The 54,142-nt window shown below is 62.3% G+C and carries 58 protein-coding genes and 1 tRNA gene (2 of these 59 only partly in view); 31 read left to right on the forward strand and 28 right to left on the reverse strand.

Features of this window, described 5'->3' with window-relative positions; all coding sequences use genetic code 11:
• From hisG to H145_RS0103270, 10 genes are all read left to right on the forward strand, one after another.
• Positions 1–623: the 3' portion of an ATP phosphoribosyltransferase gene (gene hisG, locus H145_RS0103225; protein WP_019946699.1), read on the forward strand. Its footprint begins 229 nt before the window's first position; the window shows 623 of its 852 coding nt (coding positions 230–852); its start codon lies beyond the left edge, outside the window; it ends in the stop codon at positions 621–623.
• Positions 624–736: 113 nt separating this feature from the next.
• Positions 737–2,044 (forward strand): histidinol dehydrogenase, encoded by a 1,308-nt coding sequence (gene hisD / locus H145_RS0103230; RefSeq protein ID WP_019946700.1) that lies wholly within the window; start codon positions 737–739, stop codon positions 2,042–2,044.
• A 128-nt stretch (positions 2,045–2,172) separates the two neighbouring features.
• Positions 2,173–3,225, forward strand: a complete 1,053-nt coding sequence (gene hisC, locus H145_RS0103235) for a histidinol-phosphate transaminase (protein WP_019946701.1) — start codon at positions 2,173–2,175, stop codon at positions 3,223–3,225.
• 164 nt (positions 3,226–3,389) lie between these two features.
• Complete coding sequence (hisB, locus tag H145_RS0103240) at positions 3,390–4,517, forward strand: bifunctional histidinol-phosphatase/imidazoleglycerol-phosphate dehydratase HisB (protein WP_019946702.1); 1,128 nt, start codon at positions 3,390–3,392, stop codon at positions 4,515–4,517.
• A 222-nt stretch (positions 4,518–4,739) separates the two neighbouring features.
• A complete protein-coding gene (hisH, locus tag H145_RS0103245) occupies positions 4,740–5,333 on the forward strand; it encodes an imidazole glycerol phosphate synthase subunit HisH (protein ID WP_019946703.1) in 594 nt (197 codons plus the stop codon).
• A gap of 116 nt (positions 5,334–5,449) precedes the next feature.
• Entirely contained in the window at positions 5,450–6,166 is a 717-nt protein-coding gene (gene hisA, locus H145_RS0103250; RefSeq protein WP_019946704.1) for a 1-(5-phosphoribosyl)-5-[(5-phosphoribosylamino)methylideneamino]imidazole-4-carboxamide isomerase, read from the forward strand.
• Between the two features lie 126 nt (positions 6,167–6,292).
• Positions 6,293–7,051: an imidazole glycerol phosphate synthase subunit HisF gene (hisF, locus tag H145_RS0103255; protein ID WP_019946705.1), complete on the forward strand. Its 759-nt coding sequence runs from the start codon at positions 6,293–6,295 to the stop codon at positions 7,049–7,051.
• Positions 7,052–7,144: 93 nt separating this feature from the next.
• Positions 7,145–7,786 (forward strand): bifunctional phosphoribosyl-AMP cyclohydrolase/phosphoribosyl-ATP diphosphatase HisIE, encoded by a 642-nt coding sequence (hisIE, locus tag H145_RS19735; RefSeq protein WP_019946706.1) that lies wholly within the window; start codon positions 7,145–7,147, stop codon positions 7,784–7,786.
• Positions 7,787–7,922: 136 nt separating this feature from the next.
• Positions 7,923–8,708 carry a glycosyltransferase family 2 protein gene (locus H145_RS0103265; protein ID WP_019946707.1) on the forward strand — a complete coding sequence of 262 codons (786 nt, stop codon included), beginning with the start codon at positions 7,923–7,925 and terminating at the stop codon, positions 8,706–8,708.
• A 17-nt stretch (positions 8,709–8,725) separates the two neighbouring features.
• A complete protein-coding gene (locus H145_RS0103270; protein ID WP_019946708.1) occupies positions 8,726–9,421 on the forward strand; it encodes a lipid-A-disaccharide synthase N-terminal domain-containing protein in 696 nt (231 codons plus the stop codon).
• 32 nt (positions 9,422–9,453) lie between these two features.
• Here H145_RS0103270 and H145_RS0103275 read toward each other — a convergent pair whose 3' ends face one another.
• A complete protein-coding gene (locus tag H145_RS0103275; protein WP_019946709.1) occupies positions 9,454–10,434 on the reverse strand; it encodes a GDP-mannose 4,6-dehydratase in 981 nt (326 codons plus the stop codon).
• A 210-nt stretch (positions 10,435–10,644) separates the two neighbouring features.
• Between H145_RS0103275 and H145_RS22455 the strand changes: the two genes are divergently transcribed.
• The gene (locus H145_RS22455; protein ID WP_083937649.1) at positions 10,645–11,601 is read left to right on the forward strand and encodes a glycerophosphodiester phosphodiesterase; all 957 of its coding nucleotides are present in this window, start codon (positions 10,645–10,647) and stop codon (positions 11,599–11,601) included.
• 96 nt (positions 11,602–11,697) lie between these two features.
• Entirely contained in the window at positions 11,698–13,422 is a 1,725-nt protein-coding gene (locus H145_RS19745; RefSeq protein ID WP_083937650.1) for an ArnT family glycosyltransferase, read from the forward strand.
• A gap of 106 nt (positions 13,423–13,528) precedes the next feature.
• Here H145_RS19745 and H145_RS0103290 read toward each other — a convergent pair whose 3' ends face one another.
• From H145_RS0103290 to H145_RS0103315, 6 genes are all read right to left on the reverse strand, one after another.
• Positions 13,529–14,581, reverse strand: coding sequence for a hypothetical protein (locus H145_RS0103290; protein WP_019946712.1), 1,053 nt, complete (start codon positions 14,579–14,581; stop codon positions 13,529–13,531).
• Between the two features lie 992 nt (positions 14,582–15,573).
• Positions 15,574–16,716 carry a tetratricopeptide repeat protein gene (locus tag H145_RS0103295; protein WP_019946713.1) on the reverse strand — a complete coding sequence of 381 codons (1,143 nt, stop codon included), beginning with the start codon at positions 16,714–16,716 and terminating at the stop codon, positions 15,574–15,576.
• A gap of 96 nt (positions 16,717–16,812) precedes the next feature.
• Positions 16,813–19,422, reverse strand: coding sequence for a DNA gyrase subunit A (gene gyrA, locus H145_RS0103300; RefSeq protein WP_019946714.1), 2,610 nt, complete (start codon positions 19,420–19,422; stop codon positions 16,813–16,815).
• 186 nt (positions 19,423–19,608) lie between these two features.
• Positions 19,609–19,866: a hypothetical protein gene (locus tag H145_RS23910; protein ID WP_157541072.1), complete on the reverse strand. Its 258-nt coding sequence runs from the start codon at positions 19,864–19,866 to the stop codon at positions 19,609–19,611.
• 45 nt (positions 19,867–19,911) lie between these two features.
• A complete protein-coding gene (locus tag H145_RS22460; RefSeq protein ID WP_019946716.1) occupies positions 19,912–20,619 on the reverse strand; it encodes an HAD family hydrolase in 708 nt (235 codons plus the stop codon).
• Between the two features lie 81 nt (positions 20,620–20,700).
• Positions 20,701–21,378: an HD domain-containing protein gene (locus H145_RS0103315; protein WP_019946717.1), complete on the reverse strand. Its 678-nt coding sequence runs from the start codon at positions 21,376–21,378 to the stop codon at positions 20,701–20,703.
• 143 nt (positions 21,379–21,521) lie between these two features.
• Here H145_RS0103315 and parS point away from each other — a divergent pair, with 143 nt between their 5' ends.
• The 4 genes from parS to H145_RS0103335 all read left to right on the forward strand — a co-directional run bounded on the left by parS (position 21,522) and on the right by H145_RS0103335 (position 24,164).
• Positions 21,522–21,968: a type II RES/Xre toxin-antitoxin system antitoxin gene (gene parS, locus H145_RS0103320; RefSeq protein ID WP_240471650.1), complete on the forward strand. Its 447-nt coding sequence runs from the start codon at positions 21,522–21,524 to the stop codon at positions 21,966–21,968.
• 84 nt (positions 21,969–22,052) lie between these two features.
• Entirely contained in the window at positions 22,053–22,505 is a 453-nt protein-coding gene (locus tag H145_RS0103325; protein WP_019946719.1) for an RES family NAD+ phosphorylase, read from the forward strand.
• Between the two features lie 248 nt (positions 22,506–22,753).
• Entirely contained in the window at positions 22,754–23,326 is a 573-nt protein-coding gene (locus H145_RS0103330) for a fasciclin domain-containing protein (protein WP_019946720.1), read from the forward strand.
• 193 nt (positions 23,327–23,519) lie between these two features.
• Positions 23,520–24,164, forward strand: a complete 645-nt coding sequence (locus H145_RS0103335; RefSeq protein ID WP_019946721.1) for a flavin reductase family protein — start codon at positions 23,520–23,522, stop codon at positions 24,162–24,164.
• 139 nt (positions 24,165–24,303) lie between these two features.
• Here the strand turns inward: H145_RS0103335 and H145_RS0103340 are convergent, their stop codons facing one another.
• The 3 genes from H145_RS0103340 to pdxH form a co-directional block, all read right to left on the reverse strand.
• Positions 24,304–24,912 carry a Maf family nucleotide pyrophosphatase gene (locus tag H145_RS0103340; protein WP_019946722.1) on the reverse strand — a complete coding sequence of 203 codons (609 nt, stop codon included), beginning with the start codon at positions 24,910–24,912 and terminating at the stop codon, positions 24,304–24,306.
• 4 nt (positions 24,913–24,916) lie between these two features.
• Positions 24,917–26,239, reverse strand: coding sequence for a DUF1015 domain-containing protein (locus H145_RS0103345; RefSeq protein ID WP_019946723.1), 1,323 nt, complete (start codon positions 26,237–26,239; stop codon positions 24,917–24,919).
• Positions 26,240–26,381: 142 nt separating this feature from the next.
• Positions 26,382–27,035 carry a pyridoxamine 5'-phosphate oxidase gene (gene pdxH / locus H145_RS0103355; RefSeq protein WP_019946724.1) on the reverse strand — a complete coding sequence of 218 codons (654 nt, stop codon included), beginning with the start codon at positions 27,033–27,035 and terminating at the stop codon, positions 26,382–26,384.
• Between the two features lie 245 nt (positions 27,036–27,280).
• Here pdxH and H145_RS0103360 point away from each other — a divergent pair, with 245 nt between their 5' ends.
• From H145_RS0103360 to H145_RS22465, 4 genes are all read left to right on the forward strand, one after another.
• A complete protein-coding gene (locus tag H145_RS0103360) occupies positions 27,281–27,847 on the forward strand; it encodes a YqgE/AlgH family protein (protein WP_019946725.1) in 567 nt (188 codons plus the stop codon).
• A gap of 55 nt (positions 27,848–27,902) precedes the next feature.
• On the forward strand, positions 27,903–30,251 hold the full coding sequence (locus H145_RS19755) for a DUF349 domain-containing protein (RefSeq protein ID WP_019946726.1): 2,349 nt from the start codon (positions 27,903–27,905) through the stop codon (positions 30,249–30,251).
• 158 nt (positions 30,252–30,409) lie between these two features.
• Positions 30,410–30,482 (forward strand) — tRNA-Thr (locus tag H145_RS0103370).
• Positions 30,483–30,631: 149 nt separating this feature from the next.
• The gene (locus tag H145_RS22465) at positions 30,632–31,921 is read left to right on the forward strand and encodes a tyrosine-type recombinase/integrase (RefSeq protein WP_071595111.1); all 1,290 of its coding nucleotides are present in this window, start codon (positions 30,632–30,634) and stop codon (positions 31,919–31,921) included.
• Positions 31,922–32,076: 155 nt separating this feature from the next.
• Here H145_RS22465 and H145_RS0103380 read toward each other — a convergent pair whose 3' ends face one another.
• Complete coding sequence (locus H145_RS0103380; protein ID WP_019946728.1) at positions 32,077–32,289, reverse strand: hypothetical protein; 213 nt, start codon at positions 32,287–32,289, stop codon at positions 32,077–32,079.
• Positions 32,290–32,359: 70 nt separating this feature from the next.
• Between H145_RS0103380 and H145_RS22470 the strand changes: the two genes are divergently transcribed.
• From H145_RS22470 to H145_RS0103395, 3 genes are all read left to right on the forward strand, one after another.
• Positions 32,360–32,902, forward strand: a complete 543-nt coding sequence (locus H145_RS22470) for a thermonuclease family protein (RefSeq protein WP_019946729.1) — start codon at positions 32,360–32,362, stop codon at positions 32,900–32,902.
• Positions 32,903–32,956: 54 nt separating this feature from the next.
• Entirely contained in the window at positions 32,957–33,676 is a 720-nt protein-coding gene (locus tag H145_RS0103390) for a hypothetical protein (protein ID WP_026351226.1), read from the forward strand.
• A gap of 184 nt (positions 33,677–33,860) precedes the next feature.
• Positions 33,861–34,277: a hypothetical protein gene (locus H145_RS0103395; protein WP_019946730.1), complete on the forward strand. Its 417-nt coding sequence runs from the start codon at positions 33,861–33,863 to the stop codon at positions 34,275–34,277.
• Positions 34,278–34,413: 136 nt separating this feature from the next.
• Here H145_RS0103395 and H145_RS0103400 read toward each other — a convergent pair whose 3' ends face one another.
• The 9 genes from H145_RS0103400 to H145_RS0103440 form a co-directional block, all read right to left on the reverse strand.
• Positions 34,414–35,199, reverse strand: coding sequence for a hypothetical protein (locus tag H145_RS0103400; RefSeq protein ID WP_019946731.1), 786 nt, complete (start codon positions 35,197–35,199; stop codon positions 34,414–34,416).
• 67 nt (positions 35,200–35,266) lie between these two features.
• Positions 35,267–35,587 (reverse strand): YegP family protein, encoded by a 321-nt coding sequence (locus H145_RS0103405; RefSeq protein WP_019946732.1) that lies wholly within the window; start codon positions 35,585–35,587, stop codon positions 35,267–35,269.
• 36 nt (positions 35,588–35,623) lie between these two features.
• Positions 35,624–36,298: a PD-(D/E)XK nuclease-like domain-containing protein gene (locus tag H145_RS0103410; RefSeq protein WP_019946733.1), complete on the reverse strand. Its 675-nt coding sequence runs from the start codon at positions 36,296–36,298 to the stop codon at positions 35,624–35,626.
• 40 nt (positions 36,299–36,338) lie between these two features.
• On the reverse strand, positions 36,339–36,614 hold the full coding sequence (locus H145_RS0103415) for a hypothetical protein (RefSeq protein ID WP_240471652.1): 276 nt from the start codon (positions 36,612–36,614) through the stop codon (positions 36,339–36,341).
• A 98-nt stretch (positions 36,615–36,712) separates the two neighbouring features.
• The gene (locus tag H145_RS0103420; RefSeq protein WP_019946735.1) at positions 36,713–37,417 is read right to left on the reverse strand and encodes a hypothetical protein; all 705 of its coding nucleotides are present in this window, start codon (positions 37,415–37,417) and stop codon (positions 36,713–36,715) included.
• A 69-nt stretch (positions 37,418–37,486) separates the two neighbouring features.
• Complete coding sequence (locus H145_RS0103425) at positions 37,487–37,801, reverse strand: DUF3846 domain-containing protein (RefSeq protein WP_019946736.1); 315 nt, start codon at positions 37,799–37,801, stop codon at positions 37,487–37,489.
• A 12-nt stretch (positions 37,802–37,813) separates the two neighbouring features.
• Positions 37,814–37,984 carry a hypothetical protein gene (locus H145_RS23915; RefSeq protein ID WP_019946737.1) on the reverse strand — a complete coding sequence of 57 codons (171 nt, stop codon included), beginning with the start codon at positions 37,982–37,984 and terminating at the stop codon, positions 37,814–37,816.
• A gap of 47 nt (positions 37,985–38,031) precedes the next feature.
• Entirely contained in the window at positions 38,032–38,214 is a 183-nt protein-coding gene (locus H145_RS19770) for a SymE family type I addiction module toxin (RefSeq protein ID WP_019946738.1), read from the reverse strand.
• A gap of 10 nt (positions 38,215–38,224) precedes the next feature.
• Complete coding sequence (locus H145_RS0103440; RefSeq protein ID WP_019946739.1) at positions 38,225–38,488, reverse strand: hypothetical protein; 264 nt, start codon at positions 38,486–38,488, stop codon at positions 38,225–38,227.
• 500 nt (positions 38,489–38,988) lie between these two features.
• On the opposite strand from H145_RS0103440, the gene H145_RS22475 reads away from it, so the two are divergent.
• Positions 38,989–39,393 (forward strand): SLOG family protein, encoded by a 405-nt coding sequence (locus H145_RS22475; RefSeq protein WP_019946740.1) that lies wholly within the window; start codon positions 38,989–38,991, stop codon positions 39,391–39,393.
• A gap of 224 nt (positions 39,394–39,617) precedes the next feature.
• Here the strand turns inward: H145_RS22475 and H145_RS23920 are convergent, their stop codons facing one another.
• Complete coding sequence (locus tag H145_RS23920) at positions 39,618–39,857, reverse strand: hypothetical protein (protein ID WP_157541075.1); 240 nt, start codon at positions 39,855–39,857, stop codon at positions 39,618–39,620.
• Between the two features lie 63 nt (positions 39,858–39,920).
• The gene (locus tag H145_RS19780; protein WP_169513151.1) at positions 39,921–41,027 is read right to left on the reverse strand and encodes an IS110 family RNA-guided transposase; all 1,107 of its coding nucleotides are present in this window, start codon (positions 41,025–41,027) and stop codon (positions 39,921–39,923) included.
• Positions 41,028–41,514: 487 nt separating this feature from the next.
• Between H145_RS19780 and H145_RS19785 the strand changes: the two genes are divergently transcribed.
• From H145_RS19785 to H145_RS19790, 3 genes are read left to right on the forward strand one after another with little or no spacing between them, the layout of a single operon-like run.
• Complete coding sequence (locus H145_RS19785; protein WP_240471653.1) at positions 41,515–41,958, forward strand: M15 family metallopeptidase; 444 nt, start codon at positions 41,515–41,517, stop codon at positions 41,956–41,958.
• The gene (locus H145_RS0103460; RefSeq protein ID WP_019946743.1) at positions 41,951–42,397 is read left to right on the forward strand and encodes a hypothetical protein; all 447 of its coding nucleotides are present in this window, start codon (positions 41,951–41,953) and stop codon (positions 42,395–42,397) included. Before H145_RS19785 ends, H145_RS0103460 begins: the two co-directional genes overlap by 8 nt.
• Before the next feature lie 33 nt (positions 42,398–42,430).
• Positions 42,431–42,715: a hypothetical protein gene (locus H145_RS19790; RefSeq protein ID WP_019946744.1), complete on the forward strand. Its 285-nt coding sequence runs from the start codon at positions 42,431–42,433 to the stop codon at positions 42,713–42,715.
• Between the two features lie 128 nt (positions 42,716–42,843).
• Here H145_RS19790 and H145_RS0103470 read toward each other — a convergent pair whose 3' ends face one another.
• Positions 42,844–43,923, reverse strand: a complete 1,080-nt coding sequence (locus H145_RS0103470; RefSeq protein WP_019946745.1) for a nucleotidyltransferase domain-containing protein — start codon at positions 43,921–43,923, stop codon at positions 42,844–42,846.
• Positions 43,924–43,987: 64 nt separating this feature from the next.
• Positions 43,988–44,758, reverse strand: a complete 771-nt coding sequence (locus H145_RS0103475; RefSeq protein WP_019946746.1) for a nucleotidyltransferase domain-containing protein — start codon at positions 44,756–44,758, stop codon at positions 43,988–43,990.
• Positions 44,759–44,804: 46 nt separating this feature from the next.
• Between H145_RS0103475 and H145_RS0103480 the strand changes: the two genes are divergently transcribed.
• Positions 44,805–45,146 carry a type II toxin-antitoxin system RelE/ParE family toxin gene (locus tag H145_RS0103480; protein WP_019946747.1) on the forward strand — a complete coding sequence of 114 codons (342 nt, stop codon included), beginning with the start codon at positions 44,805–44,807 and terminating at the stop codon, positions 45,144–45,146.
• A 2-nt stretch (positions 45,147–45,148) separates the two neighbouring features.
• Positions 45,149–45,478 carry a helix-turn-helix transcriptional regulator gene (locus tag H145_RS0103485; RefSeq protein WP_019946748.1) on the forward strand — a complete coding sequence of 110 codons (330 nt, stop codon included), beginning with the start codon at positions 45,149–45,151 and terminating at the stop codon, positions 45,476–45,478.
• Positions 45,479–45,668: 190 nt separating this feature from the next.
• On the opposite strand, the gene tnpA is transcribed toward H145_RS0103485, so the two are convergent.
• Both tnpA and H145_RS0103495 read right to left on the reverse strand, forming a co-directional pair.
• A complete protein-coding gene (gene tnpA / locus H145_RS0103490) occupies positions 45,669–46,097 on the reverse strand; it encodes an IS200/IS605 family transposase (protein WP_157541118.1) in 429 nt (142 codons plus the stop codon).
• Between the two features lie 126 nt (positions 46,098–46,223).
• The gene (locus tag H145_RS0103495; protein ID WP_019946750.1) at positions 46,224–48,866 is read right to left on the reverse strand and encodes a polynucleotide kinase-phosphatase; all 2,643 of its coding nucleotides are present in this window, start codon (positions 48,864–48,866) and stop codon (positions 46,224–46,226) included.
• Positions 48,867–48,961: 95 nt separating this feature from the next.
• Here H145_RS0103495 and H145_RS23925 point away from each other — a divergent pair, with 95 nt between their 5' ends.
• On the forward strand, positions 48,962–49,726 hold the full coding sequence (locus H145_RS23925) for a DUF3800 domain-containing protein (RefSeq protein ID WP_157541082.1): 765 nt from the start codon (positions 48,962–48,964) through the stop codon (positions 49,724–49,726).
• On the opposite strand, the gene H145_RS0103505 is transcribed toward H145_RS23925, so the two are convergent.
• Together H145_RS0103505 and H145_RS19795 are read right to left on the reverse strand one after the other, a co-directional pair.
• On the reverse strand, positions 49,723–51,171 hold the full coding sequence (locus tag H145_RS0103505) for a 3' terminal RNA ribose 2'-O-methyltransferase Hen1 (protein ID WP_019946752.1): 1,449 nt from the start codon (positions 51,169–51,171) through the stop codon (positions 49,723–49,725). The genes H145_RS23925 and H145_RS0103505 overlap by 4 nt on opposite strands.
• Positions 51,172–51,466: 295 nt before the next feature.
• Positions 51,467–52,972 carry an RCC1 domain-containing protein gene (locus tag H145_RS19795; RefSeq protein WP_019946753.1) on the reverse strand — a complete coding sequence of 502 codons (1,506 nt, stop codon included), beginning with the start codon at positions 52,970–52,972 and terminating at the stop codon, positions 51,467–51,469.
• Between the two features lie 482 nt (positions 52,973–53,454).
• On the opposite strand from H145_RS19795, the gene H145_RS0103515 reads away from it, so the two are divergent.
• On the forward strand, positions 53,455–54,142 hold the 5' portion of the coding sequence (locus H145_RS0103515) for an endonuclease domain-containing protein (protein ID WP_019946754.1). Its footprint extends 128 nt past the window's final position; the window shows 688 of its 816 coding nt (coding positions 1–688); the start codon lies at positions 53,455–53,457; its stop codon lies off the right edge, out of view.

Here is a 54,142-nt window from a genome sequence, read left to right on the forward strand (position 1 = left end):
TTCCGGAACTGGCCATTGAGGGCCTGGGCTTCAGCAAGTGCCGCCTGAGTCTGGCCGTGCCCCGCGCCGCCGCCTACGACTCCATCCAGGACCTGCAGGGCGTGAGCATTGCCACTTCGTACCCCAACATTTTGGGCGACTACCTGGCCGATCAGGGCGTGCGGGCTAACCTGCACACCATCAGCGGCTCGGTGGAAATTGCCCCCAGCATCGGGCTGGCCGAGGCCATCTGCGACATCGTAAGCAGCGGCTCGACGCTGCTCGGTAACGGCCTGCGCGAAGTGGAAACCGTGTTTCGCTCGGAAGCCGTGCTCATTGCCAACCAGAACCTGAGCGCCGAAAAGAAGGAGCTGCTGGAGCAGCTGCAGTTCCGCATGCAGGCCGTGCGCCGCGCCCGCCGCAACAAGTACATCATCCTCAACGCGCCCGTTGCGGCCCTCGATGCGGTGAAGCAGCTGCTGCCCGGCATCAAGTCGCCCACCCTCACGCCGCTGGCCGAAGAAGGCTGGGTTTCGGTGCAGTCGGTGGTGAACGAGGACGACTTCTGGCACATCACCAGCCAGCTCAAAGCCGTCGGCGCCGAAGGCATCCTGGTGCTCCCGATTGAGAAAATGATTAGCTGAGAAGTGAGATTTTAGACATGAGAGGTGAGACGATGTTTCACTGGCTCATGCCGGTTCTACTGCTGATGCTCGAAGTGTCTCACTTCTCACCTCTAACATCTCACTTCTATAAGATGAACATCTTTCAATATCCTTCCCGGCCCGAGTGGGCGGCCCTGCAGCAGCGGGCGGCCCAGCAGCAAAGCGCCGAAGTGGAGCAGCGGGTGCAGCAGATTTTCGCGGACGTGCGCCAGCGCGGCGACGCAGCCCTGCTCGACTACGCCCGTCAGTTCGACGGGGCCGACCTGGCCGCCGCCGGTGGTTTGCGGGTGAGCCCGCCGGAGCTGGCCGCCGCCGAAACCCAGGTTCCGGCCGACCTGCAGGCCGCCATTCGGCAGGCCCACGCCAATATTCTGCGCTTCCACGAGGCCCAGGTTCCGCAGCAGGAGCGAGTGGAAACTATGCCGGGGGTGCTGTGCTGGCGGCGGGCGGTGCCCGTGCAGCGGGTGGGCCTGTACATTCCGGGGGGCACGGCGCCGCTGTTCAGCACCCTGCTCATGCTGGGCGTGCCGGCCCGGCTGGCAGGCTGCCCGCACATCGTGCTCTGCACGCCGCCGCAAAAGGATGGTTCGGTGAACCCGGTTATTCTGTTCACGGCTCAGCTGCTGGGTATCGATACCATTATAAAAGCCGGCGGGGCCCAGGCCGTGGCCGCGCTGAGCGGCGGAACGGAGTCGGTGCCGGCCGTGGACAAGATTTTCGGGCCCGGTAACCGCTACGTCACGGCCGCTAAGCAGCTGGCCACCCGCTATGGCGTGGCCATCGACATGCCCGCCGGCCCTTCGGAAGTTTTGGTGCTGGCCGATGCCACCGCCAACCCGGCCTTCGTGGCGGCTGACCTGCTGAGTCAGGCCGAGCATGGTCCCGACTCGCAGGTGGTTCTGCTCTCCGACTCCTTACCTATACTGGAGCAAACCCAGGCCGAAGTGCAGCGCCAGCTGCGCGAACTGCCCCGGGCTGAGGTGGCCGCCCAGGCCCTGACGGAAAGCCGCGCCATTCTGCTGCGCGATGCCCGGCAGATGCTGGATTTCTCGAACGAGTACGCGCCCGAACACCTGATTCTGGCCGTGGAAAACCCCGAGGCGTTGGCCGAAGGTGTTACCAACGCCGGCTCGGTGTTTCTGGGCCACCTCACGCCCGAAGCCGTGGGCGACTACGCCTCGGGCACCAACCACACGCTGCCCACCAACGGCTACGCCCGCAACTACAGCGGCGTCTCGCTCGACTCGTTCCTGAAGAAAATCACCTTCCAGCGCCTCACCGCCGAAGGTCTGCGCCAGGTAGGCCCCATCACGGAAGTAATGGCCGAAGCCGAGGGCCTGCGCGCCCACGCCCGCGCCGTAACGCTCCGGCTGGAGGCGCTGGCTGGTGGGAAGGAGTAAAACAAGCTGTATAATCTGTCATCCTGAGCAAAGCGAAGGACCTTCTCATGTCTTAGTCACGATCAAGCGTTTCGCGCTGACGTGATAAGGTCCTTCGCTTTGCTCAGGATGACGCAATAAACTATATAATGTTCAACCTTGATAGCCTTGTACGCCCCAACCTGCGGGATATGAAGCCTTATTCCTCGGCCCGCGACGAATTTCAGGGCGAGGCTCAGGTGATGCTCGACGCCAACGAGAACAGCCTGGGCAGCGCCGGCCCCGCCCGCTTCAACCGCTACCCCGACCCGCAGCAGCGCGCCGTGAAGGCTGAGCTGGCGAAGCTGAAGGGTGTAGCGCCCGAGCAGATTTTCCTCGGCAACGGCTCCGACGAGGCCATCGACCTGCTGGTGCGCCTGCTGTGCGTGCCCGGCCACGACAGCCTGCTGGTGCTGCCGCCCACCTACGGCATGTACGAGGTGGCCGCCAACCTGAACGATGTGGCCGTGGAGCGCATCCCACTCACTTCCGACTTCCAGCTCTCGCCTGAAATCGTGGCCGGAGTGCTGGCCTCGGCGGCGAAACTCGTGTGGCTGTGCTCGCCCAACAACCCCACCGGCAACCTGCTGCACGCCGAGTACATCGAGCAGATTCTGCGCGGTTTCGGTGGCTTGGTGGTGGTAGATGAGGCCTACGCCGATTTCGCGCCGACCGCCAGCTGGACCACCCGCCTCGCCGAGTTCCCCAATCTGGTGGTGCTGCAGACTTTCTCCAAGGCCTGGGGCCTGGCCGGGCTGCGGCTGGGTATGGCCTTCGCCTCGCCCGAAATCGTGGGCTACCTCAACAAAATCAAGCCACCCTACAACATCTCGGAAGCCACCCAGCAGCACGCCTTGGCGGCCTTGCACGACGCGCCGCGCGCCGAGCAGCTGCGCCAGCAGCTGCTCACCGGCCGCGACTGGCTGGCCGAGCGGCTGCCCGCGCTGCCCATCGTGGAGCAGGTGTTCCCGTCGGATGCCAACTTCCTGCTGGTCCGGTTCCGGCCCGATGCCACGGCCGTGTATGAGCACCTGGTGGGCCGCGGCATCATCGTGCGTAACCGTACCACCCAGCCCGGGTGCACTGGCACGCTCCGTCTCACGGTAGGCACGGCCGCCGAGAACGAGCTACTGTTGCGGGCACTGTCGGAGTTTAACGTTTAAAAGAACGTCATGCTGAGCGAAGGCGGAGCCGTAGTCGAAGCATCTCTACCGCTTCGTTACTTACAGTCAGTAGAACTTGCATTGCAGTAGAGATGCTTCGACTGCGACTGCGCCTTCGCTCAGCATGAGCTCAGCATGACAATGAATGACTTTTCAAACCACCCATGAAAAAAGTACTCTTCATTGACCGCGACGGGACCATCCTCGTCGAGCCGCCGACTGATTTTCAGGTGGACGCGCTGACGCGGGAGAAATTCCAGTTTGTGCCCGGTGCCATTACCGGCCTGGCACGCATTGCCCGCGAGCTGGATTACGAGCTGGTGCTGGTGAGCAACCAGGATGGGCTGGGTACCGCCAGCTTTCCGGAGGACACGTTCTGGCCCGCCCACACGATGATGCTCGACGTGCTGCGCTCGGAAGGCGTGGAGTTCGCGGCCGAGCACATCGACCGGAGCTTCCCCCACGAGAACCTGCCCACCCGCAAGCCCGGCACCGGCATGCTGCAGCAGTACCTGGCCGAAGGCGCCGGCTACGACCTGCCGAACTCCTTCGTCATCGGCGACCGGCTGACTGATGTGGAGCTGGCCCAGAACCTGGGCTGCCAGGCCATCCTGCTACAGCCGGAGTCAGCGCCGGCAGGGGAGGGGGCCGACGAGCGCGCCGCCCTTACGACCATGAGCTGGGAGAAAATATACCAGTTCCTGCGCCTGCCCGCCCGCACCGCCGTGGTGCAGCGCGACACCAACGAAACCAAAATCCGCATCGAACTCAACCTCGACGGCCAGGGCCGCCCGCAGATGCACACCGGCCTGGGCTTCTTCGACCACATGCTCGACCAGCTCAGCAAGCACTCGGGCGTGGACATGAAGATTGAGGTGCAGGGCGACCTGCACATCGACGAGCACCACACCATCGAGGACGCGGCCATTGCGTTGGGGGAAGCCTTCAACCAGGCGCTGGGCGACAAGCGCGGGCTGGCCCGTTACGGCTTCCTGCTCCCTATGGATGACGTGCTGGCTCAGGCCGCCATCGACTTCTCAGGTCGGCCCTGGCTGGTGTGGGATGCCGAGTTCAAGCGCGAGAAAATAGGGGATATGCCCTGCGAAATGTTCTACCATTTCTTCAAGAGCTTCGCCGACGCGGCCCGCTGCAACCTCAACATTAAGGCCGAGGGCCAGAACGAGCACCATAAGATTGAGGCTATTTTCAAGGCCGTAGCCAAGGCCATTAAAATGGCGCTGGCACGCGATGCCGGGCGCATGGAAATCCCGAGCACCAAAGGTATTTTGTAGGTTATCCATTTGTATAAACAAATGGATAAGGCCTTTCTTGTCGGGTTAATGAGCTCAGTAGCTGGCGTCAGTATGTCTGCATCAGGCCTGGAGGTATTAGCTCACTTGATTGGTTGTTCGGACTGCGAAAACGGTAGCCCGAAAACCATAAGAGGGTCGGCAGCTGGTTTATACAAATGTTATAACAAATGAATAAGCCTGTTTTTCAACATACATGTTCAAATGGAAATTGCCATAGTTGACTACAAGGGAGGCAACGTGCAGTCGGTGCTGTTTGCTCTGGAGCGCCTTGGCGTGCAGGCCACGCTCACGGCCGACCACGAGGTGCTGCGCAGGGCCGATAAGGTGCTGTTCCCCGGTGAGGGTGAGGCCGCCTCGGCTATGCAGGAACTGCGCGCCCAGGGCCTGCACGAACTGCTGCCTACGCTCACGCAGCCCTTTCTCGGCATCTGCCTGGGCATGCAGCTGCTGGGCCGCCACACCGAGGAAGGCGGCGGTACTGACATGCTCGGAATTTTGCCCTTCGACGTGGTACGCTTTGCGGCCGCCGGCCCGGAGCACAAAATCCCGCACATGGGCTGGAACAATCTGCAACAGCTGAGTAGCCCGCTGTTCGAAGGCCTGCGGGCCGAGGACTACGTGTACTTCGTGCACAGCTACTACGCGCCGGTTGGCAACTATACCATTGCCGAGGCCGCGTACCCTGCGCCCTTCAGCGCCGCCGTGCAGCATCGCAACTTTTACGCCGTGCAGTTCCACACCGAAAAAAGCGGCCCCGTCGGTACCCGCATTCTGGAGAATTTTATTAGGCTTTAGGTGATAGGGCTTAGGTGTTAGGATTCAGGTTGTAAACTCAGCCTAAGCCTGCGTCGCCCTTATTACTAATCGACTAAGCCCTAGTACCTAAGTTTCTAAGCCCTATCTCAACCCAAATGGAGATTATCCCCGCCATCGACCTCATCAACGGCCAGTGCGTGCGCCTGACTGAGGGCGACTTTGCCCAGCAGACCACCTACGACGCCGACCCGCTGGCCGTTGCCCAGCGCTTCGAGGCTGCCGGCGTCAAGCGCCTGCACCTCGTGGACCTGGATGGGGCCCGGGCCAAGCAGCCAGTGAACCTGCCGGTGCTGGAGCGCATTGCCCGCCACACCAGCCTGCACATTGATTTTGGGGGCGGACTACAGAGCGAGGACGCCGTGCGCCAGGCCTTCAACGCCGGGGCCCGGCAGATTACGGCCGGCAGCATCGCCGTTCGTGAGCCCGCAACGGTGGCCAGCTGGCTGGCTTCGTTCGGGGCCGACCGCATCATCATCGGGGCCGACTACCGCGACAACCACATTTCCATCAATGCCTGGGCCGAGCAGAGCGAACGGACGCTGCGCGAGTTCGTGGAGGGCTACCTGGCTGCCGGAGCCACCACCTTCATTTGCACCGACGTGAGCAAGGACGGCAAGCTGCAGGGCCCTTCGCTGGCCACCTACACCGGGCTGCGCGAGCAGCTGCCCATCGCCGAGCTCATCGCCAGCGGCGGCGTCACGACCATTGCCGACGTCGAGGCACTGGCCGCCATCGGCATGCACGGGGCCATCATCGGTAAGGCTATTTACGAAGGCACGATTACGCTGGAGCATTTGCAGCCCTGGCTGTAGCGGTTACCCAATGGTCCTTTTGTCATCCTGAGCGGAGCGAAGGACCTGTATAGAAGGTATCTATTGAGGTTAGCTTCTGTATAGGTCCTTCGCTCCGCTCAGGATGACAGCTTACTCTGACTCTATATGCTGACCAAACGAATCATTCCCTGCCTCGATATCAAGGACGGCCGCACCGTGAAGGGCGTGCAGTTTGAGGGGCTGCGCGACGCCGGCGACCCGGTGGCGCTGGCCGCCCGCTACGCCCGCGAAGGCGCCGATGAGCTGGTGTTTCTCGACATCACGGCCACCAACCAGAAGCGCGCCACGCTGGTGGCGCTGGTGCGCGAGGTGGCCCGCGAGCTGGATATCCCGTTCACGGTAGGCGGCGGCATCGGGGCAGTGGCCGATGTGGAGGCGCTGCTGCTGAACGGGGCCGATAAGGTGAGCATCAACTCGGCCGCGCTGGCCCGGCCCGAACTCATCAACGAACTGGCTGCCCGCTTCGGCAGCCAGGCCATTGTAGTGGCCGCCGATGCCCGCTACCATGCCGCCGACGGCTGGCAGGTGTACACCCGCGCCGGCACCCACAACACCGGCCGCAACGCCGTGGACTGGTGCCGCGAGGCGGCCGACCGAGGCGCGGGCGAAATCCTTCTGACTTCCATGAGCAACGACGGCACCAAGGACGGCTTCGCGCTCGACATCACCGGGGCCGTGAGCCGGGCCGTGCCCATTCCGGTTATTGCCTCGGGCGGGGCCGGCTCCAAGCAGGATTTTACCAACGTGTTTCAGCAGGCCCGCGCCGATGCCGGGCTGGCGGCCAGCATCTTCCACTTCGGCGAAATCGGCATCCGCGAGCTGAAAGAGCACCTGCGCCAGGACGGCATTCCGGTTCGGCTGTAATTTTAGTTGTCAGTTGGTAGTGGTCGGTTGTCAGGATTGATAAATGGAACCCCTACCACTGACAACGGACAACTACCAACTGATAACTAAAAAATGGATTTTGCCAAAATGCCCGATGGGCTGATTCCCGTGATTGTGCAGGATGCCGCCACGGGCCAGGTGCTCATGCTGGGCTACCAGAACGAGGAGGCGCAGCGCGTCACCCGCGAAACGGGCCGCGTCACGTTCTTTTCGCGCTCCAAGCAGCGCCTCTGGACCAAGGGCGAAACCTCCGGCAACTACCTCACCGTGGTGAGCCAGCACGAAGACTGCGACCAGGACGCGCTGCTCATCCGCGCCCTGCCCGACGGGCCCACCTGCCACCGGGGCACCATCAGCTGCTTCGAGCAGCCCAATGAGGCCGCCTACCCGGCTCCGCCGATAGGCTTTATTGCCGAGCTGGAGCGGCTGGTGCAGCGCCGTTACCGGTTTCCCGACGAAGACCCTAACTCGTACACGGCTTCGCTTTTCCGCAAGGGAATGCCCAAAATCGCCCAGAAAGTAGGGGAGGAGGCCGTGGAAACCGTTATTGACGCCGTGGGCGGCAACGTGGACGGCCTCAAGGGCGAAGCCGCCGACCTGTTGTACCATTTGGTGGTATTGCTGACGGCTGCGGGCTCGTCGCTCGAAGATGTAGTGGGGGTGCTGCGCGAGCGGCACAGCACGATTTCTGGTGGCGTGCGGCGGCCGCAGTAGTCTGGTAAATACACGTGGTAGCCGACTTGCTGGAAACGAAGGATTTTAAGCGTTTGCTGGCCTGCAGCGGCTACGCGGCCCGAATGAGTTCGCAATAGCCGGCGTACCTTGCCGCCCCATTTCGTTCCTGCTCCCTATGTCTGCTGCCACCTCCGCCTACCTCAATCAGCAAAGCCTGACGGTGCTCGTGCCCGTGTATAACGAGGAGGAAAGCCTGAGCCAGTTTGTGGTGGAGATGGACAAGTTTCTGGCCCTCACGCCGGTGCCCACCACGGTGCTGTTCATCAATGACGGCTCCACCGACGGTTCGCTGGCGCTGCTGCGCGACATCTGCGGGCAAAAGCCGGGCTACGAGTTTATCAGCCTGAAGGAAAACCGGGGCCTGAGCACGGCCATCAAGGCCGGCATCGACCACGCCCGCACTACGCTCATCGGCTACATCGACTCCGATATCCAGACCACGCCGCTCGATTTTCTGGACTTCTTCGAGTTCTTCCCCGAGTTCGATATGGTGAATGGTATCCGGGCCAAGCGGCAGGATACGCTGGTAAAAAAGCTGTCGTCGAAAATAGCCAACGGGGTGCGCCGCACGCTCATCAACGACGGCATCCAGGACACGGGCTGTCCGCTGAAAATCATCAAAACCGACTATGCCCGCCGGCTGCCGCTGTTTCATGGTCTGCATCGGTTTCTGGGGGCGCTGGTGCAGCTGCAGGGCGGCCGCGTGAAGCAGCTGCCGGTGCGCCACTTCCCGCGCTTTGCCGGCACGGCCAAGTACAACCTCTGGAACCGGGCCTGGAAACCGCTCATCGACACGTTCGGCTTCCGCTGGATTCGCTCGCGCTGGAAGAACTACGAAATCGGCGAGCAGCACCTGAGTGCCCCCGCCGCGCCGGCCGCATCAGCAGGTAACCACCACTAAGGCGGCCGGAAGTGGGGATGCTCAAGTTCCAAACGCTACTGACGACGGCCAACGTGGCGCTGGTTATCGGGCTGGTGTCGCAGCTGCTGTTTTCGAGCCGCATCGTGCTGCAATGGATTCAGAGCGAGCGGGCCCGGCGGGTGCTGGTGCCCACGCTGTTCTGGCAAATCAGCCTGGTTTCCTCGTTTCTGATGCTGGTGTATGGCCTGCTGCGCCACGACCCGGTGATTCTGGGTGCCCAGCTCATCAGCTACGCCATCTACGTGCGCAACCTACAGCTGCTGGGCGAGTGGGGCAAGCTGCCCGGTTGGTTTAGGGCGGCGGCCTACGTGCTGCCGATGGCGCTGCTGAGCTGGTTTGTGGCCGGCAACCGCCACTTCAGTTTGCGGGCTATGCTGGGCACCGATATTCCCGGCGGGCTGCTGCTGCTGGGCACCGTGGGGCAGGCCATCTTTCTGCTGCGCTTCGTCTACCAGTGGATTTACTCCGAGCGCCGGGGCGAATCGAGTTTGCCGCTGAGCTTCTGGGTAATTAGCCTGGTGGGCTCACTCCTGATTCTGGCCTATGCCGTGCTGCGCCGCGACGTGGTACTGTTTATCGGCAACGTGTTCGGTACCGTGGTGTACGCCCGTAACATCGTGCTGCTGCGCCGGCAACTGGCGCTGGTTCCCCTCAGCAGCGCGGTTGCCGACGATGCAAAGGCCGGTAAATAGCGCGCCGGCCATCTATTATTGCTGTTTGATTACTACAGAAGGTTCTGCTCACTGGCGTCCAGCCAGTCCACGAAAGCCGTCAGGCCGTCGGCAAGGCTGGTTTGGGGCGCGTAGCCCAGCAGCTGGCGGGCGCGGCTGATATCGGCGTAGGTGACGTCCACGTCGCCGGGCTGCATGGGCCGGAACTCCAGGCGTGGCTCCACATACACGGCCCGGCCCACGGCGGCCACCAGCTCCAGCAGGGCCACGGGCTGTTCGTTGCCCAGGTTCAGGGTTTCGTACACGCCCTCGTGGGTCAGCAGATAGTCCACGCCCCGGGCAATGCCGTCCACGGTATCGAGCACGAACGTATAGTCGCGGGCCGTGCTGCCGTCGCCAAACACCGGAATAGCCTCGCCCGCCCGCAGCAAACGCACAAACTTATGGATGGCTAAATCGGGCCGCTGCCGGGGCCCGTACACGGTAAAGAAGCGGGCGTTGAGCACGTTGAACCCGTAGAGGTGGTGGTAAGTAGCGGTGAGCTGCTCGCCGCTGAGCTTGGAGGCCGCGTAGGGCGAGATGCAGCTGGAGAGCAAAGGCAGGTCTTCGCGGAAGGGCTGCTCGCGCGTGTTGCCGTACACCGACGAGGAGGAGGCAAAAAACAGCTTCCCGATGTCGCGCCCGCGCATCCATTCCAGCAGGTGGGCCGTGCCCAGCACGTTGTTTTCCAGGTACGCCGCCGGCTCCCGCACCGAGGGCCCCACGCCGGCCTTGGCGGCCAGGTGCACCACCACGTCTACCGGGTCGGCGGGCAGGGCATCCACCAGCGCGTCGGTACCGTGGCGCAGGTCTATTTCGTGGAAGCTGAAGCGCGGGTGCGTTTGGCAGGCGGCCAGGTTGCGCTCCTTGAGGATACGGTCGTAGAAAGGGTCGAAATTATCGAGGCCGATGACGCGGTGGCCGTCGTGGAGCAGGCGCTCGGCCAGGTGCGAGCCGATAAAGCCCGCGCAGCCCGTAAGCAGAATGGAAGCCATAAAAAGAGGCAGGGGAGAAGTCAGCCGTGGCCCGCAGGCCCAGCCGGGCAAATGTACTCCGATTTACGGCTCTGCCCGTTTGTTGTTGGGCCATCACTCATTCCTGGCTTACCGTTGGCCGTTCCATAGCGGCCGGCCCCACAACTGGCCCTGGCATTCCCCGTATTCTGGTAGCCCCAGGCCCGTGCGGCCGCGGGTCCGGTTCATTACATGCTGCTGAATCCTGCCCAGCTACCTGCTACCCCTCGCCAAAGGTCCTGGCTGCGCCACGTAGCCGGTATCGGGCTGCTGCTTGCCTCTACGATGCCGGCCCGGAGCCAGGTTCGGGCAGCCTGGCAGCCTCCGGCCGGTGCGCACGCCGGGCCGCTGGCCATCGGGCACGCCGGTTCGGGCTTTCTGACGTGGCTGCGGCCCTTCAACCCGCTGCCGCCCAGCAGCCGCCACAGCATCCGGCGGGCCCTGGAGCGCGGCGCCGATGGGGTAGAGGTGGACGTGCGCCTGAGCCAGGACAGCGTGGCCGTCCTCTACCACGACCCGCAGCTGGAGTCGATGTCGACCGGCAAGGGCTGCGTGAGCCAGGCCCCGGCCCGGGTGCTGGAGCAGCTCCGTTACCGGGTACGCTGGCCCTTCCGCTGGTTTGGCCCCCGCCAGCACCTGAGCCGCCTCGACAGCCTGCTGGCCGAACTGAACCGGCGCCCGGTCTATCCCTATCTGCACCTCGACCTGCACGAAGACGACCCCTGCGCCAGCAACAGCCCCGCCCGCGACAAGGCCCTGGCCCGGCAGCTGCAGCAGCTGGTGCATCGCTACCGGGTGCCGCCGGGCCGGCTCACCATCATCAGTAGCCGCCCGGCCATGCTCCGGCACCTGGCCCAGCTGCTGCCGGCCGTGGGGCTGGGGCTGGAAGTGGAGCCGGAACACTACCCGGCCGCCCTTGCCCGGCTCGACAGCCTGCCTTGGGTGGGGGCGGTGGTGCTGCGTAAAGATGGCTTCACGCCCGAACGCCTGGCCCAGCTGCACGCGCAGGACCGGCAGGTGGTGGTATTTGGGGGACGCTCGGCCAAGGCCGTGGGGCGGGTTGTTTCCGTTGGCGCCGATGCCTACGAGGTGGACAACCTGCGGCAGCTGCAACGCACGCTGCGCCGCCGCTCGTCCCGCGCCCGATAAGCGCTGCTTTGCCCGCAGTTTCAGCCATCCAGCTGCTCGCCCGGTATTTCTGATCGGGCGCTTACTTTTACGACTCTTCGTTTTACCCTTGCTTGTATGTTGCCACTAGTTGCTGCCGGTCGGTTTTGTAAGGTGCATGGCACCCGTTTGATTGCATCCGGCTGGGGGCGGGTACTGGTCGTGCTGCTGGTGTGCGGAGTGACCTTTTTTGTGCACAACGGCGCTTCAAAAGTGAGCCTGATGGAAAGCCGCAACTTCGTGGCCGCCCGCGAAATGGTGGCCGGGGGCTCCTGGCTGGTACCGACCATGAACCACGAGCTACGGCTGGCCAAACCTCCGCTGCCGACCTGGGCCGTAGCCGGCCTGCAGCTGCTGACCGGCCCCACCGAAAACCTGGCGCTGCTGCGGATACCGGCGGGGCTGGCGGCCACGCTGCTGGTGTTCTTCCTCTGGGGCCTGGCCCGCGAGCTGACGCGCCACAAGCCCGGCGAGGCTGCGGCGCCCGGTCGCACGGCCTGGCTGGCGGCGCTGGTGCTGGCCACGAGCCTGCTGGTGATTACCGTAGGGCGCGAAGGCCAGTGGGATATTTTTGCCACCAGCCTGGCTACCGGCTCGCTTTGGCTGCTGGCCGGCGGCTGGCAGCGCCTGGGGCTGCGGGCGTATTCGTGGCTGTCAGGAAGCGGGCTGCTGCTGGGTTTGGCTATGCTGAGTAAAGGACCAGTGCCCCTGTACACGCTGCTGCTGCCGTTTCTGCTGGCCTATCTGATTGGACACCCCCGGCACCGGCAGGCGGTGCGGGCGCGGGCCGGCGCCACGATGCTGGCGGCGGTGCTGGCCCTAGCAGTAGGGGGGAGCTGGCCGCTGTATATCTGGCTGAAAGTTGCGCCGGCCGCCCGCGCCGTTGCCCGGGTCGAAATAGCGTCGTGGGCCGATCGGCACGTGCAGCCGGTCTGGTACTACTGGCCCTTTTTCGCCTTTACGGGCCTGTGGGCGCTGGTGGCGCTGGCCGCGTTGGTCTGGCCTTATGCCCGCCCTCGGCTGCGAACCTTTATTCCGTACGGGGTAGCGCTGGGTTGGGCCCTTATCGGGCTGTTGCTGTTGAGCCTGGTTCCTGAAAAGAAGGAGCGCTACATGCTGCCGCTCATGCCTCCGTTGGCGCTGCTGGTAGCGGGCCTGCTGCGCTACTGGCAATGCCGCCCATCCCATCCGGACAAGTTGGCGGGCTGGGCTGATGCCTGGCTTCCGCGCGTTTGGGCGGGGCTGCTGGTGGTACTGTTGCTGGCGCTGCCCGTTGTCATGGCCCTGACCGGGTTTTCCGGTTTCGGCTTGGGCTCACTTCGGTTTGGCTTAATGCTGTCTGTGGCCGTGGCGCTGGGGGTGGGGTTGCTTTGGCAGGGAGTCAGGCAGCGACAAGTGAGCTTTATTATCGGGAGTACGCTGACCGTGGTACTAAGTATCGTTGTGCTGATCATGCCGGCCTATCCACGCTGGCAGGCCCGGCGCGATGTGCCCGGCCGGCTCCATATGCTGGAAGCCAGGCAGCTGCCGGGGCTGCGCGGAGTGGGAGCGTGGTACAGCCTCGATACCCTCGATGTTAAGCAGGTATGGGCGGCCGGCCGGGCCGTACCCATCTGGCAGCCCACCACGAGCCAACTGGCCGGGCTGGTGCGTCCGGTAGTGGTGGTATCGGCCCGGCCGGCTGGCATCCGGTTGCCGGCCGGCTGGGCAACGCACGTTCGCATCAGTCGGCAGGACTCTTTTTATTTAGACCATAGCCGGAGTTCAGTCGCGTGGTTCATTTCACGGTTAGATCCAATCTAGTAATCTGGCTTGAAAATCTTAATTGACTAGTTACAAATTATTTATCAGATATGTCAATTTAACATAACGATTATACAAGTGTATAAATGGATCACCTATACTGTGATTATTCACTCAATTGGCGCTTAATCCGGTTCAGCAAGGCCTGAACCAAGGCCAGGTCATCTACATGCTCAATGGTTAAATGCGTATTTAATCCCGGCCCGTGCAAGTGAATAGCAAATGTATTGGCCGCCACAGTAACCTCTGTAGTGCCAGCAGTTGCTTCAGTTGCGCCCGTGGTAGGTGTCGCTGGGGTTCCTGCAGACGGTGTGGATGCGGAAGTCACTGATGGCTGCTCTTGGTAGCTGGCGTGGTTAAAGGATGTAGCCTGGGTATTCCCGGCTCCTTCGGGAAGGCCAACAGGTGTGCCTGCATTCTCTTCCGCCTCTATACCGTCAGTGTCGAGTCCAAAGAGACTGGAGACGGCATCAGGGGTCCGCGGTATGCTTTGCCCTGAGGGTACAAGGGTAGGGGATTCCGATATACCAGTCGGCATAGCGGGAGTATTACTACGCTGAGCGACGCTTGTAGTATTTGCTGCCGGGGTTAGTGTAGTTGTATCTGCGGGTGTGGGTGACTGGAATCGGCTTAGGGGAAGCTCGGTGCTGGAAAGTTCCCGACGCGGCTGTTGCTGAGCTGCCAGCTGATCAATGTCGGCAATAATGTTGCGCTCATCCAGAATGCCCACCATCCGAGCACCGTCAAGGAAAGCCTTCGTAACCGACTGAGCGTTGATTTCCTCTACTCCGAACTCCCGCACCAGCATAACGTCGAACATATGCACGGGCAACTCGCGGTTGCGAAACTTGCGGCATATCTGGGTAAACAAGGGCGGATGTAGAAAGGCCTCACGCTCGTAGATACGCTCTTCCTGCTTGTCGTAGGCATTTTTAATGCGTCGGAATAGGTTCGTGGTCGTCAGCAGTTCCCGTTTGCTGGTAAGCAACCCAAACTTGACAGCAGAGCCAATTATGGCCTTAAAGGAGCCGCTGACCTTGCGGTTTAGCTTACGAGCTGCCGTTTCGATGGCACACTTGCCACCAGTATCATCAACCACTTCGGCAACTTCCCAAGCGCTTTGGTACGAAGTCCGGGGATAGTCAATAGTCTTAGGCATATAGTAAAAGAGAAGGTGAAGTAAACAAACATAATAGCAAAAGATAGATAATCAAGCAGCATAAAGTATAAATAAGCAGTATAAAGTATATAAAAGTATTGCTTTCTAAAACTTCTTGTACTTTCTTTTACCTTTTATATTACTCTCTATTATTATACGCACTATATAACCCAATCACACAATTACATATTCAAACCCATTTAAATACCCTCTTACAACCAGGCGAGCGGGACGGGGAGAGGGCCTTGAATAAGCCAAGAGGGCTTCTATACCCGTCTGTAGTGGATTCAGAAGATATTTAGCCGCATAAGCAGCATCAGAATCCAGGGTACTCCAGAACGCAAAAGAAGCCTCTATACAGCGTGTGGCTCAGTTCCCACAGCAATTATGGCTCTGACTAAAACAGGAGTGAAGTGCCACAAAGAACCGTCTACTTATTCTACTATACACAAGACTACCTCTCCAAACTGTAATGAACGAGTTACGAACTTGAATAGCTCGAGATTCTAACCATGGCTACAGAATCAATATTTCGTACCAGAAGTCTGAGGTATACAGGAATCGATTTAATAAGCAAGATCCAACCGACCGACCCATAAAGATTCGATCTTGGAAAGCTTCGATTGACTTGACATATTCTGAGCTTCGTTGCTGTACTACCTCAATCAAACGCAGCTTACGTCTCATTAGAAACTATCATGTGTCAGCTGCCCATTCGCTGCGCAAACCCTGTTAAAAGCACAACGGCCTATAAAGCAGTTCTTTCTGTGTTCATTTTAATCGAGGGCCACACTGGACGTAATTACAAATGCTCATGACAATATGTAAAGACTAACCGGCCATATTCCAGCTCGTATTCATCTATATCTAACTGTCTTATAATTTATATTATGTTAAGTAATGGTTATTAAAACAGGGCCGACTATCCAGCCGGCCCTGTTTCTCCCTCCCCTTCGCCCTTTATATAAGACTAAGCGAGAGCATTCGTTGAACTACTTTTTAGCGCTGTCCAGCTTATCCATCATACGCTGCGAATCGGCCTTGCGGTCCAGGCGCAGATACACTTTCTGCAGGGCGCTCATGGTGGCGCGGTCGTCGGGCTGCAGCTCCAGCGACTTCTCGAAGTACGGTAGCGAATCGGTGAAGTACTTCTTGCCTTCCGTTTCCAGCTTCTTGCCCGACTTCTGGTATTCGGCCAGGCTCATCTTGCTGGCCCGCGTGTAGAAATCGGCCGCCTTGTTGTAGTTGTAGATACCGAGGTTGAAGTTGGCATCGAAGTTATTCGGATCAATTTCAACGGCCTTGCGGTAAGCAGCCAGCGCCTCGGCCGGCTTCTTGTCGTTATCCAGAATCGAACCTTTAACTGCGTACAGGTTCGAGTTGGTTGGGTCGGCGGCAATAGCGCGGTCGATTTTTTCGAGGGCTTCCTTGCCGCGGCCGGCGCTCAGGTACATATTCAACTCCTCAAGCATGAAGGCTTTGTTGTTCGGATACACCTTCAGCGCGTCCTGCACTACTTTCATAGCGCCGGCGTCATCCTTCTGCTGGCGGGCAATCTGCAGCATGCGGCCATACATCTGCGGCGACTGGTAGCCGATGCCCTGGAGCTTGCCGTACATTTCTTTGGCGCCGGCAAAATTCTCGTTGGCTTCGGCCGCGTAAGCGGCGTACAGATAGGCCGTCGTATCCTGCGGCTTAATCTGCTGGGCCATGCGGTACGAGTCCATCGCCTTGGCGAAGTCCTTGCTGTTGTAGCTTTCTACGCCGGCGTTCAGGGCCATACCGTAGAGGCCGTCGAGTTTGGCGGCGGCCTGCTTGCCGTACTCGCCGTCTTTGCCATCCAGCGTCAGGGCCTTGGTATAGGCTTCGAAGGCAACTTTACCGCCATCCTCCGTGCCGAGGCTTTTCTTATAGATGGGGCTGTTGACCATGCCCTCGTAGATTTCGCCCCGGGTAAACCAGGTTTTGGCTTTGCCCGACGTTTTATCGTTGGTAACGGCTTTGTCAATTTCGGCCTTGGCCTTATCCAGCGTACCCTGCCGCTGGTAGAGAATGGCGTTGGTAACGGCCGAATTCTGGGCCGAAGCCGTGTGCAGGGCCGCGGCGGCCACGAGTGTTAAAAGAACTTTCTTCATGGGAGTAAACTGAAGAATCTGCGGTTTAGTGGAAGGAATTACAGCGCAAACGGCAGAACTTCCGGGGAAGTTCTGCCGTCGCAAGTTAACAAAGGCTTAATTAGCGCTGAGGGCATCCGGGTCGGTCAGCTCCATCAGGTCGTCGTCCGGCGCGGCGGCGGCCGGCGTATCGGCTGGGGCGCTGCCGTTGGGCTCCGTCCCTTCCGGACGCTCCACTCCTTCCGGCAGTTCCCCGTTCGGGTCCTCCACTTTCTCCTCGGCCGCCACTTTAGCTACCGACGAAATTTCGTCGCCGTTGCTGATTTTCAGCAGCCGCACGCCCTGGGTGGCCCGGCCGATGCTGCGCAGCTCACTCATGCGCAGCCGGATGGTAATGCCCGACTTGTTGATAATCATCAAATCGTCCTCGTCGGTTACGGCTTTGATGGACACGAGCTGGCCGGTTTTCTCGGTCAGCTTCATGGCCCGCACGCCCTTGCCACCACGGTTGGTGATGCGGTACTCATCGAGCGGGCTGCGCTTGCCGTAGCCGTTCTCCGATACCACCAGCAGTTCCTGCTCGCTTTCCTTGTCGAGGCAGACCATGCCCACCACCCGGTCGCCACCGGCCAGGGTTTCATCCAGCGTGATGCCGCGCACGCCGGCGGCGGTGCGGCCCATCGAGCGGACTTTGTGCTCGGGGAAGCGCACGGCCCGACCCGAACGCAGGGCCAGCACTACTTCGTCGTTGCCGTTGAGCAGCTGCACATCGAGCAGCCGGTCGCCTTCGTTGATGCTGATGGCGTTGATGCCGGCAGTACGGGGGCGCGAGTAGGCTTCGAGCGGGGTTTTCTTCACCGTACCTTGCTCGGTGCAGAACATCAGGAAGGTGTTATCGAGGTAGTCGGGGTCGCGCAGGCCGCGCACGTTAAGCACCGAGCGGATGCTGTCTTCGCGCGGAATCTCAATCAGGTTCTGAATCGGACGGCCCTTGGTGTTTTTGCCACCTTCGGGCACCTCGTACACTTTCAGCCAGAACACCCGGCCGGCTTCCGTGAAGAAGAGCAGGTACTCGTGGGTGGTGGCCACGAACAGGTGCTCCGTAAAGTCGTCCTGCTTGGAAGCGGCCCCGCGGGCTCCTACCCCACCCCGGCCCTGGCTGCGGTACTCGTCCAGCGCCGTGCGCTTGATGTAGCCTTCGCGCGAGATGGTAATTACCATGGCCTCGTCGGCAATCATGTCCTCCATCGAGAAGTCGCCGCCGGCGTACTCGATATTGGTGCGGCGGGCGTCGCCGTAGCGCTCCTTGATTTCGGCCAGCTCCTGGCGGATGATGTCGCGCTGCATGTCCTCGGAGGCCAGCACGGCCTTGAGGTGGTCTATAAGGGCCATCAGCTCGTTGTACTCGGCCACGATTTTGTCGCGCTCCAGGCCGGTGAGGCGCTGCAGACGCAGATCGAGGATGGCGCGGGCCTGCACCTCGCTCAGCGAGAACCGCTCGATGAGCTGCTGGCGGGCCACTTCGCCGTCGCGCGAGCTGCGGATCAGGGCAATGACTTCATCCAAATGGTCAAGCGCAATCAGCAGACCTTCCAGGATGTGGGCGCGCTTCTGAGCTTCGGCCAGCTCGTAGCGGGTGCGGCGCACCACCACGTCGGCGCGGTGCTCCACGAAGTAATGGATCAGCTCCTTGAGGTTGAGCGTCATCGGGCGGCCCTTTACCAGGCACACGTTGTTGACGCCGAACGAGCTTTGCAGCTGGGTGTACTTATAGAGGTTGTTGAGCACCACGGTTGGCATGGCGTCGCGCTTGAGGTCGTACACGATGCGCATACCGTCGCGGTCCGACTCGTCGCGCAGGTCGGCAATGCCCTCAATCTTCTTGTCGTTGATGAGCGCGGCCGTCTTCTCGATCATCGAGGCCTTGTTCACCATGTAGGGAATCTCGGTGATGACGACCTGCTCCTTGCCGGTGCTGGTGGTTTCGAAGTGGGCCTTGGCCCGCATCACCACCCGGCCCCGGCCCGTTTCGAAGGCCTGCTTCACGCCCTCGTAGCCGTAAATAGTACCGCCGGTCGGGAAGTCGGGCGCCGTGACGTGCTCCATGAGCTCGGCAATGGTGATATCGGGGTTGGCCAGGAAGGCCACGATACCGTCCACTACTTCCGTCAGGTTGTGGGGGGCCATGTTGGTGGCCATACCCACGGCAATGCCGGTGGTGCCATTGACGAGCAGGTTCGGAAACTTGGCCGGCAGCACCGAGGGCTCCTCCAGGGAGTCGTCGAAGTTGGGCTGGAAGTCGACCGTATCCTTGTCCAAGTCGCCGAGCAGCTCATCGGCCAGGCGCTTGAGGCGGGCCTCGGTGTAACGCATAGCGGCCGGCGAGTCGCCGTCGATGGATCCAAAGTTGCCCTGGCCATCCACGAGTGGGTAGCGCAGGCTCCACTCCTGGGCCATGCGCACCATGGTGTCGTACACCGAGGAGTCGCCGTGGGGGTGGTACTTGCCCAGCACTTCGCCCACAATACGGGCGCTTTTCTTGTAGGATTTGTTGTACGAGACGCCCAGATCGGACATGCCGTAGAGCACGCGGCGGTGCACGGGCTTGAGGCCGTCGCGCACATCGGGCAGCGCCCGCGAGATGATAACCGACATCGAGTAGTCGATGTAGGCCCCGCGCATCTCATCTTCGATGTTAATCGGAATGATTTTTTCGCCTTCCGCCATAGGGAGCTGATAGTCGGCCGGTAGAATCCTTGGGGTAAAAGAGGAGCTTACCGGCCCGTGAAAATGAACTTCGTTGAAGCCTGCAAGATACGCAAAAAAGCCCGCTTTAGCTAGCCAGAACGGCCCTTTGCAAGGCCCGCGGGCCCCCGTACGGAGCGGTTCCCGCAAGCCCGGGCGGAGGGGCGGCTAGTTGCGGTCGTTGATGGTGCGCCGACGGTCGTTGTTGCGCTTTACATCGTCGGGCTTGTACACCTTTATTTTCTCGCCGATGGCCGGGTTCTGCTTTTTCCAGAGCGGCTGCCCGCGGAACTTGGTGCCGTTGTGCATATGCACCTTGCGGGTATGGCAGGATTCCATGGGACAGGTGCGGCAGGAGGAAACGGCCAGCAGGCAACCCGCGGCCAGCAGGCCCAGACGGGAGGAAAACGAACGGGGAGTAGTCATTGGGGTAAAGGTACCAAATATGAGGAAGCCAAGAATATGCGCGCCCTACCGACGGGCCGTTTGCGTCAGCACCTCATACGCAGCTTCGAGCGGCTCCAGGCTGGTCAGCTCGGCTACTTCCGGCAGTGGCCGGGCGGCCCCGGTGCGGTTCAGCCACACCGGCCGGATGCCCACGGCCTGCGCCCCTACCACGTCGGCCACCCAGTTGTCGCCCACCATCACGGTTTCGGCGGGCCGGGCGCCCAGCCGCTGCAGGGCCACGTGGTAGATGGCCGGATCGGGCTTGAGTACGCCCACGGCCTCGGAGGTAACCAGCACGTCCACCAGCCCGCTCAGGCCCAGAAATTCGAGCTTCTCCTCCTGCTCGGCGGTGCGGTTGTTGGTCACCACGCCAATCTGATAATCTGTCTTCAGGCGCTGCAGTAGCGGCAGCGCGCCCGGTACCGGCTGCCGGAAGTGCCGGTAGTGGCCGTAGTGTTCCTCGGCCAGCTGCGTCAGGCTGCCGGCCGCCGGCGCCGGCTCGTAGGGCGCTAGCAGCTGCCGGAACCGTAGCTGCCGGGCCGTGAGGTAGTCCAGTTCGCCGCGCATCACCCGCGGGTGCATTTCCTCCAGCAGGTCGCTGTAGCGCTGGTAGAGCGTAGCGGGTGGCACGTCGCGCAGGCTGGCGCGGCCGGCTGCCGTGGCCGCCAGCGCCGCCCGGGCCGTGGCCGTGTGGTCGTAGAGCGTGTCGTCGAGGTCGAAGAGAATGGTCATAGTTTTTAGCTGAGAGCTGTTAGCTGTCAGCCTCTCAGGCCAACGTAGTGATTGAATGAACAGGACCTAACGGCTCAAAAGCTACGATGGAACGTCCTCCCCTTCCCACTCGCGCAGAAACTGCTGCAGGAACTGCTCCATATAGGCATGGCGCTCGTCGGCCACGCGGCGGGCGGCGGGCGTGTTCATCCGCTCGCGCAGGTGCAGCAGCTTTTCGTAGAAGTGGTTGATGGTGGGCGCCGTGTTCTGCTTGTAGCTCTCGAAGGAGTCGTGGCTCACGGGCGGCACGGCGGGGTCGTGCAGGGGCCGGTTTTTGTGGCCCCCGTAGGCAAAGGCCCGCGCCACGCCAATGGCCCCGATGGCATCGAGTCGGTCGGCGTCCTGCACCAGCGCACCTTCTACTGAACTCATGGGCGTGGGCACGCCCAGGCCCTTAAAGCTGATTTCGCGGATGATAGCCTCTACCCTATCCATTACTTCTGGCGTGGCTCCCTGGCTCGTCAGCCAGGCGCGGGCAGCGCGGGGGCCGGCCTCCTCGTCGCCGTCGTGGAATTTCCAGTCGGCCACGTCGTGCAGCAGGGCGCCCAGCTCGGTCGTCAGCAGGTTGGCTTCGGGCGTTTGGGCGGCCAGTTGGCGGGCCACCTGCCACACCCGGCGGATATGCTCCCAATCGTGGCCCGTGCCTTCGTGCAGGAATTTTTCGCGAATGAAATCGGCCGTGGCCGTAATGAGCCGGGAATCGGCGGCGGAAAGCGACATAAGCAATCAGATAAGAAAGGGTGCCGACAAAAGTAGGCCCAACCAACGGCCCCGGCCAGAGCACCGACCGGGAATTATTGATCGGCTGCGGAAGTTTACCGTATATTGCCTTCAGATGACGCTTTAAAAATCCGCAAATGACCATGGTTCGCAACACTTCCGTCGCCGATATGGTGGCCCTGATGGGCGGCCCGGCCGTTATTCCGCAACTCGTGCGCAACGAGATGGACCTGCTGGGTGTGGCCATCAAGGGCCTCTCGGTGCAGGCCGTGCGGGCGTTGCAGCGCCACCTGGGCTTTTCCAACAAGGAAATGAGCGCCGTGCTGGGCGTGTCGGAAAGCACCCTGACGCGGCGCGAGCAAAACCGCAAACCCCTCACGCTCGACGAAAGCGAAAAGGCCATTCAGCTCTCGGCCGTGCTGGCCAAGGGCATGGAGGTATTCGAGGAAGAGGCCGACCTGCATTTCTGGCTCAACTCCCCCATCCCGGCCCTGGGCGGCCAGAAACCCAAAGACCTGCTCTACTCCGTTATCGGCCGCGGCCAGGTACACGACATCCTGGGCCGCATCGAGCACGGACATTTTTCTTAAAATGAGCTGCAAGCCGCAAGCTACAAGCAGCAAGTTTTTGAACGTGCTTGTAGCTTGCGGCTTGCAGCTTGTAGCTCTTCGAAAATGAAGCTTTACCGTTTGGGCAAGGCCCCGTATATATCGGATACCTCGGGCAAGGGCGGGCTGTACTACGGGGGGCGCTGGCATCCGGTGGGACGGCAGATTCTGTACACGGCCGAGCATTTGTCGCTGGCCAAGCTGGAAGTGCTAGCCAACTCGCCGGTGCTGCCGCGCCATTACTTCGCCCTGACACTGGAAATCCCCGACGACACGCCCTTTCTGGAGTACGGGCCGGCGGAGCTGCCCGCCAACTGGCAGCAGGTGCCCTACCCCGCCGAGTTGGCCGAGTTGGGCCGCGCCTGGCTGGAGGCCGGTACCCACTGGGTGCTGCGCGTGCCCTCGGCCCACGCCCCGGCCGAGTGGAACTACCTGCTCAACCCGCTGCACCCCGACCACGCCCGGCAGCTGCGCGTGCTGAGCGTGGAGCCGCACCCGTTTGATGAGCGGCTGAAATAGGGTTTTCCGAAATTTTTATTTCCATAAACCCGCATGAAATGTCTTCGCGTAGCAACTAAGTAGGTTTTGTTTGCGGGCTTTCACTTAATTCTTTTTATTAGCCATATCATCATCCTATAGCCTTTTATCTAGCAGCAGTGCAAGCCTAAAAAGTTATTTTCAAAGGCAGTAAATCCGGGGCGCTACGGGGCGGCGTAAGTGGAGCCAAATAGTTCAACCGACTCTTCCACACCTCTCTATTACTTCCAATGAAAAAGCAACTGCTTTCCCTCGCTTTCGTGGCCCTGCTGGGCGGCGTTTCCGCTACCACTGCTTCGGCCCAGGCCAAGATGACGCCCGGCACCGTAATGGTGGGCGGCATGGCGATGTACCCCAACAAGAACATCGTTGAAAACGCGGTCAACTCCAAAGACCACACCACGCTGGTAGCCGCCGTAAAGGCCGCCGGGCTGGTAGAAACCCTGCAAAGCAAAGGCCCATTCACGGTTTTCGCCCCGACCAATGAGGCTTTCAACGCCCTGCCGGCCGGTACCGTCGAGACGCTGGTGAAGCCCGAGAATAAGGCCACGCTCACCAAAATCCTGACCTACCACGTGGTAGCCGGCAACATGACGGCCGAAAAAATTATGGCCGCCATCAAGGCTGGCAAAGGCACGGCCACGCTCAAAACCGTAAGCGGCGGTACGCTCAAGGCCATGATGAACGGCCCCAAGAATATTGTGCTGCAGGACGAGAAAGGCAACGTGTCGAGCATCTCCACTTACGATGTTATCCAGAGCAACGGCGTAATTCACGTAATCGACAAAGTATTGATGCCCTAACCGGCATTACTAACTGATTAATAATTAAGCCCGCCCCGATATAAAATATATCGGGGCGGGCTTAATTATTTTAATTAGTTGACAAATTAAAATAAGCACCGTTTTCCACGAACAGCCAACCGGGTTTCCGGCAGGCCAGTGACTTTTGGTAGTGGCAGTGGTTACCCTCACTCCTACCGTTCACTCCCGCCCCATGCGCCACTTTACCGCCGCCGACCTCGGCCAGCTTGAAAAGGTTTACCGCCTCAACCTCATCAACGCCATTACGGGCTTCAAGCCGGCCAACCTGCTGGGCACCGCCGATGCGGCCGGGCGCACTAACCTGGCCATCATCAGCTCGGTGGTGCATCTGGGCTCCAACCCGGCCCTGTTGGGCCTCATTATGCGCCCGCCTTCCGTCGAGCGGCACTCCTACGACAACATCCGGGCAACGGGCCGCTACACGCTCAACCACGTGCACGCGGGCATCATCCGGGCCGCGCACTACACCTCGGCCAATTTCCCACGGGAGGTTTCAGAGTTCGAAGCCTGCGGCCTCACGCCCGAATACCACAACGATTTTCCGGCACCCTATGTGCAGGAAAGCCACCTGCAAATCGGGCTGGAGCTGCTGCAGGAGTTACCCATTGAGGCCAACGGCACCATTATGCTAATAGGCCGGGTGCAGCACCTGTATCTGCCCGACACACCCGGCGTGCTGCGCCCCGACGGCTCGCTCGACCTGGCCGCCGCCGGCACCGTGGCCCTCAGCGGCCTCGACACGTACTACGAAGCCCGCCCCGTGGCCCGCTACGGCTACGCCCGGCCCAATCAGAAGCTGGAAGATTTGGAATTGTAAAAAGTGACTGTCATCCTGAGCAGCGCGAAGGACCTATACAGAAGGCAACTTTTGACGTTAGCTTCTGTATAGGTCCTTCGCCCTTGCTCTAAGCGCAACATGCTCAGGATGACAGCGACAGGTCAGGCTCCTTGTTCTGCTAAACCAGCCCAAACGCCGCCAGTTCCTGCCAGACGCGGTGCACGGGCAGGCCCATCACGTTGAAGTAGGAGCCTTCGAGGCGGGTGATGGCCACCATGCCAATCCAGTCTTGGGCGCCGTAGGAGCCGGCTTTATCAAAGGGCTGGTAGTGGCGGACGTAGTGCTCGATTTCGGCCGTGGAAAGCGGGCGGAAGTGCACCCGGGTCTCATCGGCAAAAACCACCTGGCGGCCGTCGGCGGCCAGCAGGCAGACGCCGGTGTACACCTCGTGGGCACGGCCCTGCAGGCGCTGCAGCATGGCTACGGCCTCGGCTTCGTCGGCGGGCTTGTTGAGCACGTCGTCGTCGAGGCACACGATGGTATCGGCCGTGAGCACGATTTCGTGGGCGGCCAGATCGGGGGCGTAGGCGGCGGCTTTGTGGGCGGCCAGGTACTCGGCTATTTCGGCCCGGCGCAGGTTTGCGGGGAAGCTTTCGTCCACTTCCCGCAGGCGGATTTCATACTCCAGCCCTAAGTCGGAAAGCAGCTGGCGGCGGCGCGGCGAGCCGGAAGCCAGCACCAACCGCGGCCGGGCGGGCGTGGGCGGCAGCGGCACAGTATTCAACATTGAGTCAGACACGGAAAACAGCGGTAAACGGGGCGTTGGTTTCCTCGTCGGCAATGCTGCTGAACAGGAACCCGCCAATGGTTTTGGGGAAGAAGAACGTGGATTTGGCCGGCATCACGGCCCCCGAGTGGCACACGGATTCCACTTCGGCCATGCTCACCTCGTTGGTGATGAAGGCAGCCCGCGCCTCGCCCCGGTCGACGCGGGTAAGGCACTCGGGGAAGTTGCGCACGTAGGCCACGCCGGGCCACTGCCGCTGCGCCTGCGAGCCGACAATACCCAGCACCTTTTCGAGCACGAAGTAGTGCAGTACCGTTAAGTCGAGGTTTTTCACCTCGGTCGTCGTGGGCCAGTCGAGCTGGGCGTGCACTTCGGGGCGCAGGCGGATTTTGTACACCTCGCCTTCGCCCAGGTAAAGCCCGAAAGCCCAGGGCTTGCCGGCAATGCGCTCGGGCAGGTCATAAGGGTCGTCGAGGGGCAGCACGGTGAAGTAGGGCTCCAGGCGGGCCAGCAAATCGGCCGCGCCGGCAATGCCGGGCAGCTCCAGCAGCAGCCGGTGGGTGGGCAGGATGCGCAGGTCGTCGGCCGCCGCGTTGGTCAGGTACATCAGGTGGAAATTCCAGGCCTCGTGGCCGGTGTAGGCCGCGCCGGCCGCCGCGCGCCGGGCCTGGCGGTAAGCCAGCGAGCCTTCGTAGCGGTGGTGGCCATCGGCCAGAATCACCTCGCGGGCCGCCAGTACGCGCTGGAAGTGGCGGATGACGTCGGCATCCTGAATCACGGCCAGCACGTCGCGGGCCCCCTGGTAGTCCTCCTCGGTTTCGTAGAGCGGGCTTTGCATGGCCTCATCCAGGTAGGGCTCCAGCTCGAACGTATCGTCGCGGTACAGGCCGTGGGTGGCGCTGGACTGGAACTCGGTGCGGGCCAGCAGCTCGGCCCGGTCGTTCACGGCGGCGGGCAGCGTGTTTTCGTGGCGCAGCACCACGTTCTCGGCCCAGTCGGTGGCCTTAATATGGCACATGAAGCCCTTGCGGCAGTACTCGCGGGGGCTGCCCGGCAGCCGGAAATACTGGTAGTACACGTAAATGCCCGGCAAATCGTCCTGCCGCAGCACGCCGGCGGCTTCCCACTCGCGCAGCCGCGCCAGGGCGGCGCCGGCGGGGTCGTCGCCGCGGGGCACCGAAAGGTGGATGCTGTTGAGCGGGTTCTGATACAGCGCCTCGCGCTGGCGGGGCGACACCACATCGAAGAGCGGCGAGACGAGCCGGTCAATCTGGCTTCGCAGCGCGGGCCCGTAACGCCAGCCCCGGATAGGTTGAATTTCAGCCAAACTTTTGGGTAATTATGAATTTTGAATTCTGAATTTTGAATTGGGCCGGGCAGTTCAGCGCCACCAGCAGGCCAGTCAATTCAAAATTCCTAATTCCTAATTATTAATTGCGCGCGCATTATTAATTGCGCGCGCAGCGCGCCTATGGGGCCAGGCGGTTGAGCTGCCACTGCCCGGTGGCCGTGCGCTCGTACACGATGCGGTCGTGCAGGCGTGAGGGGCGGCCCTGCCAGAACTCGACGCGGTGGGGCCGCAGCAGGTAGCCGCCCCAGTGCGGCGGGCGCGGCAGCGGCTGCTGGCCGGCGAATTGGGCTTCGATTTCGTGCTCGAGCGCTTCCAGCGCCTCGCGGCTGGCAATGGGCTGGCTCTGGGGCGAGGCCCAGGCCCCCACCTGGCTGCTGCGCGGCCGGCTCTGGAAGTATTCGGTCGATTCTTCTTCCGACACCTTTTCTACCCGGCCCTCGATGCGCACCTGCCGCTCCAGGCCCGGCCAGAAAAACGTGAGGGCCGCCAGCGGACTAACCGCCAGCTCGCGGCCCTTGCGCGAGTCGTAGTTGGTGTAGAACAGAAAGCCCTCGTCGTGGGGCAGACCCTTGAGCAGCACGATGCGGGCGGCGGGCTGGCCGGCGGCGTCCACGGTGGCCAGGTTCATGGCCGTGGGCTCGTCGAGGCGGGCGGCCAGGGCCTCGTCGAGCCAGGCGCGGAACTGCGCCACCGGCTCGGGCCGCACGTCGGCCTCGGTGAGCGTGCGTTGCGAATAAGTCTGGCGCAGGTCGGCCAGTTGCTGGTCGGTCATATAATGAAATAGAGCTACAAGCTTTCGGCCACAAGCTGCAAGCGAGGTGCTGTCAGCCTTTCGAAAAAACGCGCTTGCAGCTTGTGGCCCAAAACAAAGGTAGTACAATGCGCCGGGGCCGGAACCCTGCGCCCCCTGGCAGCCGTAAGAACCATTTCGTTCTGCATTGTTCCCAATAGCCTGCTGAAAAGCCATCGGCCCCTCGCTTGTAGCTGGAGGCTTGCAGCTTGTAGCTCCCTCCTATTATGCTCCGACTTCGCCCTGGAAACCTGCTTATATCCCAGCCCTTTCTGGGCGACCCCAACTTTGAGCGCAGCGTAGTACTGCTGTGCGCGCACTCCGACACCGAGGGCTCGTTTGGGCTCGTGCTCAACCAGCCGGCCAACGTGCAGCTCTCCGATGTGCTGACGCTGCCCGGCGGCGAGGCCCTGCCCGCGGCGGCCACGCCCCTGGGCCTGGGCGGGCCCGTCGAGCCCGATACGCTGCACTTTCTGCACCAGCGCCCCGAGCTGCCCAACGCCGTGGAATTGGGCGGGGGCGTGTACTGGGGCGGCGACTTCGCCCGGCTGCTGGAGCTGCTCATCAGCGGCGAGGTGGCGCCCGAAGACGTGCGGCTGTTTGTGGGCTATTCGGGCTGGGCCGCGGGGCAGCTGGCCGCCGAGCTGGGCGAGAATGTGTGGATAGTAGAGCCCAATGCTGCCGCGAAAGTGTTTACTTTGACTACGGATGCCTTCTGGCAGGCCATTCTGCGCGAGAAAGGGGGCCGCTACCGGATGCTGTCCAACTACCCCACCGACCCGCGCCTTAACTAACGCCTCACCTCTGTGCCCCGCCGCCCGCCGGCGGGGAGTTTCTTTTCTGACTGTTATGCTCCCCGATCAACCGACCCCCACCGGCGCTTCCGGCGTCGACGCCACCCCCGAATCGCCCCAGCAGATTCTGGCCCGCCGCCTCGCCGAACTCGACGCCAACACGTCTGCCGACCAGCCCGCCGGCACCGCCCCGGAATCGGCCCCGGCCACCGATGCGCCGGACGATATCAGCGAACATGCTGCCCAGGGTACTGCCCCGCTGCCGGCCGGTCAGCCCGCCGGTGCCGGCACGGCCGAGCCGTCGGCCATGGCCACCGAATCGGCCGCAGCAGCGGCCAGCGCGCCCGTCGAGCCCACCGATGTGCCGGCCCCGCCCGCCCCTACCGCCACCACGCCCCCGGCCGAGATGCCCGAGCCCACCAACGCCCCCACCGCAACCGGCGACCAGTCAGACGCTAAACCGGCTGCTACTTCTGCGGAAGGCGCTGCGGCCGCCGAAACCAGCGCCGCCACCGAGGCGCCCCACGTAACGCCCGTGGTAGACGTGCCCGCCGACGAAACAGTGGCTGAGGCCCTGGAAGCCACGCCCGGCGTCGGCTCGCTGCCCACTTCTTCCGACGCGCTGGCCAGCCCCGACACCACGACCACGGCCCACCAGCCGGCCGGCCGGCCGGAAACGGCTGCGGCCGGCACGGACGCTGATTTTGACGGGCTAAACCGCGCCGCCCAGGCAGCCCACCTGCGCGGGCTGCTGGGCCAGGCCAACGCCGGCAAAAACCGCAAAACCATTTCCGACCTCTACCGCCGCTACGAAACCAGCCTCAAAACCGACCGCACCGAACAGCGCCGCCAGTTTGTGGAGGCCGGCGGCACGGCCGAGGACTTCACCCCCTCGAATCCCGAGGGCCACACCGAGCTGACCCAGGCCTACCAGGAGTTCCGCGCCAGCAAGGTGCGCGACGCCAAGGCCGAGGACGAGCAGCGTGGCAAAAACCTGGCCCGCAAGCAGCAGCTGCTCGACCAGCTGCGCCAGCTCGTGGAGTCGGCCGAGACGGAGGACAGCTCGGCCCGCATCAAGAGCCTGCAAAGTGAGTGGAAAAGCACCGGCCCGGTGCCCCAGACCGACTCGCAGGAGCTCTGGAACAGCTACCACGCCCTGCTCGACATCTATTACAACAACCGCGGCCTGTTCTTCGAGATGAAGGAGCTGGACCGCCGCCGCAACCAGGAAGCCAAGGAGGCGCTGATTGTGCGGGCTGAGGCGCTGGCTGACCAGACCAACATCAACAAAGCCACCCAGGAGCTGCGCCAGCTGCACGAGGAGTGGAAGCACATCGGGCCGGTGCCCAACGAGCAGCGCGAGCCGCTGTGGCAGCGCTTTTTGCAGGCCTCGGAGCTGGTGCATGGCCGTCGGCAGGAAGCCAATGCCAGCCGCAACGCCGAGGAAACGGCTAACCTGGAGCGCAAAACCGCTTTGCTGGAGCAGATTATGCCCTTCGGCGAGTTCGAAACGGAGCGCGTGAACGAGTGGCGCGGCAAAACCGATGAGCTGCAGCAGCTCAAGCAGCAGTGGGATGCCGCCGGCCTCGTGCCGCGCAAGCAGGCCGAGCAGATCAACAAGCAGTTCTGGAGCGCCTACAAGGGCTTTTTTCAGAAGAAAAACCAGTTCTTCAAGGCCCTCGATGAGGAGAAGAACGCCAACCTGAAGCGCAAGCTGGAAATGTGCGAGCAGGCCGAAGCCGCCCTGCAAAACCCCGATTGGGAAGCCAGCCGCCAGACCGTCATTCAGCTTCAGAAAGAATGGAAGCTGGTGGGCCGGGTACCCGAAAAGCAGTCGGACAAGGTGTGGAAGCGGTTCCGCACGGCCTGCGACGCTTTCTTCGACCGCAAAAAAGAGGAAGGCCGCCAGCGCGAGCAGCAGGTGCAGCAGCTCAGCGAAGACCAGACCAACCACTTGGCTACCGTAGCCGAGTCCGTAGCGGCTCTCTCGCCCGAGCAGCCCGGCACGCTCGAAGGCTTCCGCGCGCACGTAGCGGGCTGGCGCGCCTTCGATGGCGCCACCCGCCAGCAGGCCGACGAGCGGTTCCAGAAGCTGATGGAGCAGTACCTGACCCACGTGCCCGACCTGGCCTACCAGGACCGCACCGACCTGCTGTTCAGCCTGCAGGTCGAGCGCCTCAAGGCCTCGCCCGAGTCGCAGCAGCTCCTTTACAAGAAAGAGCAGGCCCTGCGCCGGGAAATCAGCGAGCTGGAAAACGACATCTCGACGCTGCAAACCAACCTGGAGTTCTTCGCCCGCTCGAAAAATGCGGCCCAACTCCGCGGCGAGTACCAGGGCCGCGTCGATGAAGCCCAGACCCGCATCGAGAACCTGAAGCGCCAGCTGAAGGCCGTGCGCAGCTAGCGTTTCGCAGCGCTCAGCTTCTTTGAAATGCCCCGCTACTTCAGGTAGCGGGGCATTTTATGTTCCGGTCCGTTAGGAAGTTAGGGTAGCCTAACAGGAAATTTGCGTCGATTGCTTGGCGGGTTCACGGGCAAAACCTACTTTTGCACCACTTCCCCGCCTCCTTAGCTCAGCTGGTAGAGCAACTGACTTGTAATCAGTAGGTCGTTGGTTCGATCCCGACAGGAGGCTCACGTATTTAATCCCGGAACGCCCGGAAAGTCGCTCATCTGGCAACAGAAGCGGTTTTCCGGGCGTTTTCGCGTTTCGTCTAATCCCCCTTCTAGTTGATGTAATCCCGGAAACACGTCCCAGTACACGCCCCACTAAATGCCCCACTTATGACTATCCAGTTTCAACATCGGACGGAGAACATTAATGAGGAAGGTTACTCTGTTATCTACCTGGTGGCCCATTTCAATCAGAAGCGGCTGCGGGTGACTACAGGCGAGAAGTGTTTACCCGCGCAATGGGATGAGCGCAAGCAGCAGTTCCGGCGCTCGTACCCAGGCTACCAGGAAGCCAACGAGCTGCTGGCTGCACTAGCGGCCCGGCTGACCGAGGCCCACCGCCGGCAGCGGGCCGAAGGCCTCACCCCTACTCCGGCCAGCCTCAAAGAGGCCCTGGACCCCGCCCCGGCCCCAGTGGTGCGCGAGCAGAACCTGGTAGTGCTGATGGGCGAGTTTCGGGACGTGCTGCGCGGGCGGGGCTACATGTACGAGACGCTGCGCCACTACCTGGTGGTGAGCAACTGGCTGCGCGACTTCGAAAAGCACCGTCGCCGGCCGCTGCGGGCCGACAAGTACACGCTGGCCGAGCACGACGCGCTGCTGCACTTTCTGACCATCACGCGGGAGCTGGCCCCCAACTCGGTGTACACGGCCGTGAAGGACTTGAAAACGCTGCTCAACTACCTGCACAAAGAGCGGGGCTACGAGCTGGCCCTGGAAGTGAAGGGCCTCAAGGCCACCAGCGTGGACGTGGACAAGGTGTATCTGACGGCCGCGGAGCTGGAGCGGCTACGCGTGGCCGTGCTGCCCTCGACGCTGGTGCCGGTGCGGGACGTGTTCTTGTTCTGCTGCTACACCGGCCTGCGCTACTCGGATGTGCGCCAACTGCACCAGGGCAACCTGTCGGGTTGGGAAAGTGGGCAGCTGCTGCGCCTGACGCAGAGCAAGACCCGGCGGCCGGTGAGCATTTACCTCACGGAGGTGGCGCGCGGGATTCTCGACCGCTACGCCGGGGAGCGGGCCCGGCTGCTGCCGGTGTATGAAAACCAGGTGATGAACCGCTACCTCAAGCGCATCTGCCGGCTGGCGGGGGTGCTGGATGCGGTGGAAGTGGTGGCCATCCGGGCGGGGCGGGTGGAAAAGCAGCAGCGCAGCAAATACGAGCTGGTGACCATGCACACGGCCCGCCACACCTTCGCCACGCAGAGCCTGCTGCGGGGTATGCCGGTGGAAGTGCTGCAGAAGGTGCTGGGGCACGCCAACATCAAGACGACGCTGATCTACGCCAAAATCGTGGAGGACTTCCAGCACCTGACCATGCGGCGGATTTGGGAGGGAGAGCCGACGGAATCAACCGCCCAAACAGTGCCCGCGCTGTGCGCGGTGGAACCGGCAGCCTAAGGGTGTTGCCAGGCTGGTTCGGCCCCGGCCTAAGGCCGGCGGACGGGTGCGCCGGCTGGGCGCAGGTCATACGCAAGTCATACCTAAGCCATACTCCAGCCATACTCCAGCCATACTCCAGCCATACTTCAGGGGCGGGCAAGCCCCCACGTGAGCTACCGGCGGCCGGTGGCGGCGGGGCCGTTGATGGCGGCGGTGACCTCGGGCTCGGGCAGGTGGGTGTAGGCGCAGAACTCGCCTACTGAAACGTAGGAGCCGGTGGGCTTGCCGTAGGCGAGACGGATGCGCTGCAGCAGCCGCTTGCCGGCCGTGTACTGGGTACCGGTTAGCTGCGCCGCGTCTTTGGGGTAAATGCAGACCTGGGGCATGTGGGGTCTTTTGAGGTCTATTGGAATAGCTAAATATACAACGAAATAGAATAGCCAGTAGGTTAGCGGCATGAACGTGCTTCTCCCTTTCCGGCTGGTATTACTCGTGGTGCTCCTGAATGGCGCCCACTATGGGCGGGCCCAGGCAATAGTGCGCGTGAGCCGGGTGGTGGACGCCGATACCTACGAAATAATCAGCCAAAACCGGCGCGAGCGGGTACGACTACTGGGCGTGGATGCGCCGGAGCGCAGCCAGCCGTTCGGGCCGGCGGCCACCGACTCGGTGCGGGCGCTGCTGAGCGCGGCCGGCGGGCTGGTAGAGCTGACGCGCACCGGCACCGACCGGTACGGGCGGATGCTGGGCGCGGTGCGGGTGGGCCTCACTCCTGCCGGGCGGCTGGTGGCCCTGGATTCGGTGCTGGTGGCGCGGGGTTGGGCCTGGGCCTATGCGCCGGGCCGGCAGCGGGTACGCTGGGTACAGGAGCAGCAGCGGGCCCAGGCCGGCGGGCGGGGGCTGTGGCGCTGCGGCGTGGCCGCGGCCGTGCCGCCCGGGCTGTGGCGGGGGTTCAAACAGGAAATAAAGCGGCGCTACCGGGTTGACTGCCCCCGGTAGGGCAAAGACGCAGCGAAGGCAGTCAATTTCTTCTCACCCTTTTTCCCTACCACTATGGCACGTCAGACCGGCGTAATTCAAATCAGTGGCACCGTGGGCGGCGTGGTTTTCGCCAAAGACGGCACGGTGCGCCAAAAGCAGGGCTCCAACAAGAGCCAGTTCAACTCGTCCGCCTCCATGCAGCGGGTACGCGAGAATGCCAGCGAGTTTGCCACGGCGGCCTCCTCGGGTAAGCTCGTGCGCGACGCGCTGCGCCGGGTGGTGGCCCTGGCCTCCGACCGGCTCATGGTTTCGCGCCTGGCCCAGAAGATGAAGCAGATTCTCAACCTGGACGAGGACTCCGACCGTGGCGGCCGGCAGGTGCTGCCCGAGAACCTGCCGGCGCTGGTGGGCTTCGACTTCAACGCCGGCTCGGCCTTGTCGAGCACCTACTTCGGCCGGGTGGAGCCCACGCTGGACCGCGCTACCGGCACCCACGCGGTGAATCTGGGCGAGCTCAACCCCTCGCGCGACGTGGCTGCCCCGCAGGGCGCGACCCACTACCGCATCAATGCGGCCGTGGCCAGCCTCAACTTCGAGACCGGCACCTACAACAGCGCCGAGGTGAGCACGGCGGAGCTGCCGCTGGACAACGCCGTGCGACCCGCTGAAAGCCTGAGCCTGCCGCTGGTGGCCCCGGCCGACGAGTCGCTGGTGGTGGCCGTGGGCGTGGACTTCTTCCAGCAGATGAACGGCAAGTTCTACCCGTTAACTCCAACGCTTACAACGCGCTGAGCGTGGTGGCGGTGGGGTAACGGTTAGAAGTTAGAGGGGAGAGCTCAGAACTGAGAACCAGGCAACGGTTTACAGCCGGAGTTCTCCCCTCTTATTTACCTGACTTCTAAGCGCTAAATTCTACCATCTAACACAAACTCCAAAGGCAACTACCACTCCCTACCAACGGCAATTCCGCACCCGCATGAAGCGGGCGCTGCGGCTGCGCGCTTCGGCTGATTCCAAGGCCCGGCGCTACGCCCAAAAGCTGGCCGACGCGCTGCGCCTCAGCCAGGATGCAGCCGCGCAGATGAACGCGCTTAACCAACTCTACAACGTGGACGTGAGCACCCAAACTATTCTGGTGCACGACCTGCTCGACGTACTGCAGCCCGGGCAGCTGAGCACGGCGCTGGGCCAGAGCACGCCGGGTGAGGAGCTGCAGCTGTTCAACCCAATTCCGGACGGCAACGGCGGGCAGCCACTGCCAGCGGATGCACTATTTGGCGAGGTGGTGGCCGGGCCGCCAATTGTTCCGCCTCCAGATAGCTTGGTGGCCAAAGCAGTACCGCTGCCGACGGCTATTGAGGATGGTTCAGCGGCCGATTCGCCGACCGCTTAGGTCTGTTCGCGTTTACTGAAAAGACCAGCCCCCAAGCATAAGGGCTGGTCTTTTTTTGTCCGATTAGGTTAAAAGATGGCCGCTGGCTTTCGCACCTTTATTCTAGCTGCAGCCCTGAGCTTCACTTTACCGCTGGTCAGAGTATAAACTCCGCATCTGTCATGCGCAGGATGTGTGGCCCCTGCTCGGGGTAGCTTTTAGCGCCGCCGCGGTGGTCGGGCTTGCCACCGTAGGCGGTGAGTTGCTGCTGCACGGCCTGTTCGAGTGCCACGACGTCGGTGTAGCGCAGGGCCTGACCATTGATACCCTGCCGGCCGTTGGCAAATAAGACCATCAGGTTGACCAGGTTCCGGTACGGCTGGTCGAAATAGTAGAGAACTTCCAGCCCGGCTTGCTCGCTTACTCCGGCCAGCACGTGCAGGAAGGCAGCTTTTTCAGTTTGGGGCAGGTGACAGTCAAGGCGCAGGGCGTGGTGCTCGGCGTGGTACTGGCCTTGCGATGAGCCGCCCCCAGTTCCTAACAGGCCACCATAGCGGTAAGACGGGGTCGGGTCGTGCGGGACGGCCAGGCGTAGTAGCGGCACTCCCGCGGGCGGGCGCTCGGGGGTGGCAACGGCTTGCTGCCGCCGCAAGACCTTTTCCAGCTCGGTAGCCACATGGAAGGAGTAGTCGCTCAGGGCGTAATCGCCCAAGCGCAGGCGCAGCAGGGTTTCGTGCGGCTCGGCAAACAGGTACGCCTCGGGGTAGCGGTCGGCAACAACCCGCACCTCGGCCAGCAAGGCGGTTGGCTCGGGGGCGCGCACGGTGGCCGTCAGCTCGGCCGGACCGTCGGCGTGTCCGCCCAGGCCCGGCCGGAAAGTGAAGAAGTCGAAGTGATACAGGCCTTCGGGGAAGCCATAGTACCAGTACACGCCTAGCAGCATGGGGGGAAGGAAATAGTCCGCAAGTACGGTTGGTAGATGGAATTTTTACCGTCAGCAGCAAGAGCGTTCAGGTTAAGTCCTGCACTGGAGCGTCGGGGGCCTCGCGCAGCACGACCTGGATGCCGTGGTCGCGGGACTGGGCGGTGGTGTACTTCTCGCTGCGGCCGATGATTTCACCGTTGGCGGCCACGTGGTTGAAGCCGTACTGGCCGCTGGCGAAATAGGACTCGAAGCGGTGGGGCTGGCAGTTGGCCTGCACCGACCGGATGCCCTTCTGGCAACTGGCCTTGGTGGTGTAGCCCTCGCCCGACTGGACGATTTCGCCGTTGCCGGCGCGCAGGTGATACCAATACTGATTACTGCTGTGGAAAATCTGGAAGGCGGCCATAGTGTGAGGATTGAGTGGTGAAATGATGCAGGGAAGTTAAGCCGCCAGCGGTAAGGCTACTGTTGGCGAGCAAGGCTGCTCAGCGTAGGCCCGGAGCAGGCGCTGGTACTTCTTGCGGCCCTGGGCCATGGTGTCGGTGTCGGCGGAGAGTTCGACCAGCCAGATTTCGTTGGGGGCCTTCTTCTGCACGCCGATGATGAGGAAGCGGTCGGCCTGGAGCACGTCGGCGTAGAAGGCGGCCTGGCGGTCGTAGTCGTACTGCTCGACGGTGGCCAGGAAGTGGTTGTAGTCGGGGCAGCTGGTGGTTTTGAAGTCGACCAATACGCGGCGGCCAAGGCGCGGGGTGGTAAGCAGCAGGTCGGGGCGGATTTTGACGGTGAGGCCGGTGAGCTCGTGGGTGGCGGTGTGGGTGAGCTCGGGGGTGCCGCGGTAGAGCAGGTCGCGGCAGTAGCGGTTACGGCGCACGGCGGCGGTCAGCGTGTCGAGCAGCCGGCGCTGGGCCGGGGCCAGTGTGGGCGGGGGCGAGAAGCGGGCGGGCTCCAGCACGGCCTCGTGGAAGGCGGTGCCGAAGGTCAGGGCCCCGGTGTTGGCGCGGCGGGGCTGGCCGAGCAGTTCGGCCTTGAGGGTGGACAGGTCGGTATTAGAGACGTGGGGCAGGGCGCGGTGCTGGGCCTGGGTCAGCTGGGAGTGCGCAGTGAGGTTGGTGAACATAGCAATGGTTTTTTAGCTGTTAGCTGAGAGCTAATGAAGACTAGGAAATGACGGCCAGCTGGGGGTTCTCGCCGGCGCGGTGCAGCCAGATGTGGGCGCCACCGCAGCCGACTTCGTAGGCCGGGGGCGGGAACAGCGCGCGCACGGCCGGGGCCAGGTCGCGCACGTCGGACAGCGGCGGGCTGGTGGCCACGAGTCGGGCCAGCTGGGTGAGGCGGGCGGCCTCGGCCTCGTCGGCGGCCGGTTGCCGGTAAGCCAGCTCGGGCAACTGGGGCGGATATAAGTCGGGGTCGGGCGTGCGGGATGCAAAAGACATAGCGGTGGGGGTTTGGGTGTTGGGATGGGGCTAAGGGCGGCCGGGCCGGGTGGCCCTCTCCCCTGCCGGCGGGCGGTGGAAAGAGGGCCGGGCGGCACTCACGCGGCGGGTTCGGCCAGGGCGGCGGTGAGGGCCTCTTCAAGGCGGGCCGGTGTGGTGGCTGGCGGCGGGCTGTAGCCGTGGCTGGTGCGCAGCTCGGCCGTACCGGTGTGGGTTTCCTCACGCCAGATGGGGAAGTCCTGGGCGAAGTCGCGCCGGGCGACTATCTCGGCCAACTCGGCGGGCTCGTAGCTGAACTCGGCGATATAGTAGGTGGCCTTCTTGCCCTCCTTGGTCGTCTCCTTCTTCACGGCCCGCACCGTTACCACCACGTCGGCCAGGGTGAGCTCGTCGTAGAACAGCGGCTCGATGAGGCGGTACAGGTTTTCGACCGAGTAGCCGTGGAAGAGCACGGCGCACACGGCACCCTGGGTGTCGGCGTAGAACAGCTCGGCCCACAGCTTGCGACCCATGTTGAGGATGTCGTCGGAGAAGATGCGCCAGGCTAACGGAATGAAGCGGAGTTCGGGGCCTAGCTGAGTCATGCCGTTAAGGTTGAACTGGCCGGCTTTGGCATCGAAGCGCACCTGGCGGGGGTGGCCGGGCAGGTAGCGGAAGCGGCTGGTTTCGGTCAGTTCGCCGCTGGCCTCGTCGACGGAAGCCGTGAGATAGGCGCGGCTGGGGGCCGGCGCGGTGGTGGTGAGGGCGGCTACGGCGTTGGGCGTAGCGGCGGGAGCTTTGGGGGTCTTGGCGGCAGTAGCCATAACGAAAAGGGGTAAAAGGGTGAAAAGGTGGGGCCCGTTGGCGGCCGGCCCCGTCGCCGGAGTGAGGGGTTATTTGAATTGCTTGTCGTGGCAGAGCAGGGCGCGGCCGACGATGGAATCCTGGCCGCGGGCCTGGGGCTGATGGTGGTACCAGAGGTAAGTGGCCAGCAGATTCAGGTAGGCGGGCTGGCGGAACTTGCCCTCCTCGTCGATGATGAGGATAAGCTCATCGGAGAGGCGCACGACTTCGATGGTCTGGCAGTCGAGCAGCTGGTATAATTCAGCCAGGCGGAAGCTGCGGCCGTTGGCGGGGCTGACAGTGCGGGGCTCGGCGCTATGGGGGTCGAGCAGTTGGGGCTGGTAAGTGGTAGCGGTGGCGGGCATGAGGCAAAGGCTTTATTTGACGATGTAGGCGGTGAATCTGTCGTTTATAGCAGCGGGGCACTGCTTCAAATACTCCTCCTTGGCCGCCTTCTTATCAGTGGCGTAGACCAGGGCGTCGGCGCCTACGGAGTGGTTTTCAACCAGGAAGGCGCGTACCGCTGGCTGGGGCTTATTCTTGGGCATGGTGGTAGGGAATGCGGGGCCGGCGACGGTTGCCGGCCCCTGGTGAATCAGTGGACTGGAAGGGCGGGCGTGATGATGAGGCGGCCAGCCTGCACCTCGACCTGGGCCACGGTGCCGGGGGCGAAGCCGGCGGCCTGCAGCCAGTGGCCCGAAAGCAGCAGCTTGGCCGTGGCGGCGTAGCCGAATGCGCGGCGGCGGTGGCGGTACTCGATTTTGATGTGGCGTTGCATGGCGGGGCGGCTAACGGGCTGAGGATGCGGCGGCGCGGTCGAGGGCGGCGCGGGGGCTGGCGTGGTACACGTGGGCGGCGGTGGAAAGCAGGGCGCGGGCGGCCTGGCGCGGGAGCTTGGCGCAGTGCTTATGGCCGGTGCATTGCTGACGGTGGTGCAGGTGCTTATCGCGGGCGTCGGCGTGGGCAGCCTGGGCGCGAGCCAGCAGCCAGAGGGCCGGCAGCGCAGCCGCCCAGCTGGGGGCGGCTGCTACGGTGGCGGGGGCGCTACGCATGGAGGCGGTGGGCTACCCGGCGGGCACGGGCACGGCAGGCGAAACCAGGGCGAGCTAGGGCGCGCACCCCGCACAGGGCGGCGGCGGCGGCAGACCGGAACGCCGGCGGCGGCGGCTTGGGCGACGGCGGCGGCAATGGCGGCGAACGGGCAAGGGCTGAGATGCAGGTAGCATACCCCAACGAGGTGATAGGAGATGCTAAACCGGGCAACCGCGTGGCCGCACGGCGTGACATTGTAACTGATGGCGGCGACATGACCGACAGCGGGGCCGGACCAGGCGGCGGCGGCGAGCTGCGAGAATTGCAGGGCAGTGAACATGGCTGTAGAGGTTAGCCGTGGGGTGCGCGGCCGGGGGCCCGCCGGGGTGCGCGTGGCGTCCGGGCCTTTCCCGAACTACTACCTAAATATACGAAATTACATTGAAATATATACTATGAAATAGGAAAATAATGAACAAATAAACACACCAAAACAGGAAAATATTGCGTATATTGTTATATGATTAAAACACAATACACAGTAGGCGTAACCGGCAGCCGCAGCCTGCAGGCCTGCGCCCCACTGCTGGCCCGGCTGGAGCAGTTGCAGGCAGCCGGCCAGCTGGGCCGGGTGGTATGCGGCGGCGCGGCCGGGGTGGACAGCCTGGCAGCCGACTGGTGCCGGGCCCACGGGGTGCCGCTGCTGGAGTTGCGCCCCGACTACGCCAACCACGGCCCGGCCGCGCCCCACGTGCGCAACGCCGAAATAGTGCGCGGGGCCGACCTGGTGCTGGTGTGCTGGGACGGGCAGAGCCGGGGTACGCTGAGCGCGGCCCGTGCCGCCACGCGCCTGGGCCGCCGCTGCGAGTGGCTGGCTCACCCTGCCCCCGGCGCGGTACCGGTGGCCGGCGGCCTAGGCCTGTAGCCCGCGGGGCCTTGCCGGCCACTGCTACCCGACCGAGAACAAACCCTTGAATGCTCTTGGCCAGGGGGTTGGGGGCCGGCCTTGAGGCCCCCGATAATACCCGCCCGAAGGGCACCTTATGAGGCGCAGCCGAGGTGATGTAGAGCGAAGCGGAGCATGCTGCGGGGGGGGTGGGGGGACTCCCCCACTTAAACACGCGCCGCAGGCACCTATTCGGTGCGGGGCTAGGCGGGCCAACCAGCGGGAGGGCGGCCGGGGCGGTGGGTTGGTGGTAGCGGAGGCTGGCCGCCCGGCGCGGAGCAGAGGGTGGTGGGCCGGAGCGTGGAACGAGCGGTAAGCGGGGCGGGCGGCGGCGCTTTTTGGGGCGCGGCCGGCTGGCTCGCGTGGGGGTTGGCAGCCGACTGCCGGGGCCCGATTTTCAGGGCCTGGGCGGGCGGCGTGGCCCGATAGGCAACAGTAGCCACTACATCGTGGCGGGAGGATGCGCAAGATACTGTGATGAAAAGCAACCCTATGGGTCACTTTTTTTAGATTAGCGCTTCCAAAGGAGCGCCTGTGGGTGCATCCTGCGTAGCCTCGGCACCTACGGGCGTCGGGGCTACTTTTTGGGCCGGGTGATACGCCGGGTCATACGCTTGGTCGTTTTTCCAGAGCGAATAGGTCAGCAGCAGTAATTTGCGCATCACGGCAATCACGCCCACCTTGCCATTGGGAGAACGAGCCCGCAGGCGGGCGTAAAACGCTTTCTGCTGCTCGTTATAGCGCAAGCTGCTCACGGCGGGCAAGTAGAGGGCCGTGCGCAGGCGGGCGTTGCCGCGCTTGGAAATGGCCGTGGGGCGGGCCAGGTTGCCGCTTTGCCGCTGCACCACGTCCAGGCCCGCATACGAAGCCAACTGCCGCTCATTTTCCACCAGCGCGAAGCCGCTGGTTTCGGCCACAATCGTGACGGCTGTTAGCAACCCTACCCCCGGTATACTGGTCAACTGAGCCAGCTTGCGAGCTAATTCTGGGGTAGCTTCCACGAGGGCCGCCGTTTGCACATCAATAGCGTGCATCTGTTCCTCAAATAAGGCCTGCCGCTGCTGCAAGCGAAGTAGCGCCAGTGGGTCGGGCTCGTAGCTATGGGCGTAGGCATGGGCGCGGTTCTTGGTCTGCGCAGCCTGGGTACGCAAGGCAGCCCGTTCACGGCTGAGCGAGCGAAGCTGGCGCATGGCGGGGGTAAGTGGCTGCCAGGCCGGTAGCTGACGCTCCAGCCCCAGACGGCAGAGCAGGCGGGCATCCAGCGCATCGGTTTTGCTTTTCTGCTCCGTACTGCGGGCAAAGTGCTTGACCTTGTTGGGCAAAAGCACACTCAGCGCCTGCTGGCGGGCACTCAGGGAATAGGCGAGCTCCTCGTAATACACGCCCGTGGCTTCGACCACATACCAGAGCGGACAGGCTGGCTCCTTCTGCCCGGCCGCGACCCAGCGCTGCAGGGCCTCGAAGCCGGCGGCATCGTTGGCAAACACGGCCACTTTGCCCAGGCGCAGGTGCTGGGTGGTATCGATGCTGCCCAGACAGGCAGCAAACGTGGCCTTGGCAATGTCGATACCGACGACGTATTTCAACAATACGGGTGGGGAGGAAGTGGGCATACGCATGCAAAAAAGGTGGAACAAGAGCTACCTGCCGGGTTTTCACCGCAGCTTTCCTCGTAACATGCGGGATGCCGCCACACCGGGGCTCCCTCTATACTGTACAGTCTTCAGGCGAAAACAGAAGGCGGGGCACGGTTTCTAACGCTCAGCATCACAGCTGGCCAGCCGCGTGCTTAAGGATGGGTGGTGCCCCCGCCTTCCTTGCCGGTAGCGCCGATAAAATACGACGACACAATCATACGAGGGATGGGAAGGGGGGCGACGCAGGAGCCCGTGCGCAGCACCGCAGCGAAGCGGAGCCCTGGACAGCCCGACCCGCAGGGATGCGCCCAAATAATACAATTTACGGATTACTCCGTGGGGGCGCTTCTACCGAAACAATATTCTATTTTATTGTATATTTTTACCTCATGATAGACAAACTTATTGTGCCATGATGATTCGGGTGGAAAATGTTGCGAGGCTGCGGGTGGTTGGGTTGACTGTGGCCCAACTGCAGCGGCAGGCGGTAAGGCTGGAGCAGGCGGCACCGGTGCTGGCAGCGGCTTATTCGCAGGCACTGGGGCGGTGGCTGGGTGACCCGGTATTGCGGGCGGTGGGCCGGCCTATCATTACGGAATGTTACCGCAGTGCCGAGCGGCAGAATGAACTGTACGCGCAGGGCCGCAGCAAGCCGGGGCCTATTGTGACCTACAAGCGGGGTGGCGAATCCAACCATAACTACGGGCCGCCGACACCGGCGCTGGACGTGGCGTTTCAGTTGGCGGACGGGTCGGTGTCGTGGTCGGGGCTGCTGCTGAGCAAGTTTGCCCGGCTGATGAAGTACGCCGATGCCCGGGTGGTGTGGGGCGGCGACTGGCCCAAGTGGAAAGACCGGCCGCACTTCGAGCTGCTGAGCGCGCAGAAAGGAGGGCCGGGCCATGAATAGTGTATTCGAGCACTGGGGCGTGATTACGTCGGTGGTGGTGGGGGCCGTGTCGGTGCTGCTCTACTTCGTCAAGAACTGGCGGGCGGTGGAGGAGCTGAAGGCGACCTGCGTGGCCAATCAGCAGAAGGCCGAGGCGCTGGCCGTGCGGGTGGACGACTACCACGTGTCGGCGGTGGCGCGCGAGGAAAAGCTGCGGCTGGAAATGGGCAAGCAGGCGGAGGCCATCCGCACCGAGGCGCTGCAGCAGCGCACGGAACTGCGCCGCGAGATGGTGGAGCTGGTGATGAAGCTGGGCGAGAAGCTGGCCAATATCGATAAGACCATGGCCCTGGTGGAGGAGCGTACCAAGGTGCTCACCGACTTCACCAAGGACCAGCAGAAGCGCAATGAGTGGGCCGACCGGATTCTGGCCCGCCTGGACACTCACGGGCCGGCGTAGGCCCTATTTTTCACCCTTCTATTCCCTTATATCATGCAAGACAGTAAACTGAACATCCTAGACCGGCTGACGTTGCCCACGCCCCGGTTCTTTCGCAAAATCCGGTCGGTGCCGGTGGCCGTGGGGGCAGTGGGGGCTATTCTGGTGGCTGCTCCTGCCCTGCTGCCGGCGGCGCTGGTGTCGTTGGGTGGCTACCTGGTGCTGGCTGGCAGCATCGGGGCGGCCGTGTCGTCGGCAGCGGTGACGCCGGGCGAGCAGGTGCAACAGGCCCAGGAGCGCAAGGAGTTGATGGGTGGGTCGTCGGCCGAGTCATTGTAATAAGTGTATTCCAGAACAGAAAAACGGCCACCTATCTGGTGGCCGTTTTTCTGTTCTGGTGTAGTGCTGGTAAGCGCATGAACAACGTTTTTACTGCCTTACCCCTATTTTACTTTTTACCAGTTAGCTCACGTGGCTCGTTGTTCATAGAATGCTTTTCGTAGCCGGATGAGCAGCTGTTCGGCCGCCTGCTTATCGGGTGCTTCGGGCAGCGTGGAGGTGGCAAAGTCGGCTTCGACCTGGGCTACGAGCTGCTCGGCCCGGGTCACCAGGTCCTCGTAGTCGAATTTGCCGCGGCGGATTTGCAGCAGGAACTCCCGGTTGGGGCGGCGCACGTGGAGCTGGCCGGTGGCGGCAATTTCGCCGGCCATCTGCAGCAGCCGGAACACGTGCAGCATGTTTTTGGCGTCGTAGTTTTTGCCGTGCTGCACGGTGTTCTCATACCGCTCGGCGTTGCGCTTCGCCACCCAGTCGTGGTACTCGCGGAACACGCGGCAGGAGGTGCTGTAGCCGTTGCGGTTGAACGACAGGTAGGCGACGGGCTGCTCCCCTTTGGGAACGGCCGACAGCAGCACATCCTGGGAGGCCTCCGGGTCGCGCACCAGCCCACGGTAGCCGTGCTGGCGTTCGGGCGTTTGGTCGACAAACAGGGCGTATATATCCAGCAGGTGGGGCACCTTGGCCAGGCCACACTGGGCGGCTTCGTAACCCTGTCGGGCCAGCCAGGCAGTTACGGACTGGGCGCCCGCCCCCACGGTCACGTAACAGAAGTCGAGCACCGCTTTACGGGCCGGCGGCTCGGGGTGGTTGATTTTCTTGTTGAGGCCTTTGGCCTTGCGGATTTGGGCCGAGGCGTACTCGGCAAAGCTTTGGCGGCAGAGTTTGGAGAGGAAATCGGGCGCCTGAAACCGGGCGAACAGCGGGTGCTGGTACACGATGCAGTCGGGCGGGGTGCCCAGCAGCTCGAGCACCGTGGGGTTGTTTTTGAGCAGTAGCTCCACGAAGCGGCGCAGCTCGTAGAACACCTCGTCGTTGGTTTCGTTGGCCACCTGGGGCACGTAGTCGAGGCCGAAGAACTGGTCTTCGGGCAGCACGAACACGCCTTTCAGGTCGGTATCCGAATGGGGCAGGTTGGTGCCGTAGGCCCGGCTGCCGCTCACGGCTTCGAAGAGAATCAGGTGCTGCTCGCGCAGGTCGGCAATAGTCATGGGCGAAGGTAGCGCGGTTCAGGCGGCCGGGCGGTACCCTGGTCAGCCGAAGTGTTCGTTGCTTTTATTCCGGAAAAGCGGCGGTCAGCAGCTGCCGGAACAAGGCATCCAACTCGCCAGCCGCGCTGCCCGACCGAAGTACCGGCAGCGACTCCCGCGCCGCCTGGCCCGCCGCCAGCTCGGCCCGGAAAAACGCCGTCAGTGCTTCCGGCCGCGCTGTTACCGTTTTTTCGTTCGCCCCGGCCTTGCGCCGCAGCAGCTCGTCTACTTCCGCCTCCAGGGCCGGGGGCAATAGCACCCGCAGTGGGGCAAACTCCATGGGCGGCATGGTCTGCCGCTCCCGAATCCAGCGGGCGGCCAGCGCCGAGCGCAGGGCGTAGAACAGCCGCTTCAGGCGCACGTCCTCGCCCGTCAAATCCTGCTCCACCCCCCGCCGCAGCTGGCCCAGGTAATGGTGCAGTCCGGCCTTCAGGTTGAAGGTGGCCGGGAGCAGCGGGGCCAGTTGGGCCCGGAAATCCAGGCCCTCGTGGTACACTACCGGCGACTGCAGCCACTCGAACAGGGCGGCATTGGAGCCGCGCAGCAGCCGCAGGGCCTTGCGCAGCTCCCAGCCGGCCAGGTCCAGCTCATCATCGACCGGGAAGTTGAGCGTATCGGGGCCCTCGTCCAGCGTGAGGTACCAGGCGGCCGGGTGGCAGTAGATGAAGCGCACGTCGTAGTCCGAATCGGGCGAGGGAAAGCCCCAGGCCCGGCTGCCCGACTCGCAGGCGTAGAGGATGCGGATGTCGTGCGTGGCTTCGAGCTGACGGAGGGCGGTTTGGATGCGGGCGAGCATGGAGTTTCTTAAACAGGAAACCTTATCTTGGCTGAAAGTGTCCCCCATGAAAGAGAAGTTTCAGGTTCAGCTCTCCGGCGAAGTACGGGAGTTTATCGGAGGTTTAGATGCGAAGGCTCGCGAAAAGGTGCTCTACAACATCCGCAAGGCCCAACTGCTCAACGACCAGGAGCTGTTTAAAAAGCTGACCGATGGGATATGGGAATTCAGAACCTTATTCAACAAAACCCACTACCGGATTTTTGCCTTTTGGGACAAGTCCGGGCCGGTGGATACGCTGGTGCTGACCACGCACGGCCTCATCAAGAAAACCGGTAAAACGCCCCAGGCCGACCTGGACAAAGCCGAAAGAATCCGCAGAATCTACTTCGAACAGAAAACCAACTAGCCATGAAAACCGACGAGCAGCTGCAGTTTTATTCCCTTGACGAAGTCGTGAACGAGCACATCGGCGTCATCGGCACTCCTAAGCGTGAAGCCTTCGAGGAGGAGCTCCGCCTGGACCTGCTGGGCAAAGCCATCAAGCAGGCCCGCCTGCAACGCCACCTGACCCAGCAGCAGCTCGGGGAGCTGGTGGGCGTGCAGAAGGCCCAGATTTCCAAGCTGGAAAACAACCTGACCGATGCACGTTTTGACACGGTGATGAAGGTGTTCAAGGCGCTGAATGCGAAGGTCAATTTCAGCGTGGAGTTGCTGAATCAGAGCGCAGTTATACGCTAAGTCGTTGCCTGTATTGGTGGCGCTTCCTACGCAACAGCGCCTTATGCCGCAGCAGTAGCTGAAGCACAAGGCGCTGTTGCGTTTTGCCAGGAACTAAACGACTATGGACTGTAAGTCCATAGGTTTGCTTTCCGAATGGAATTCGGTGGTTTCGGCTAAAGCCGACTGAAAGAAGACCACTACAAGTGGCTCACTCCAGAATAAAATTCTCATCTCCATTGGGCTGGTCCTTGTGATGGTTTAGGTACGCTTCGAGTAGCTCATCGGTGATGTTGCCCACGCTCCAAGCACCGTAGCCAATGCCCCAGAAATGGCCGCCCCAGTACCGACGCTTCACCTCGGGAAACTCTTGTAGCAATAACTTGGCACTACGCCCTTTTAACCGACGCATCAACTCACTGAGCGCCAAGGAAGGAGGGTACGACACATGCAAATGGATGTGGTCTTTGCTCACTACCCCTTTCAAAATGCGTACGTCCAGCGCATTACACGTCTGGCGCAGCAAGTCCCGGCAGCGCAGCTGCACGTCGCCGGTCAGCACCTGATAGCGATATTTGGTGCTCCATACCAGATGCACTTCCAGTTTGTGAACCGAATGACTACCTGTTCGCTGCTTCATCATGCAAAGCTACCAAACACGTAAAGGTGAGTAGCAACTAAAGTCTTGCCCTGAAGGGCATAGCTTTAACTAGCGTGCTTGAAAAGTAAAGCACCTATATCCAGGTCGAAATCCTGATGCTCTAATCTACAGCCGCGGGTCCACGGCCTCGCTCTCCAGGGCCAGCACGCCAAACACGCACTGGTGCACCCGGCGCAGCGGCTGGCCGGCTACGAAGCGCTCCAGGCCTTCTACTCCCAGGGCAAACTCGCGCAGGGCCAGGTTGCGCTTGGCTTTCACGTTGCGCTGCTTGAGCCGCTCGATGTTGCCGGGCAGCAGGTAGTCGGGCCCGTAGATAATGCGCAGGTACTCGCGGCCCCGGCACTTGAGCGCCGGCTGCAGCAGACCCTTGCGGTTGCTGGTCACGAAGTCGTAGGGCTTCACCACCATGCCTTCGCCCCCGGCCGCGGTCAGCTCGGTCCACCACTGGATGGCGGCTTCCACTTCGGCCGGGTCGTTTAGCGGCACTACCCGGTAGGGCGTGGCGCGCAGCAGGCCGGGGTCGGCCAGGGCGAGCGTGCGCAGCGTTTCCATGTGCCAGGCATGGTCACGGTCGAAGTAGGTCTGGCCCTCGGTGGCCAGCAGATGGAACGGGGCCAGGCGCAGATCTTCCAGCCCATTGACGGGCCAGCAGTAGCGGCGGTAGGCCTCGGCATAGTCGGTGGCCGCCGCGCGGCGGGCCGTGGTGCGGGCCAGCAGCGCCTCCACCCCGTCCAGCTCGCGGGTGGTGGCCTGCGCCAGCACGGCTTCTACCTGGGGCAGGGCCGCGTTGGCGGCGGCCGCCACGGCCGCGTACTGGTTTTTGATGAGCTCCTGGGCCTTGGCCGACCAGGGCAGCAGCTCGGCGTCGAGGCACACCCAGTCGGTGTTGAACTTGTCCCAGAAGCCGGCGGTGGTCAGCGCATCGCGCAGCTGGGCCAGGAAGGCCGCTTCCAGCGCCGGGTCGGTGAAAAAGTTGCGGCCGGTGCGGGTGTAGCACTTGCCGATGCCCTCGCCCACCAGCCCCAGCCGGCGCCGGATGGCTTCCTCATCCTGGCCAATGACCACCACTACCCGGCTGCCCATGTGCTTTTCCTCGCACACCACGCGCTCCACGCCCAGCTGCTGGTAGTAGGCCAGCGCCTCGGCGGGGTGCTCCAGCAGATCGGGCAGATCGGACGTTTCGGTGGGCGACATGGTGGGCGGCAGGTAGAGCAGCCATTTGGGGTGCAGGGCGAAGCGCGACATCACCTCCAGGGCGGCCACGGCATTTTCCTCCCGGATGGTAACGCCGCGCAGCAGCCGGGTTTCGATGAACTGCTTGCCCGTAACGTCGCGAATATCTAGTTCAGCTTCTAGCTGAAAGCTGTTAGCTGTTAGCTTTTCGTGCGGGCTGCCCTCATTGCCGGAAAAAGCTAATAGCTGAGCGCTATCAGCTAACAGCTTATAGTTCAACGGGCGCGCCGGCTCACAGTACACCTGGGCGGCGGGCACGGTTACCAGTTCCCGCTCGGGGTAGCGCAGGGCCGTCAGGCGGCCGCCGAACACGCAGCCCGTGTCGATATCGATGGTGTTGTTGAGCCATTCGGGGTCGGGTACCGGCGTGTGGCCATAGACTACCAGGGCCCGGCCCCGGTACTCGCGGGCCCACTCGTAGCGCACGGGCAGCCCAAACTCGTCAATCTCACCGGTGCTTTCACCAAACAGCGCAAACGCCCGCACGGCCCCCGAGCCGCGGCCCTGCATGTCTTCGGTGAGGCCGGCGTGGGCCACGACCAGCTTGCCGCCGTCGAGCACGTAGTGGCTCACCAGTCCGTCGAGGAACTGGCGCACCTGCCCCCCGAAGGCGGCGGGTTCATTTTCGAGTTGCTCCAGCGTTTCGGCCAGGCCGTGGTTGACGGTAACTTTCTTGCCGTTGAGGTGGCGCAGCAGCTTGATGTCGTGGTTGCCGGGCACGCACAGCGCCGAGCCGCCCTGCACCATGCTCATCACCAGGCGCAGCACCTGCGGGGAGGCGGGGCCGCGGTCCACCAAATCGCCCAGGAACACGGCCCGGCGGCCGGCCGGGGCGGTTACCCGCACGCCCAGGTCACGGGTGTCTGCCATGGGCTCGGTTTCGACCTGGTAGCCGAGCTGCCCGAGTAGCGTCAACAGCTCGTCGTAGCAGCCGTGCACGTCGCCGATGATATCGAAGGGGCCGGTTTCGTCCTGCCGGTTGTTGTAGAGCCGGTCGCGCACGATGCTTTGGACCGCGTCGACTTCCTCTACCCCGCGCAGGTGATGGATGTGGCGGAAGCCTTCCTGCTTGAGGTTGCGCAGGCTTTTGCGCAGGTCCTGACGGTGGCGGGCGACTACGTGGGGCCCCAGGTGCCGGCGTTCGGGGCGGTCGGCATTGCGCCCGTGGGCCACGGCGTCGGGCACGTCGAGCACGATGGCAACGGGCAGCACGTGGTACTGGCGGGCCAGCGCGATGAGCGGCTTGCGCCCTTCGGCCTGCACGTTGGTGGCGTCGACGACGGTGAGCAGCCCGCGCTTGAGGCGCTTGGCCACCAGGTAGTGGAGCAACCCAAAGGCATCCTGGCTGGCCGACTGGTCGTTCTCATCGTCGGCCACCAGCCCCCGGCAGGCATCCGACGAGACGATTTCGGTGGGCTTGAACAAGCGCCGCGCAAACGTGGACTTGCCGGCACCCGTGCTGCCGATGAGGAGAATGAGGGAGAGTTCGGGGAGCTTGATAGTATCTTGGGGCATTGTTTTCGTTGTAACAGCACCAGCTCAATGGAGCTGTTTGTTTCGTGCTAAATTTGGCTTAGTCTACCAGCACTTTCAATCTAATCAGCTCAAACATGGGATATTTTTACATTGATGACAGTGTTCACAACGATGCAGGATTTATCATCGCAGCCTGTGTCTATACTAAAAATGACCTAACGAGTGAAATAGATATCATCATCGAAAAGCATGGTTATGATAAAAATCATTTTGAACATAAAAGTGGTGCCTCTTACTCAAGGGATTCAAATAAAGCCAAAGTCAGAGATGACCTTGAGCTATTGCTTACACATTATTGCAAATTAGGAGTAGTTGTTGTTCCCAGCGATAGAAGAGAAGAACTTGGATTCGAGTGCATTAAAGCAATTAAAGCGTTCATTAATTATAATGAGCTTGACAGTGCAAATGAAGTACACTTTGACCAAGGTCATTTTACTTCTATGCAGAAAGCTCGTGCTGCTATTGATAGTCAGGATTTCACCAACACCGACTTTTTCTTAGAGCAAGACTCGAAGCTTATCAAAGGAATACAACTTGCAGACTTAGCCGCTCATACTGCATCTATAAATTTTAAGTCCATGCTAGGCCTCATAACCAAGATTGTGAAATCAGGAGAAAATTCAGGCTACGACCCTAATTCGGATATGGAACTTGGTTTTGAAATGTGGTCAACTCTACGATATTCTTTTTTCAATGAAGGCTATACATTAGACTCAAGCAATGACTCTAATGTCAGAGTTGAACCCTTCGGTCTATATGTATCCGACTTATGCTCCGATAAATTGCAAGAAAACGCGAGACAAGCATTTGCGTCGGTTTATCTAGGGTGCATCCATTAACTTTTTTCGCTTTCAAACACCGCCATCTGCGACGGGGCGCCCACGCCTTCCACTTCCTCGCCCATGCTTTCCAGGCGGAGCTGGTAGCCGTGGCGCTCGGCCACCCCGGCGGCCCAGGCGGCAAACTCGGCGCGGGTCCACTCGAAGCGGTGGTCGGTGTGGCGGAACTCACCGGCGTTGAGCTTCTCGAAGAGCTGGTTGTAGTCGGCGTTGGGGCTCGTGACGAACACGTGCGCCGGGCGGGCCTGCCCGAAGACGACCTCCTCCAGGGCAGCCAGGCGGTTTTCGTCGAGGTGCTCAATCACTTCCACTAGCGCCGCCGCATCGAAGCCAGTGAGGCGCTCGTCGCGGTAGAGCAACGAGCCCTGGATGAGTTCGAGGCGGGCGCGCTGGCGCGGGGGCATCTCGTCGAGGTGCAGGCGCTGGGCGGCCCGGCTCAGGGCCTGGTGGGATACGTCCATGCCCAGGATGAACTCGATTTTGGGCTGGCGCAGCAACAGGCGCAGGAGCTTGCCTTCGCCGCAGCCCAGGTCGAGCACGCGCTTGGGCCCGAGCTGGTAGATTTCGTCGGCCACCTGCTGCAGCCGCTGGTCGTGCAGCGAGAGTTTGGGCTCCGGGCTGTCGGCAGCCACCGTATCGGCCGTTACGGGCGCGGTTATGGTGCTGGCATCGACCGGCTCCGCTTCCTGGGTGGGCTCTGCTCCTTCTTCGTCTTTGAGCAGCTGCTTGAGCGTGGGGTTGACGTAAGCGGCCAGGTAGCGCAGGTAGCGGCGGGTGATGAAGTCGCGTTCGGGGTGCCGGGGCAGCCAGTCGGCACCCTTGCGCAGCAGCTTTTCGGCCTCGTTTTCGCCAACGTAGTAGTGCTTGTCGTTGTCGAGCACCGGCAGCAGCACGTAGAGGTGGGTCAGCACGTCCTGCAGGCGCAGGCGCTCGTGGCGCAGGTGCAGGGTGTAGTAGCGGCTGTCGCCCCACTCGGGCATGGTGGGGTCGAGCGGCGTGGTTTCAATCTGCACTTCATACCCCAGGGGCTCGAAGAGGCGGCGGGGCCAGTCGGGGCCGGGGGCCGATACCACAGCCACCTTCACTTCCAGGGGCAGGGCCTGCTCGGGCAGGTTCGGGCGGTCTTTGCAGGTGCCGTTCATGGCCGTGCCGAAGGCCTTGCTCAGGGCGGCGCTCAGGAAGGACGAGGCCACGTAGGGCCGGTCGTTGACGTACTGCTCGAGCGCGAACCCGTCGCCGGAAGAGCCGGTCCGGCCGCGGACCAGGCCCACGGGGTCGAGGTCGAGCAGCAGCGCCGCCGTGCAGCGCTCGGCGGTGGCTTCGGGGTAGAAAATGTGAGCCTGACCACCGGCTATTTCCAGGCTTTGTAAACGGGCCGGGTTCTTATGCAGCAGGTAGCCCAGGTCGGTGGCGGGCGAATAAGTAGTGGTGATGGTTAGCAGCATCGGGTAGAATAAACGGCGGCGGAAAGCCAAATGTAGGCCTGCTGGCTGGTTGATTGTTGCACCGGTCTCAAATAATGACGGCTACGATAATCGTTCGGAGCCCTTTTCCGAGCCAGGGTGTAGCGAACTGCCCGGGGCGGCTGATAGCAGATTCATACTGGCGGTGGGGCGCACGGATAGTTGCTTATTTAAGCAAGGGCGCTGGGAGAAGCCGGGCAAAACAACTTCAAGCGGAAGGAGCAGGAAAGCAACACCTTGGCAGAAGCGAATGAGCGCTCGTCGTCGTAAGCAAGGCTTATTCGACGACGACGCGCAGGGTTTGGGGGGGCGCGTTGTCAGTCTCTATGGTGAGCAGATAGCTGCCGGCGGCTACATTGCCAAGGTTGAGGCGGGTCAGGCGGCTGGCCGACTGCGTTAGCACCGGTTGGCCGAGGGTCGTCGTGAGTTTGAGCGTGGCGCGAACTGGCAGCCCCTCGACGGTCAGCCATTGGTGAGCGGGGTTGGGATATACTTGATAGGCAGTCTGGGAGGCCTTGCGCCGGCCCAGCGTAACGGCTAACGTTCGACGCAGCACCAGGGACCCATTGTACGAACCGTTGCCCAGTTGGCCCCGGTTCCAATAATTGGTCGGGTCAGGTCCTGGTGCGCGCTCCGCTCCGCCGGCATACACACTGCCGTCGGCCCCAATAGCCAGCGTATGCACGTGGCCGCCGGATACCTGCGCCCAGACACCATTAGTGGCCTCACGTGTGGGGGCAAGGGGTACGGTCTGCGTGTTATTTACCAGCTGGCCGTACACATTCTCACCCCAGGTCCACAATGAACCGTCGGTCAGGATAGCGGTAGCGTGCGCCACGCCGGCATGCACCTGGCGCCAGCCAGTGCCGGGGGCAGCATTGGCCGGCAACGGCAGCGGCACTGGCTGCAGCGTCGAGGTATGGTCGGCCAGCACGCCGTTCACATTCCAGCCCCAGCCATACAGCGTACCGGTGGAAAGCAGCCCCAGCGAAAACAGCCGGCCCGCCGTTGCCTGGACCCAGTATGCGCCCGCGGGGGCTCCGGCCGGCACGGGTACCGCAACGGGGCTATAGCGGCGCGTCTGCGTTCCATCACCGACTTCTCCGTACTGGTTTACCCCCCAGCCCCACAGAGTCCCGTCGGAGCGGAGCGCCAGCATATGGTAGTAGCCGCCGCTCACCTGGGTCCAGCGCGTGCCGGGCCCGTCGCCGGGAGCTACTACCTGCCGGGGCGTTTCGTACCAGCTACCGCTTATGCTGGCCGGGTCCTTGCCCCACTGCCAGAGCGTGCCATCGGTCTGAATGCCCAGCGAGAGCAGGTTCCCGGCCGCACATTGCTGCCAGCGGGTGCCGGCAGGCGCCACCACCGGCATCGGGCGCGACGAGAAACCCCGCCCGGTACTGCCCGTGCCTAACTGGCCGTAGCCATTATTGCCCCAGGCCCACAGGCTGCCATTAGAGGCAACGGCCAACGCGTGCGAGGTACCGCATGCTACCTGAGCCCAGGTGCTGCCGGGGGGCAATCCATTAGGTAGTGCGATTTGCCGGGGAGTCGCAATAGAAGCTGATGTTGGGTCGCCGATGCCCAGCTCCCCATCCGAGTTGGCCCCCCAGGCCCATAAGGTGCCATCGGCCCGCAGGGCCATCGACTTAAACCCGCCGGCACTTACCTGAATATACGGCACAGTCTGCTGCGCAAAGGCGCTGCTCGTTAGCATGCTGATGGGCATGACCAAGGCAAGGCGGCCCAGCAGGCGGATCATCGGCGGAATAAACAGACGCATAGCGGCAGGAGTGGATTAGGCCGCCAAAAATAAGAATTATCCAATCTGTATCGCATCATTTTTTTCAGCTCTGCTACATGGGCAGGTCGGGTTTGTCAGTAAACCCTATTTGCTTTCGCAGAGGGAATTGTTGCTACCGTCAGCCAGAACAAACCTGACGTAAGATTCGCATTTAAACATTTCGGCGGCTTAAATGCATTTCCACAGCACGGCTCCCTCTAAAACCAGGGTTGGCTCACGCACTGTTGCGCCTACTTTTGCCCGGCGGCATGGGTGAGCGGGGCGAGCTGCTGGATAGGCTGATTAGTGTCGACCTCGCCATTTGCCACGTAAACAGATATGAGTGAGGTATCGGGAGCAATGAATCCGGCGGCGGCAAGCACTTTTTGACTTTCTGCGAATTGGCCGGCTTGTTGAGGCAGTTGGCCAGGGCTAATGCCAAGTACAACTTATCCTGGCCGGATTTACGTTTCGTTATACTTATGAAAAAGCCCTACGCCATATGTGATGTACTTGTCGTGCTGGCGAAAGAGCCCGCCGACTTTCACATTGCACAGACGCAGGGTTGGTACCGTATTCCAACCAATTCACGCATTCCGGTAACGCTGCAAAAGAAGCAGGCACACATCATTGCTTTTTACTTCCCGAAAGCCTTTAAAGAACAAAAATTCTCCATTCGGTTTTTCGCGGAAATAACCAGCGTAGAAGTCGTCACGCGCCAGCATCTTTTTCCGAATGAAACGCTCAATTCCCGTTCGGCCATCCTCTACCACAAAATCTCGTTTGGCGCGCTGCAAGCATTGCCCCGGCCAATCGTCAGCTACCGGGGCCGGTTCATTCTGTTCATCCCAACCACCTGGGCCAAGTTTTCGCAAGCGGAGGAAATCAATGACCTCTACCATGACAGCCCGCTGGAAGACACGCTATGGACAGAATTAAAGCGCCAGAACCTACCCGCCGAACGGCAGGTTTTGCTGCCGACCAAAGAGAAAAGCTGGATTTGCGACTTCGCTTTTTACTGCGCCAAAGGCAAAATTGATGTGGAATGTGACGGCGACACCTACCACATGCACCCCGATGCTGTGCGCTACGACAAGGCTCGCAACAACGCAATAGCAGCCGTGGCCGGGTGGGATGTGCTGCGATTCACTACGCGCAACATTGAAGAAG

This window comes from Hymenobacter aerophilus DSM 13606 (assembly GCF_000382225.1).
Taxonomy (GTDB): domain Bacteria; phylum Bacteroidota; class Bacteroidia; order Cytophagales; family Hymenobacteraceae; genus Hymenobacter; species Hymenobacter aerophilus.

Excerpts from the sequence above, each read along its gene's own strand:
- hisD (WP_019946700.1), top strand. The coding sequence starts at position 737 with ATGAACATCTTTCAATATCCTTCCCGGCCCGAGTGGGCGGCCCTGCAG.
- hisC (WP_019946701.1), top strand. The coding sequence starts at position 2,173 with ATGTTCAACCTTGATAGCCTTGTACGCCCCAACCTGCGGGATATGAAG.
- hisB (WP_019946702.1), top strand. The coding sequence starts at position 3,390 with ATGAAAAAAGTACTCTTCATTGACCGCGACGGGACCATCCTCGTCGAG.
- hisH (WP_019946703.1), top strand. The coding sequence starts at position 4,740 with ATGGAAATTGCCATAGTTGACTACAAGGGAGGCAACGTGCAGTCGGTG.
- hisA (WP_019946704.1), top strand. The coding sequence starts at position 5,450 with ATGGAGATTATCCCCGCCATCGACCTCATCAACGGCCAGTGCGTGCGC.
- hisF (WP_019946705.1), top strand. The coding sequence starts at position 6,293 with ATGCTGACCAAACGAATCATTCCCTGCCTCGATATCAAGGACGGCCGC.
- hisIE (WP_019946706.1), top strand. The coding sequence starts at position 7,145 with ATGGATTTTGCCAAAATGCCCGATGGGCTGATTCCCGTGATTGTGCAG.
- H145_RS0103265 (WP_019946707.1), top strand. The coding sequence starts at position 7,923 with ATGTCTGCTGCCACCTCCGCCTACCTCAATCAGCAAAGCCTGACGGTG.
- H145_RS0103270 (WP_019946708.1), top strand. The coding sequence starts at position 8,726 with ATGCTCAAGTTCCAAACGCTACTGACGACGGCCAACGTGGCGCTGGTT.
- H145_RS0103275 (WP_019946709.1), bottom strand. The coding sequence starts at position 10,434 with ATGGCTTCCATTCTGCTTACGGGCTGCGCGGGCTTTATCGGCTCGCAC.
- H145_RS22455 (WP_083937649.1), top strand. The coding sequence starts at position 10,645 with ATGCTGCTGAATCCTGCCCAGCTACCTGCTACCCCTCGCCAAAGGTCC.
- H145_RS19745 (WP_083937650.1), top strand. The coding sequence starts at position 11,698 with ATGTTGCCACTAGTTGCTGCCGGTCGGTTTTGTAAGGTGCATGGCACC.
- H145_RS0103290 (WP_019946712.1), bottom strand. The coding sequence starts at position 14,581 with ATGCCTAAGACTATTGACTATCCCCGGACTTCGTACCAAAGCGCTTGG.
- H145_RS0103295 (WP_019946713.1), bottom strand. The coding sequence starts at position 16,716 with ATGAAGAAAGTTCTTTTAACACTCGTGGCCGCCGCGGCCCTGCACACG.
- gyrA (WP_019946714.1), bottom strand. The coding sequence starts at position 19,422 with ATGGCGGAAGGCGAAAAAATCATTCCGATTAACATCGAAGATGAGATG.
- H145_RS23910 (WP_157541072.1), bottom strand. The coding sequence starts at position 19,866 with ATGACTACTCCCCGTTCGTTTTCCTCCCGTCTGGGCCTGCTGGCCGCG.
- H145_RS22460 (WP_019946716.1), bottom strand. The coding sequence starts at position 20,619 with ATGACCATTCTCTTCGACCTCGACGACACGCTCTACGACCACACGGCC.
- H145_RS0103315 (WP_019946717.1), bottom strand. The coding sequence starts at position 21,378 with ATGTCGCTTTCCGCCGCCGATTCCCGGCTCATTACGGCCACGGCCGAT.
- parS (WP_240471650.1), top strand. The coding sequence starts at position 21,522 with ATGGTTCGCAACACTTCCGTCGCCGATATGGTGGCCCTGATGGGCGGC.
- H145_RS0103325 (WP_019946719.1), top strand. The coding sequence starts at position 22,053 with ATGAAGCTTTACCGTTTGGGCAAGGCCCCGTATATATCGGATACCTCG.
- H145_RS0103330 (WP_019946720.1), top strand. The coding sequence starts at position 22,754 with ATGAAAAAGCAACTGCTTTCCCTCGCTTTCGTGGCCCTGCTGGGCGGC.
- H145_RS0103335 (WP_019946721.1), top strand. The coding sequence starts at position 23,520 with ATGCGCCACTTTACCGCCGCCGACCTCGGCCAGCTTGAAAAGGTTTAC.
- H145_RS0103340 (WP_019946722.1), bottom strand. The coding sequence starts at position 24,912 with ATGTTGAATACTGTGCCGCTGCCGCCCACGCCCGCCCGGCCGCGGTTG.
- pdxH (WP_019946724.1), bottom strand. The coding sequence starts at position 27,035 with ATGACCGACCAGCAACTGGCCGACCTGCGCCAGACTTATTCGCAACGC.
- H145_RS0103360 (WP_019946725.1), top strand. The coding sequence starts at position 27,281 with ATGCTCCGACTTCGCCCTGGAAACCTGCTTATATCCCAGCCCTTTCTG.
- H145_RS19755 (WP_019946726.1), top strand. The coding sequence starts at position 27,903 with ATGCTCCCCGATCAACCGACCCCCACCGGCGCTTCCGGCGTCGACGCC.
- H145_RS22465 (WP_071595111.1), top strand. The coding sequence starts at position 30,632 with ATGACTATCCAGTTTCAACATCGGACGGAGAACATTAATGAGGAAGGT.
- H145_RS0103380 (WP_019946728.1), bottom strand. The coding sequence starts at position 32,289 with ATGCCCCAGGTCTGCATTTACCCCAAAGACGCGGCGCAGCTAACCGGT.
- H145_RS22470 (WP_019946729.1), top strand. The coding sequence starts at position 32,360 with ATGAACGTGCTTCTCCCTTTCCGGCTGGTATTACTCGTGGTGCTCCTG.
- H145_RS0103390 (WP_026351226.1), top strand. The coding sequence starts at position 32,957 with ATGGCACGTCAGACCGGCGTAATTCAAATCAGTGGCACCGTGGGCGGC.
- H145_RS0103395 (WP_019946730.1), top strand. The coding sequence starts at position 33,861 with ATGAAGCGGGCGCTGCGGCTGCGCGCTTCGGCTGATTCCAAGGCCCGG.
- H145_RS0103400 (WP_019946731.1), bottom strand. The coding sequence starts at position 35,199 with ATGCTGCTAGGCGTGTACTGGTACTATGGCTTCCCCGAAGGCCTGTAT.
- H145_RS0103405 (WP_019946732.1), bottom strand. The coding sequence starts at position 35,587 with ATGGCCGCCTTCCAGATTTTCCACAGCAGTAATCAGTATTGGTATCAC.
- H145_RS0103410 (WP_019946733.1), bottom strand. The coding sequence starts at position 36,298 with ATGTTCACCAACCTCACTGCGCACTCCCAGCTGACCCAGGCCCAGCAC.
- H145_RS0103415 (WP_240471652.1), bottom strand. The coding sequence starts at position 36,614 with ATGTCTTTTGCATCCCGCACGCCCGACCCCGACTTATATCCGCCCCAG.
- H145_RS0103420 (WP_019946735.1), bottom strand. The coding sequence starts at position 37,417 with ATGGCTACTGCCGCCAAGACCCCCAAAGCTCCCGCCGCTACGCCCAAC.
- H145_RS0103425 (WP_019946736.1), bottom strand. The coding sequence starts at position 37,801 with ATGCCCGCCACCGCTACCACTTACCAGCCCCAACTGCTCGACCCCCAT.
- H145_RS23915 (WP_019946737.1), bottom strand. The coding sequence starts at position 37,984 with ATGCCCAAGAATAAGCCCCAGCCAGCGGTACGCGCCTTCCTGGTTGAA.
- H145_RS19770 (WP_019946738.1), bottom strand. The coding sequence starts at position 38,214 with ATGCAACGCCACATCAAAATCGAGTACCGCCACCGCCGCCGCGCATTC.
- H145_RS0103440 (WP_019946739.1), bottom strand. The coding sequence starts at position 38,488 with ATGCGTAGCGCCCCCGCCACCGTAGCAGCCGCCCCCAGCTGGGCGGCT.
- H145_RS22475 (WP_019946740.1), top strand. The coding sequence starts at position 38,989 with ATGATTAAAACACAATACACAGTAGGCGTAACCGGCAGCCGCAGCCTG.
- H145_RS19780 (WP_169513151.1), bottom strand. The coding sequence starts at position 41,027 with ATGCCCACTTCCTCCCCACCCGTATTGTTGAAATACGTCGTCGGTATC.
- H145_RS0103460 (WP_019946743.1), top strand. The coding sequence starts at position 41,951 with ATGAATAGTGTATTCGAGCACTGGGGCGTGATTACGTCGGTGGTGGTG.
- H145_RS19790 (WP_019946744.1), top strand. The coding sequence starts at position 42,431 with ATGCAAGACAGTAAACTGAACATCCTAGACCGGCTGACGTTGCCCACG.
- H145_RS0103470 (WP_019946745.1), bottom strand. The coding sequence starts at position 43,923 with ATGACTATTGCCGACCTGCGCGAGCAGCACCTGATTCTCTTCGAAGCC.
- H145_RS0103475 (WP_019946746.1), bottom strand. The coding sequence starts at position 44,758 with ATGCTCGCCCGCATCCAAACCGCCCTCCGTCAGCTCGAAGCCACGCAC.
- H145_RS0103480 (WP_019946747.1), top strand. The coding sequence starts at position 44,805 with ATGAAAGAGAAGTTTCAGGTTCAGCTCTCCGGCGAAGTACGGGAGTTT.
- H145_RS0103485 (WP_019946748.1), top strand. The coding sequence starts at position 45,149 with ATGAAAACCGACGAGCAGCTGCAGTTTTATTCCCTTGACGAAGTCGTG.
- tnpA (WP_157541118.1), bottom strand. The coding sequence starts at position 46,097 with ATGAAGCAGCGAACAGGTAGTCATTCGGTTCACAAACTGGAAGTGCAT.
- H145_RS0103495 (WP_019946750.1), bottom strand. The coding sequence starts at position 48,866 with ATGCCCCAAGATACTATCAAGCTCCCCGAACTCTCCCTCATTCTCCTC.
- H145_RS23925 (WP_157541082.1), top strand. The coding sequence starts at position 48,962 with ATGGGATATTTTTACATTGATGACAGTGTTCACAACGATGCAGGATTT.
- H145_RS0103505 (WP_019946752.1), bottom strand. The coding sequence starts at position 51,171 with ATGCTGCTAACCATCACCACTACTTATTCGCCCGCCACCGACCTGGGC.
- H145_RS19795 (WP_019946753.1), bottom strand. The coding sequence starts at position 52,972 with ATGCGTCTGTTTATTCCGCCGATGATCCGCCTGCTGGGCCGCCTTGCC.